The 51,961-nt window shown below is 37.3% G+C and carries 45 protein-coding genes, 1 tRNA gene and 1 rRNA gene; 6 read left to right on the top strand and 41 right to left on the bottom strand.

Annotated features, from left to right (window positions below; translation table 11 throughout):
* Positions 1–418 precede the first annotated feature (418 nt).
* From lysS to pth, 12 genes are all read right to left on the bottom strand, one after another.
* A complete protein-coding gene (gene lysS / locus OEZ61_RS04525) occupies positions 419–1,927 on the bottom strand; it encodes a lysine--tRNA ligase (protein WP_034532490.1) in 1,509 nt (502 codons plus the stop codon).
* A gap of 64 nt (positions 1,928–1,991) precedes the next feature.
* Complete coding sequence (gene dusB, locus OEZ61_RS04530) at positions 1,992–3,002, bottom strand: tRNA dihydrouridine synthase DusB (protein WP_034534372.1); 1,011 nt, start codon at positions 3,000–3,002, stop codon at positions 1,992–1,994.
* 75 nt (positions 3,003–3,077) lie between these two features.
* Complete coding sequence (hslO, locus tag OEZ61_RS04535) at positions 3,078–3,968, bottom strand: Hsp33 family molecular chaperone HslO (protein ID WP_057175592.1); 891 nt, start codon at positions 3,966–3,968, stop codon at positions 3,078–3,080.
* 65 nt (positions 3,969–4,033) lie between these two features.
* Positions 4,034–6,022: an ATP-dependent zinc metalloprotease FtsH gene (gene ftsH / locus OEZ61_RS04540; protein ID WP_263500975.1), complete on the bottom strand. Its 1,989-nt coding sequence runs from the start codon at positions 6,020–6,022 to the stop codon at positions 4,034–4,036.
* 117 nt (positions 6,023–6,139) lie between these two features.
* Entirely contained in the window at positions 6,140–6,682 is a 543-nt protein-coding gene (gene hpt / locus OEZ61_RS04545) for a hypoxanthine phosphoribosyltransferase (RefSeq protein ID WP_034532486.1), read from the bottom strand.
* A gap of 21 nt (positions 6,683–6,703) precedes the next feature.
* Entirely contained in the window at positions 6,704–8,071 is a 1,368-nt protein-coding gene (tilS, locus tag OEZ61_RS04550; RefSeq protein ID WP_290047044.1) for a tRNA lysidine(34) synthetase TilS, read from the bottom strand.
* A gap of 79 nt (positions 8,072–8,150) precedes the next feature.
* A complete protein-coding gene (locus OEZ61_RS04555) occupies positions 8,151–8,609 on the bottom strand; it encodes a S1 domain-containing RNA-binding protein (protein WP_034532485.1) in 459 nt (152 codons plus the stop codon).
* A 95-nt stretch (positions 8,610–8,704) separates the two neighbouring features.
* Positions 8,705–9,082 (bottom strand): septum formation initiator family protein, encoded by a 378-nt coding sequence (locus OEZ61_RS04560; protein WP_034532484.1) that lies wholly within the window; start codon positions 9,080–9,082, stop codon positions 8,705–8,707.
* Positions 9,083–9,169: 87 nt separating this feature from the next.
* Positions 9,170–9,442 carry an RNA-binding S4 domain-containing protein gene (locus tag OEZ61_RS04565; protein WP_034532483.1) on the bottom strand — a complete coding sequence of 91 codons (273 nt, stop codon included), beginning with the start codon at positions 9,440–9,442 and terminating at the stop codon, positions 9,170–9,172.
* On the bottom strand, positions 9,439–11,016 hold the full coding sequence (locus tag OEZ61_RS04570; protein WP_140999953.1) for an oligosaccharide flippase family protein: 1,578 nt from the start codon (positions 11,014–11,016) through the stop codon (positions 9,439–9,441). The genes OEZ61_RS04565 and OEZ61_RS04570 overlap by 4 nt, the downstream gene beginning before the upstream one ends.
* Entirely contained in the window at positions 11,006–14,533 is a 3,528-nt protein-coding gene (gene mfd / locus OEZ61_RS04575) for a transcription-repair coupling factor (protein ID WP_225424274.1), read from the bottom strand. The genes OEZ61_RS04570 and mfd overlap by 11 nt, the downstream gene beginning before the upstream one ends.
* A gap of 21 nt (positions 14,534–14,554) precedes the next feature.
* Positions 14,555–15,112 carry an aminoacyl-tRNA hydrolase gene (pth, locus tag OEZ61_RS04580; RefSeq protein ID WP_034532481.1) on the bottom strand — a complete coding sequence of 186 codons (558 nt, stop codon included), beginning with the start codon at positions 15,110–15,112 and terminating at the stop codon, positions 14,555–14,557.
* A 190-nt stretch (positions 15,113–15,302) separates the two neighbouring features.
* On the opposite strand from pth, the gene OEZ61_RS04585 reads away from it, so the two are divergent.
* Both OEZ61_RS04585 and cbpA read left to right on the top strand, forming a co-directional pair.
* Positions 15,303–16,253 carry an L-lactate dehydrogenase gene (locus tag OEZ61_RS04585; RefSeq protein ID WP_034532480.1) on the top strand — a complete coding sequence of 317 codons (951 nt, stop codon included), beginning with the start codon at positions 15,303–15,305 and terminating at the stop codon, positions 16,251–16,253.
* A 151-nt stretch (positions 16,254–16,404) separates the two neighbouring features.
* A complete protein-coding gene (gene cbpA, locus OEZ61_RS04590; protein ID WP_034532479.1) occupies positions 16,405–17,046 on the top strand; it encodes a cyclic di-AMP binding protein CbpA in 642 nt (213 codons plus the stop codon).
* A gap of 57 nt (positions 17,047–17,103) precedes the next feature.
* On the opposite strand, the gene OEZ61_RS04595 is transcribed toward cbpA, so the two are convergent.
* The 4 genes from OEZ61_RS04595 to murF form a co-directional block, all read right to left on the bottom strand.
* Positions 17,104–17,457, bottom strand: coding sequence for a type II toxin-antitoxin system PemK/MazF family toxin (locus OEZ61_RS04595; RefSeq protein WP_034532478.1), 354 nt, complete (start codon positions 17,455–17,457; stop codon positions 17,104–17,106).
* A 314-nt stretch (positions 17,458–17,771) separates the two neighbouring features.
* On the bottom strand, positions 17,772–18,890 hold the full coding sequence (alr, locus tag OEZ61_RS04600; protein ID WP_290047045.1) for an alanine racemase: 1,119 nt from the start codon (positions 18,888–18,890) through the stop codon (positions 17,772–17,774).
* Positions 18,891–18,992: 102 nt separating this feature from the next.
* Complete coding sequence (locus OEZ61_RS04605) at positions 18,993–20,519, bottom strand: DEAD/DEAH box helicase (RefSeq protein ID WP_290047046.1); 1,527 nt, start codon at positions 20,517–20,519, stop codon at positions 18,993–18,995.
* Between the two features lie 168 nt (positions 20,520–20,687).
* On the bottom strand, positions 20,688–22,058 hold the full coding sequence (murF, locus tag OEZ61_RS04610; RefSeq protein WP_034534390.1) for a UDP-N-acetylmuramoyl-tripeptide--D-alanyl-D-alanine ligase: 1,371 nt from the start codon (positions 22,056–22,058) through the stop codon (positions 20,688–20,690).
* A gap of 201 nt (positions 22,059–22,259) precedes the next feature.
* Here murF and OEZ61_RS04615 point away from each other — a divergent pair, with 201 nt between their 5' ends.
* Positions 22,260–22,721, top strand: coding sequence for a low molecular weight protein-tyrosine-phosphatase (locus OEZ61_RS04615; protein ID WP_034534392.1), 462 nt, complete (start codon positions 22,260–22,262; stop codon positions 22,719–22,721).
* 39 nt (positions 22,722–22,760) lie between these two features.
* On the opposite strand, the gene OEZ61_RS04620 is transcribed toward OEZ61_RS04615, so the two are convergent.
* The 5 genes from OEZ61_RS04620 to OEZ61_RS04640 all read right to left on the bottom strand — a co-directional run bounded on the left by OEZ61_RS04620 (position 22,761) and on the right by OEZ61_RS04640 (position 27,416).
* On the bottom strand, positions 22,761–23,006 hold the full coding sequence (locus OEZ61_RS04620; protein ID WP_034534394.1) for a type B 50S ribosomal protein L31: 246 nt from the start codon (positions 23,004–23,006) through the stop codon (positions 22,761–22,763).
* A 102-nt stretch (positions 23,007–23,108) separates the two neighbouring features.
* Entirely contained in the window at positions 23,109–24,383 is a 1,275-nt protein-coding gene (locus OEZ61_RS04625; protein WP_290047047.1) for a UDP-N-acetylglucosamine 1-carboxyvinyltransferase, read from the bottom strand.
* Positions 24,384–24,545: 162 nt separating this feature from the next.
* The gene (locus tag OEZ61_RS04630) at positions 24,546–26,162 is read right to left on the bottom strand and encodes a CTP synthase (RefSeq protein ID WP_034532471.1); all 1,617 of its coding nucleotides are present in this window, start codon (positions 26,160–26,162) and stop codon (positions 24,546–24,548) included.
* A gap of 188 nt (positions 26,163–26,350) precedes the next feature.
* A complete protein-coding gene (gene rpoE, locus OEZ61_RS04635) occupies positions 26,351–26,932 on the bottom strand; it encodes a DNA-directed RNA polymerase subunit delta (protein ID WP_034532470.1) in 582 nt (193 codons plus the stop codon).
* Positions 26,933–26,975: 43 nt separating this feature from the next.
* A complete protein-coding gene (locus tag OEZ61_RS04640) occupies positions 26,976–27,416 on the bottom strand; it encodes a DUF1934 domain-containing protein (protein WP_051592206.1) in 441 nt (146 codons plus the stop codon).
* A 163-nt stretch (positions 27,417–27,579) separates the two neighbouring features.
* On the opposite strand from OEZ61_RS04640, the gene OEZ61_RS04645 reads away from it, so the two are divergent.
* Both OEZ61_RS04645 and yidA read left to right on the top strand, forming a co-directional pair.
* A complete protein-coding gene (locus OEZ61_RS04645) occupies positions 27,580–28,926 on the top strand; it encodes an HD domain-containing protein (protein ID WP_250232949.1) in 1,347 nt (448 codons plus the stop codon).
* Positions 28,927–28,939: 13 nt separating this feature from the next.
* Complete coding sequence (yidA, locus tag OEZ61_RS04650; RefSeq protein ID WP_290047048.1) at positions 28,940–29,752, top strand: sugar-phosphatase; 813 nt, start codon at positions 28,940–28,942, stop codon at positions 29,750–29,752.
* A gap of 47 nt (positions 29,753–29,799) precedes the next feature.
* Here the strand turns inward: yidA and OEZ61_RS04655 are convergent, their stop codons facing one another.
* The 16 genes from OEZ61_RS04655 to trpS form a co-directional block, all read right to left on the bottom strand.
* Positions 29,800–30,150 (bottom strand): DUF3899 domain-containing protein, encoded by a 351-nt coding sequence (locus OEZ61_RS04655; protein ID WP_041152436.1) that lies wholly within the window; start codon positions 30,148–30,150, stop codon positions 29,800–29,802.
* The gene (locus OEZ61_RS04660; RefSeq protein ID WP_034532467.1) at positions 30,150–31,130 is read right to left on the bottom strand and encodes a ribose-phosphate diphosphokinase; all 981 of its coding nucleotides are present in this window, start codon (positions 31,128–31,130) and stop codon (positions 30,150–30,152) included. The genes OEZ61_RS04655 and OEZ61_RS04660 overlap by 1 nt, the downstream gene beginning before the upstream one ends.
* Positions 31,131–31,263: 133 nt before the next feature.
* A complete protein-coding gene (gene glmU, locus OEZ61_RS04665) occupies positions 31,264–32,637 on the bottom strand; it encodes a bifunctional UDP-N-acetylglucosamine diphosphorylase/glucosamine-1-phosphate N-acetyltransferase GlmU (RefSeq protein ID WP_034534398.1) in 1,374 nt (457 codons plus the stop codon).
* Entirely contained in the window at positions 32,637–33,482 is an 846-nt protein-coding gene (purR, locus tag OEZ61_RS04670; protein WP_034532465.1) for a pur operon repressor, read from the bottom strand. The genes glmU and purR overlap by 1 nt, the downstream gene beginning before the upstream one ends.
* A gap of 120 nt (positions 33,483–33,602) precedes the next feature.
* Positions 33,603–34,451, bottom strand: a complete 849-nt coding sequence (gene ispE / locus OEZ61_RS04675) for a 4-(cytidine 5'-diphospho)-2-C-methyl-D-erythritol kinase (RefSeq protein WP_034534399.1) — start codon at positions 34,449–34,451, stop codon at positions 33,603–33,605.
* A 133-nt stretch (positions 34,452–34,584) separates the two neighbouring features.
* On the bottom strand, positions 34,585–34,836 hold the full coding sequence (locus OEZ61_RS04680; RefSeq protein ID WP_290047049.1) for a Veg family protein: 252 nt from the start codon (positions 34,834–34,836) through the stop codon (positions 34,585–34,587).
* Between the two features lie 89 nt (positions 34,837–34,925).
* The gene (gene rsmA, locus OEZ61_RS04685; protein WP_034532462.1) at positions 34,926–35,813 is read right to left on the bottom strand and encodes a 16S rRNA (adenine(1518)-N(6)/adenine(1519)-N(6))-dimethyltransferase RsmA; all 888 of its coding nucleotides are present in this window, start codon (positions 35,811–35,813) and stop codon (positions 34,926–34,928) included.
* 3 nt (positions 35,814–35,816) lie between these two features.
* The gene (rnmV, locus tag OEZ61_RS04690; RefSeq protein WP_034532461.1) at positions 35,817–36,368 is read right to left on the bottom strand and encodes a ribonuclease M5; all 552 of its coding nucleotides are present in this window, start codon (positions 36,366–36,368) and stop codon (positions 35,817–35,819) included.
* Positions 36,368–37,135, bottom strand: coding sequence for a TatD family hydrolase (locus OEZ61_RS04695; RefSeq protein ID WP_053791499.1), 768 nt, complete (start codon positions 37,133–37,135; stop codon positions 36,368–36,370). Before OEZ61_RS04695 ends, rnmV begins: the two co-directional genes overlap by 1 nt.
* A gap of 77 nt (positions 37,136–37,212) precedes the next feature.
* Positions 37,213–39,249 carry a methionine--tRNA ligase gene (metG, locus tag OEZ61_RS04700; RefSeq protein WP_290047050.1) on the bottom strand — a complete coding sequence of 679 codons (2,037 nt, stop codon included), beginning with the start codon at positions 39,247–39,249 and terminating at the stop codon, positions 37,213–37,215.
* A gap of 74 nt (positions 39,250–39,323) precedes the next feature.
* On the bottom strand, positions 39,324–40,175 hold the full coding sequence (locus tag OEZ61_RS04705; protein ID WP_290047051.1) for a DUF72 domain-containing protein: 852 nt from the start codon (positions 40,173–40,175) through the stop codon (positions 39,324–39,326).
* Between the two features lie 19 nt (positions 40,176–40,194).
* Positions 40,195–40,899 (bottom strand): NAD-dependent protein deacylase, encoded by a 705-nt coding sequence (locus tag OEZ61_RS04710; RefSeq protein WP_290047052.1) that lies wholly within the window; start codon positions 40,897–40,899, stop codon positions 40,195–40,197.
* 16 nt (positions 40,900–40,915) lie between these two features.
* Positions 40,916–41,878, bottom strand: coding sequence for a hypothetical protein (locus tag OEZ61_RS04715; RefSeq protein WP_041152447.1), 963 nt, complete (start codon positions 41,876–41,878; stop codon positions 40,916–40,918).
* Positions 41,878–43,143, bottom strand: a complete 1,266-nt coding sequence (locus OEZ61_RS04720) for a hydroxymethylglutaryl-CoA reductase, degradative (protein WP_290047053.1) — start codon at positions 43,141–43,143, stop codon at positions 41,878–41,880. The genes OEZ61_RS04715 and OEZ61_RS04720 overlap by 1 nt, the downstream gene beginning before the upstream one ends.
* A gap of 108 nt (positions 43,144–43,251) precedes the next feature.
* Complete coding sequence (locus OEZ61_RS04725) at positions 43,252–44,184, bottom strand: Ppx/GppA family phosphatase (protein WP_034532451.1); 933 nt, start codon at positions 44,182–44,184, stop codon at positions 43,252–43,254.
* Between the two features lie 31 nt (positions 44,185–44,215).
* Positions 44,216–45,235, bottom strand: a complete 1,020-nt coding sequence (gene trpS, locus OEZ61_RS04730) for a tryptophan--tRNA ligase (RefSeq protein ID WP_034532450.1) — start codon at positions 45,233–45,235, stop codon at positions 44,216–44,218.
* A gap of 329 nt (positions 45,236–45,564) precedes the next feature.
* On the opposite strand from trpS, the gene helD reads away from it, so the two are divergent.
* The gene (helD, locus tag OEZ61_RS04735) at positions 45,565–47,871 is read left to right on the top strand and encodes an RNA polymerase recycling motor HelD (protein WP_290047054.1); all 2,307 of its coding nucleotides are present in this window, start codon (positions 45,565–45,567) and stop codon (positions 47,869–47,871) included.
* 76 nt (positions 47,872–47,947) lie between these two features.
* Here helD and ppk1 read toward each other — a convergent pair whose 3' ends face one another.
* The 4 genes from ppk1 to rrf all read right to left on the bottom strand — a co-directional run bounded on the left by ppk1 (position 47,948) and on the right by rrf (position 51,940).
* Complete coding sequence (ppk1, locus tag OEZ61_RS04740) at positions 47,948–50,101, bottom strand: polyphosphate kinase 1 (RefSeq protein ID WP_290047055.1); 2,154 nt, start codon at positions 50,099–50,101, stop codon at positions 47,948–47,950.
* Complete coding sequence (locus OEZ61_RS04745) at positions 50,085–51,476, bottom strand: DUF2252 domain-containing protein (RefSeq protein WP_263504278.1); 1,392 nt, start codon at positions 51,474–51,476, stop codon at positions 50,085–50,087. The genes ppk1 and OEZ61_RS04745 overlap by 17 nt, the downstream gene beginning before the upstream one ends.
* Positions 51,477–51,704: 228 nt before the next feature.
* A tRNA-Thr gene (locus tag OEZ61_RS04750) sits at positions 51,705–51,777 on the bottom strand.
* Positions 51,778–51,823: 46 nt separating this feature from the next.
* Positions 51,824–51,940 (bottom strand): 5S ribosomal RNA (gene rrf / locus OEZ61_RS04755).
* Positions 51,941–51,961: the final 21 nt, after the last annotated feature.

Here is a 51,961-nt window from a genome sequence, read left to right on the forward strand (position 1 = left end):
TAGCTCTTCTGAATAAATTGTTATTTTATAAGCGAATTGACTTCGCAATGTTTAATTCTTACAACCAAGTTGTAAGTTCCTTACACATCATCGATTATCAATCTTGTTCAGTTTTCAAAGATCTACCATTTATATGTCTAAATTACGACTTCTTAATTATATCAAAGCTGTGAAACAATGTCAACAACTTTTTTTCAAGCAATCAAATTTATTAACGTTATCTCTTAACGACAACAATAAATATTATGCCATGTAACCGTTGTTATGTCAACAACTTTTTATATTTATTTTTTCGAGCTGTTCGTCTTTCAAACAACATTTAATATACTATCAAGTTTGTGGAACATCGTCAACCACTTTCAACAAAAAAAGCGTAAAGAATTGAAATTAATCAATTCTCTACGCTTAGTTGTAGATCTTAGTCTTGTTCTGAGTTGTCTTCTGGTCTCATTGTTGGGAATAGTAGGACATCTCTGATTGATTCAGCGTCAGTTAATAACATAACTAGACGGTCAATACCGATACCTAGTCCCCCTGTTGGTGGCATACCGTATTCTAGAGCTTCAACGTAGTCTAAGTCGACTGGTTGTGCTTCATCGTTACCATTAGCCTTTTCAGCAGCTTGAGCTTGGAATCTTTCCTTTTGATCGATTGGATCATTTAGTTCAGAGAATGCGTTAGCATATTCCATACCTTCAACATATAGTTCAAAACGGTCAGTAAATCTTGGATCATCAGCGTTCTTCTTAGCTAATGGTGAGATTTCTACTGGGTGACCGTAGATAAATGTTGGGTTCTTAATTTCTGGTTGAACCTTTTCTTCGAAGAATTCGTTGATAATGTGGCCAACAGTCCAGAAATCTTGGTATTCAATGTTGTTCTTGTCAGCAAGTTTTCTAGCTTCTTCTAGACTCATTTCTTTCCAGAAATCAATTCCAGTAAATTCTTTGATTGCGTCTACCATGTGTAAACGTTCGAATGGCTTGTTAAAGTCTACTTCTTCACCACGGTAGTTAATAATACCGTTGTCAGTAACAACCTTAGCAGCTGCCTTGAAAATACCTTCAGTTTCATCCATGACATCATGGAAGTCGAAGTATGCAATGTATGATTCTAATTCAGTAAATTCTGGGTTATGGTTTTGATCCATACCTTCATTTCTAAATACACGACCGATTTCGTATACACGTTCCATACCACCAACGATTAAACGTTTTAAGTGTAGTTCTAGTGCGATACGTAGGTATAAGTCGATGTCTAATGCATTGTGGTGAGTAATAAATGGACGTGCACTAGCACCACCAGCTTGGTTGTGTAGTACAGGTGTTTCTACTTCAGTACAATCCATTTCGTTGTCAAGGTAGTTTCTGATTGCAGAAATAATCTTGCTACGTTTTTGGAAACGGTCAAAACTATCACGGTTTGAAATCAAATCAAGATATCTTTGACGGTATTTTTGTTCCTTGTTTTGTAGACCATGGTACTTGTCTGGCAATGGACGCAAAGCCTTTGATAAGAAAGTTACATGAGTAGCCTTAACAGTTAATTCACCCATGTCTGTCTTAATTAGTTCACCTTCGATACCTAAGTGGTCACCTAAGTCGGCACGCTTGAAGAAATGGTAGTTGTCTTCACCTACTTCATCTTTTCTTACGTATAGTTGAATTCTACCGGTACGATCTTGTAAATCACCAAAACCTACCTTACCTTTTCCACGTTTTGCAACCATACGTCCAGCGATAACAACTTTTAGATTTTCTTCCTCTAGTTCTTCTTTAGTACTATCGTTGTACTTATCGTGTAATTGTTTAGCTAAATGAGTACGTTCAAAACGGCTACCGAATGGGTCGACCCCTTCTTCTCGTAATTCATTCATCTTTTGGCGACGAACTCGCAATTGGTCATTCATTTGCTTTTCTTGTGCCACAGTAAAACCTCCATCAGAATAAATTATTTTATATTAACATAATACCATAAAATAATTTAAAAAATTACATTTCACTTAAATCTGCATTTTTTGCTGCTCTTTTATGAGTCTTTTCAAGGAAATTGTCGAAAATATCATCCATTTCTTCTTCAGTCTCTGCATTATTTAAAGCTACCTTAGCTCTAGCTGAGTGAGAAATTCCCTTTAGGTAGTAAGCAGCTTGGCCTCTAAATTCACGAGGACCAGTAAATTCACCTTTAACACCAACTAAACGGTGTAGATGTTCCTTAGCAGTTGCAATCTTTTCATCAACTGTAGGTTCCTTCAATAGTTCACCAGTTTCTAGGTAGTGTCTGGTTTGTTGTAGCATCCATGGGTTACCTTCAGCGGCACGACCAATCATTACGGCGTCTGCTCCAACTTCGTCTAACATCTTCTTAGCTTCTTGAGGAGTTCTAACGTCCCCATTACCCATAAATGGAATTGTTAAAGCATCAGCAACTTGTTTTAAAACATCCCAGTCAGCGCTACCAGTGTACATTTGTTTTCTAGTTCTACCGTGCATTGCAATCGCTGAAGCACCGGCTTTTTCTGCCATCAATGCATTTTGAACTGCGTATACGTGGTCTTCATCCCATCCAGTTCTCATCTTAACAGTAACTGGTTTCTTAACAGCGTCAGTAACGTATGAAACCATTTCGTATACCTTGTTAGGATCCAATAGCCATTTTGAACCGGCATCAGTCTTAATAACCTTGTTTACAGGACAACCCATGTTGATATCAATGATATCGGCATCAGTTTCTTGGTCGATAAACTTAGCCCCTTCGACAAGGGTTTCCTTAGTACCACCAAAAATTTGAATACTCATTGGGTGTTCCTTTGGATCAATATCCAACATACTTAGAGTCTTCTTGTTCTTGTGCATTAAACCACGATCAGAAATCATTTCACAAACAACAAGTCCAGCTCCTGATTCTTTACAAATCATTCTAAAAGCAGTGTTAGTAACCCCAGCCATTGGAGCAACAACTACTTGATTGGGGATTGTAACATCTCCGATTTTCCATTCCATTTATATTCACCTCAATATTAAACACGTTTAGCATGATAAATATCATATCACACTAAAATTAAAACTGCATACTTACTATTCTTTTGAATCTGAATTATCAGACAACAACGCTCTCAAGTCGTCTTCGCTGTAGTTATATTCGGTTTCACAGAAGTTACAGATAACCTTTGCTCCATGATCTTCATCAATCATGGCTTGGATTTCCTTATCGTTTAAACCGGCAATCTTTTCACCGAACTTTTCTTTTGAACAGTCACACTTAAATTCTACAGGCATGTTTTGTAGGATATCGATGTTATCTTCACCAAAGATTAGTTTCAAGATGTCTTCTGGTTTTTGTTTTGATAGGAATAGTTCTGAAATCATTGGAATTGACTTCAAACGTTCTTCTAGTTTGCTAATTGCATCATCTGATGCGCCAGGTAATACTTGAATCAAGTATCCACCGGCAGCACCAATGGTTCCATCTTCATTTACATATACAGATACACCAACAGCTGATGGAATTTGTTCTGATTGCGCTAGGTAGAAAGTAAAGTCATCTCCAATTTCACCTGAAACTAGTTGAACGTTACTTACGTATGGTTCATCGCCACCTAGATTCTTCATTACTTCTAAGCTACCTTGTCCAACGGCACCACCAACATCTAGTTTGTGGTGTTTGTTTAATGGTAAATCAACGTGTGGGTTGTGAATGTATCCCTTAACGTGACCATTTGCATCGACGTCAACCAAGACTGGGCCGGCAGGGCCATCACCCAATACCTTCACAGTCATTGTTTCCTTACCCTTTAATACTGATGTAGCTAATAATAAACTAGCTACCAATGAACGACCTAATACCGCTGAAGATACAGGCCATGTTCTATGATCCTTTTGTGCTTCGTCAACTACGCCAGTAGCTTCCATTGCGTATGCTCTAAACATACCGTCTTTAGTGACACTCTTTGTTAAATAGTCTGCCATTTTTTATTCCTCCATAATCACCTAAAAAAGCGTGAGTCAAATAAATTCAACCCACGCTCTATTAGTTAGTCTTCATCATTATCTTGATGTTGATTTTCTTTTTGTTCTAGTTGTTCTTTGCTTTCTTCAAAAGAAGCATCTTCGTTATCATTTGAAGTGTTTTCTTCTGGCATCTTACCAGTACGGTATAAACTCAAGATTTCCTTTTCGTCTAATGTTTCGTACTTAAGCAATGCGTCAGCGATTACCTTATGTTGTTCACGGTGTTGTTCAATAATGTCATGAGCTTGACCATGAGCTTCATCAATTAATCTTCTTACTTCTTCATCGATAACAGAAGCAGTCTTTTCAGAATATCTTCTTGCGTATGGGTCATCGTTTGGACTTTCCAATTGAACAGTTCCTAGCTTTTCACTCATACCATATTGAGTAACCATAGCACGAGCTAAGTTAGTAGCTTGTTCGAAATCATTAGAAGCACCTGAAGACAATGAATCGAAGATAATTTCTTCGGCAGTTCTACCACCCATTAGACCAGCAAGTTGTTCCATTGCGTTCTTCTTAGATAGCAATTGTTGATCTTCTCTTGGAAGCATAATTGCGTATCCGCCAGCACGTCCACGAGGAACGATAGTTACCTTGTGAACTACACGAGCATCGTTTAGAACTAAACCAACAATTGTGTGACCAGCTTCGTGGTTGGCAACAATGTTTTGTTCTTTTTGACTAACAACTTTATCTTTCTTAGCTGGACCAGCAATTACACGGTCTTCAGCTTCATCCAATTCTGATGGACCAATTTCAGACTTGTTTCTTCTAGCAGCTAATAAAGCAGCTTCGTTTAACAAGTTAGCTAAATCGGCACCAACAAAACCTGGAGTTTGTTTAGCAATTTCATGCAAGTCAACGTTATCAGCGATTGGCTTGTTCTTAGCATGTACCTTTAAGATTGCTTCTCTACCCTTAACGTCAGGTCTACCAACTAGTACCTTACGGTCAAAACGACCTGGACGAGTCAAGGCAGGATCCAATACGTCAGCACGGTTAGTTGCGGCAATTACGATAACACCATCATTACCTGAGAAACCATCCATTTCAACCAATAGTTGGTTCAATGTTTGTTCTCTTTCATCATGGCCACCGCCCATGCCATTACCACGTTTTCTACCAACAGCATCAATTTCATCAATGAAGATGATTGCTGGAGCTTCTTTTTTAGCCTGTGTGAATAAGTCACGAACACGACTAGCACCAACCCCAACAAACATTTCAACGAAATCAGAACCTGAAATTGAGTAGAATGGAACGCCAGCTTCACCAGATACGGCTTTAGCTAATAAAGTTTTACCAGTTCCTGGAGGTCCTTCTAATAGGACACCATGAGGAATCTTAGCACCTAACTTGGTGAACTTCTTTGGATCCTTTAAGAATTCAACGATTTCAACAAGTTCTTGCTTTTCTTCTTCTTCACCAGCAACGTCTGTGAAACGAACATCACTCTTGGTTGGTTTAGCCTTTGACTTGCCAACACCCATGATGCCGCCCTTGCTACCATTCTTACCACCCATTTGGTTCATCATAACGAAGAAGAAAATGATGATAATTAGCATTGGTAGTAATGAGAAGATTAGGTTTGACCAGAAACCTCCGTCAGTATCGGCAGCCTTGGCACCCATCTTAACGTTATTCTTCTTAGCGTAGTTTGTAATTTCATTAATAGTACCGTTGTTCTTCAAAACCTTAGTCTTGAATGATGAAACCTTAGTTTCACTCTTGGTATTACTGAATAAAATGCTACCAGAATTGTTTGATTTAACGCTTTGGGCCTTTCTGTATTCACCAGAAACAGTGTAAACACCGTTTTCTGGTTGAATTGAAAAGCTCTTAATTTTGTTATCTTTTAGTTCTTGAACAAACTGACTAGATTGTAATTCTTTGTTTTGAGGTTGACCGTTCTTTGATGTGACAAAGAAAGTAACTCCCAAGACAATCAAGAAGCACACTATGTAGAACAGGCTGTTCTTGAATAATCCTTTATTATTGTTATTACGCATCAATTGCCTCCTGTGTTCAATGCTTGTTTATGTATTAAAAATAACATGGTGAGACCCGCCAATTTTTCAATACATTACACGAAGCATATATTATCATTTTTCAGAAGAATTAACCATTTATTTGTCTGAATAAACCTCTGGTTTTAATACTCCAACATATGGAAGGTTACGGTACTTACCTTGGTAATCTAAACCATATCCAACTACGAATTCATTTGGTACTTCTAGACCAACGTAATCGGCTTTGGCTTCGACTACTCTTCCTTCAGGCTTGTCCATTAAAGTACATACCTTAATTGATTTAGCACCGCGTTCAGCTAATAGGTCTTCTAAATATTTCAATGTTCTACCAGTATCGATAATATCTTCAATGAAAATAACATCCCTACCGTTAACATCCACATCAATATCTTTCATTAATTCAATGGTTCCGCTTGATGCAGTACCTCCATGGTAGCTTGAAACGTCAATAAAATCGATGTCCATGTATAGGTCCATTTCTCTGACAATATCTGTCATGAAGAAAATAGCACCTTTCAATACACCAACTACCACTGGTTTTCTGTCTTTGTAATCAGTTGTAATTTGTTGACCTAATCTGCGACAAGCGTCTGTGATGTCTTCCTTACTGTATAAGGTTTTTAGAATGTCGTTGTTCATTAGTTTCTCCTTCCACATACTTTATTTAATGATTAATGTATAAACTCTAGCGTTAGAGTTATCGATAGATACAGATTCACTGTAGCCTAAAACTGCTAATAGCCTTCCCTGATCAGTCATCAAACTCTTGGCAGATTGCCTCTTATCAACAGGTATCTTCTTGTTAATAAACAGTCGCCTAGCCGTTTGATGGCCACCATTTTTAAGCGTTATTCTATCACGATTTTGCGTCTTTTGTACAATCAATGGGAATTCTGAATCCAAAAGATTAAAACGAGAAACCCTTCTTGCTTCATCATCTGAAACATTGGAATTATCCGTAATCATCCACCGGATATCATCTTCGAAATACCATTTATTCAATGTTACCACAAAATAATCGTTTTTAAATCCAGTTATTTGGTTTCGGTTGATATTTTCGATTAAAAATTTGTCATATTCCTTTTTTATGCTCAAATTGTTCGATAACTCAACAACACCCTGTGGCTTTTCATCATTATTAAGTAGTGAAGTTACCTGATTAACAATGTCGACATTTAAACCATCTACCACCTCTTGATCAACTAGATAATCAATTAATCCGGTTTGAACGTATTTGGGCAGCTTCAAGAATTCACCCAGCTCAAAAGAGCTTGTATCTATGCTGATATCTTTTACTAACTTCTCAAAGAAGAAATCATTTTGTTGCTTCATTGAGTTCAGTTGGTGTGAGAAGTCATTAATGTGTTCAATCCCACGTTTGTTTTCTGATTCGATAAATGGAATCAAACGATGTCTAATTCGGTTTCTAGTGACATCTAGTTTTTGATTCGTGTCATCTTCATACCATTTAATGGATAAGGTTTGCATGTATTGCGTTAGTTCTTGTTTGCTAAAACCCAGCAGTGGACGAATCAAGCAACCATCATTAAACTTACGACTTTCCTTAATCCCGACTAGGTCCTTTACAAACGATCCACGAATTAATCGCATCAAAACCGTCTCAGCTTGGTCATTGGCATGATGTGCTGTTAATAATATACGTGAATTATTGTCTTTAACGACCTTTGAAAAGAAGTCATACCTATATTTTCTAGCTGCCATCTCAATTCCATTACTTGGATGGAACTGTTCTTCCCAGTTACCAACTTCAATTTTGACGTTATGACTTTGACAGAAGTCTCTGATATACCGTTCTTCCTCGGCGCTTTGTACTCTTAGGTGGTGGTTAACGTGAGCAACGATAATTTCTGGGCGATTCTTCTTTGGCAAGTTCATCATTAGGTTAAGCAATGCCATTGAATCAACGCCAGCGGATACCGCGACAACCACAGAGTCTGACTCATTAAACCAATTCTTACTCTCAATCAATCGATTAAATTTTTGCTGGGTCATATTTTGTTCCGGCATTAATACCGTCCCCTTTTAGTCTCTTTTTTGGTAAAAATAAAATGATTAAGGTAATCTACCCCAATCATTTTTTATTTGGTTAACTACGGCGACCGCCACGGCCTCCACGCTTACCTTCAGTATTTTTCTTGATTGTAGCTAGTCTGCTTTCACTTTCCTTTAGGAAACTGTCCATTAAGTCATCAAAACTAGCCTTGTTATTTTTATGGTTATCATTGTGATGACGGTTATCACCAAACTTACCATGATTTGAATGTCCATGGGCCATCTTTGGTTGTTCTCTTCTTTGTGGTTCGGCAGGCTTATCAACTGCTTTTCTGATTGATAAAGCAATCTTACCATCGTCACCAACACTTAGAATCTTAACTTTAACGTCATCGCCAACTTTTAATACATCTTTGATATCTTTGATATAGCCATCAGAAATTTCACTAATGTGAACCAATCCTGTTTTGTGTTCGCCTAGATCAACAAAAGCACCAAAATTAGTGATTCCTGATACTTTGCCGGAAACTTTTGCTCCAACTTCAATTGCCATAAAAAAATTTGTCCTCCTAATAATGATTAGTAACTTTAGTATAGCACCATTTAAATGATAATTGTATAAAAAAAATGGTATTTTTTCATACCATTTTAATTTTGAGTTACATCCTTTGAAACATCCCCTGGAAGGCTGTAAACAGTCTCTCCCGGCTTGGTGTAGTAATATTTTTCACGAATTACTTTTTGGATATAGTCCTTATCGTGTAACTGCTTAATATTTTGTTTTAGCTTTTGATTATCAATTTTACTTTTCTTAAGTTCCTTCTTGGTTTGAACCTGTTGTTCAGAAACGTTGCTAATCTTAGATTTAGTTATAAAGATTTGCGCAACCAACATTAAGATAACAACGAGGAAAAAGCTTACCAGGATAATTCCACGTTTTTTTCGACTGCGTAAAATTTCTTGATGTCGAGATCGCTTGATCTTCGTGTATTGATTATTCAATTGATGAACCTTATCAACATCCATGGTATCCCCTCCTCAATTTGCTACTTAATAGTATAGATGATTCTTAAAAAAAATAAATAGATAATTAATTTTGTAACTAAATTTTAATTATTCAGCGTTGAAATCTCTTTCGTATTGTTCATCCAAAACGGTGTACATTCTATCTGCATCAGCCTTTTTGGTGGTTTCAAACAATTGGTTAACTTGAATGGTTAGGGTCTTGTTACCAAACTTAATCACTAACTTATCATTTGAATTAACATTTGATGATGATTTTGCCACACGGTCGTTAATGGTAATACGACCTTGATCAGCAATATCCTTTGCTACCGTTCTTCTCTTGATAATTCTTGAAATCTTTAAAAACTTGTCTAGTCTCATTTCGACATCCACCTATCTATAAACTTATTTACTACTGGCACTGATTGCCATTCTTGATATGTTAATAGTTTCCATTTAATCGCTAAGACACCAAAGACGGCTGCACCGATTGGAACTAAGAAACATAGTGAGATGATGGCACTCAATCTTTGACTGTGAACCAAATGAATTGATCCAAATAGGTTCATCAAAATCATTTCAATGACCAACATCACTATAGCAATCACAGTTAACTTCCATAAGAAGCTCCACTTGTTTTCAATTTTAACGATGTCAATTGGTGCAAACTTCACTTCCACGATTAGCATTAATAGCAAACTAATCACAGTGGAAATGCTTGCACCGGCGATTCCCATGTGGGCAACCATTTCCTTGGTAATCAATATCTTAGCTGCTAACCCTAATATAATCGCGATAATGGTAATTTTAAAGTGATTTGCACTTTGCAAAATACTACTATAAATCGTAATCATCGTTGTTAGAACCACACTAATCATAAAGATACTAATTGTGGTGTTTTGTTGACCACTGTTAAATAGCAAACGATTAATTAGTGGCATCAAACTAATCATCCCTACTGCCACTCCGACGGTCATAAACATGCTAACCCTAAGCATTTCGGATGCTAGGTTATGAAACGACTTCATTTGTTTCTTGGAATAGGCCAAACTTAATGATGGCAAGATAGCAGAAGCAAATGATGTCGCAATTACCAAACCTAATTGAACTAGTGGCTGGCCACGATCATAGATTCCCTTGACCGCCTGTGAATCAATCAAGTTCAATCCGTTTAATAACAATCCTTTACGGACGGTAAACGAATCAACTAGTTGCATTAAGACCATTAGCGATGAAAGCATGCAGATTGTGCCACCTTCAAACAATAATCGTTTCAACAATGATTGATACGACATTACCTTTTGACTCGGTAGTCGCTTAATATCCACCGCGTAGTAGCGAATTAAGATAGCCACCGAGAAAATCTCAGCAACTGGCGTTGCCACCATTGAATACGTTCCAATTGTATATGGATCCACGTGGTGTCTAACCCCAACGTATGCAGCAGCAATGATTAACCCAACTCGAATCACTTGTTCTACAACTTGTGAATAAGCGGTTGGTTTCATAATCAATGTTGCCTGGAAGTAACCTCTTAAACATGCCAAGATTGGCATCATTAAAAACATCCAGCTGACTGCACGAATTAAACTATCTAATCTGATGTCACCCATTAGAGCAGCAATCGATGTTGCCTTAATCTGGCAGATGATAAATATCAACCCACCAAAGATTGAAAGCACGATAAATAGCTGCCTTAGAAGTCCTTTTTTCTGCAATGTTGTTTCCTGCTCAGCGATAACACGTGAAATAATTATTGGCATCCCACTTAAAGCTAATACCATTCCAATTCCATAGATTGGATAAACCTGTTGGAAAACGTAGAATCCAATGTTTCCCACTAAGTTTTGAAATGGCACACGGTAAACGGCACTTAGTACCTTACTAATCAAAGAAGCGATTGATAAAATCATCGCACCCTTCATTATCACTGATAGCTTATTGTCATTTTTCATTTGTTAAACTTCCTGTATGTTCTTTATCTAATGCTTCGACAAACTTACTCAATTCACCTAACCACTTTTGTTCATCCATATTAGGTTGAATGATTAAGGTAATTTGCATCTTGTTGTTAGCAGTACCAACCATTGATCTAAACTCTGTTTGCGCAATTGCCTTTAGCACTTGCTTGCTGTCATAGAATTGAGTTCCAATCGTTGATAGAGTGACTGTAATTTGTTTTGGTGTTTGCCTAATCTTTTCAATTAACGATGAGTCGGCATACATCTTGATGCGACTGATTGTTAATAGGTTTTCAACCGCAGTTGGATAATCACCGAAACGGTCAATTAAATCAGACTGTAGTTCACGATATTGATCGTCGTTTTGCATTTGTCTAATTCGCTTGTATAATTCGATCTTTTGTTTTTCATCTTGAATATATTCGCTAGGCAAGTATGCTTCAATGTCCATTTCGACGGTTGTATCAACTCGTTGTTCGGCACGACGACCACGCTTAGTTGCAACGGCATCGGCTAACATTTGAGTATACATATCATAACCAACCGAATCGACGAATCCTGATTGTTGCTTACCTAATAGGTTCCCGGCACCACGAAGTGATAAGTCACGCATGGCAATCTTGAAACCAGAACCCAGTTCGGTAAAGTCCCTGATAGCTTCCAAACGGTTTTCTGAAACTTCGGTCAACACTTTGTTTGGTTTATACATAAAGTACGCATAAGCGACACGGTTAGAACGACCGATTCGTCCACGAATTTGATACAACTGGGATAGTCCCATGTGATCGGCATCTTCGACAAACAACGTATTGGCGTTTGGAATGTCGACCCCAGTTTCGATGATTGTTGTGGTTACTAACACATCGTATTCACCGTTAACAAAATCATAGAGAATAGTTTCCAATTGGTTTTCGGTCATTTGACCGTGAATGTAAGCAATTCTAGCATCTGGAACCAATGTTTGTAGCTTCATGACGGTGTCTTCAATGTCTGAAACACGATTATGCATGAAGAAGACTTGGCCACCACGATGCATTTCACGGGTGATTCCCTCACGAATTGCTCCTGCATTTTCTTCCATTACGTACGTTTGAATTGGGTAACGGTTTGCTGGTGGAGTTTCAATAACTGAAAGGTCACGAACTCCCATCATGGACATGTTCAAAGTTCTTGGAATTGGGGTTGCTGTTAGTGTCAAAACATCAACATTAGATTTTAATTGCTTAATCTTTTCCTTGTGTTTAACACCAAAGCGTTGTTCTTCATCGACCATCAATAATCCTAAGTCGGCGAACTTGATGTCATCAGATAGCAAACGATGAGTACCAACAACGATGTCGATTGATCCATCTAGTAAACCTTTTTTGGTTTCTTCAACCTGCTTCTTGGTTCTAAAACGAGATAGCACTGCTACTGAAACTGGGAAACCTTCAAAACGGTTCACCATTGTTTCGTAGTGTTGTTGTGCCAACACGGTAGTTGGTACCAAAAATGCCACCTGTTTACCTGCTTCGACCGCCTTAAAGGCAGCGTGCAATGCTACTTCGGTCTTACCGTAACCAACATCCCCAACTAGTAAACGATCCATTGGATGTGGTTGTTCCATATCCTTTTTAATTTCTTCAGAACTCTTCACCTGGTCAGGTGTTGGTTGGTATGGGAATGCCCCCTCAAATTCTTCTTGGTACTCGTCATCTTCTGGAAAGGCGTATCCTACCTGGTTGGAACGTTTAGCGTATAAGTCAATTAGGTCATCGGCAATATCTTCAATCTTTCCTTGAACCTTTGACTTCGTCTTTTGCCATTCACTTCCACCCAACTTGTTAACACGTGGGTGTTTGTCTTCGGATGAAACGTACTTTTGAATCAAGTTTAATTGAGTAACCGGAATGAATAACTTGGCATTCTTTTGGTAAGCAATGGTCATGTAGTCTTGGTGCTTACCATCGACTTCCATGGTCTTCATCCCTTCATACTTACCAATCCCGTGGTTAGCATGAACGACATAGTCGCCCGGTTTTAAATCAGCATAGCTCTTGATTCGTTCCGCGTTAGAAAATGTTTGACGACGTGGTCGTTTCTTGTGGACGGTCGTAAACATTTCTGATTCGGTAATTACCGCCAATTGTTTGATTGGCAATTCAAACCCATTCTTCAAGCGTTCACTGACCACTTGGACTTGATGTTCTAAAATGTTGTCACTGGTGGTTTGAACGGATTCGATTTCAAAGTCAGTCAATGTTTGCGATACCTTTTGCATTCTGGCCTTGTCCTTCACCAAAATCACAACGGTATCATCTTGTTTGTGCCATCTATCAATTTCAGTCTTCAATAATGGCATTTGACCGAAGAACTTTTGCATTGGACGAACCTTAATATCATTTAATTGGGTTAACTTAAGGTTCCCAATCCCCTTTTGGAACAATGACATTAAAATTTCTGCCTGATTAATTTTGTGGAAGTGTTCTCTAAAGTCCACGCTAAATAAATCGGTGGATGCAATTTCACCATGGTCAAACTTATCATTAGCCCATGATTGTTCTTCTTCGACTAGTTGTTGGCTGTTTTCTAAGATACGACTGTAGTCATCGAATAAAACGACACCATCATCATCCAGATAGTCAAAGATGGTCGTTTCGTTTTCATACATTGCCTTAGCATACATTATCCAATCTGGATCAATGATTCCTTCATTGGCATCATCAATCATGGTTGAAACAGCATCACTTAGGCGTTGCTTTAGTTCGTCGTTATCCAGTTTGGCTAAACGTTTATCACGTAGTTGTGTTAAATTAGCAACTGCTTGTTGTCTTTGTGCTTCGTTTAATACCATATCAGTCGCTGGTAGTACTGAGATGGTTTCAATATTTTCCAAACTTCTTTGATTAGATACGTCAAAATATCTCAATGAATCGACATCAGTATCGAATAAATCAATTCGAACTGGATATTCTGAGTTCAATGGATAAATATCGATAATTGATCCACGAAGTGAAAATTCACCTGGTGCTGCCACCATCTTTTCAGGTGTGTAGCCCATTTGAAATAGTTTGTTTCTTAATTCATCTAAATTAACTTCATCGTCGATCGAGATGGTTAAATTAGCATCAGAAAAATCTCCAGGTTCCGGCAAAATACGTTTGGTACCGGAAACAGACGTTACGATAATCTTAGGTTCATCGCTTAATAGCTTTGATAAAGCTTGCACACGAGTGGCCTTGTATTCAGGTGAACTGGTGGCAACTTCTGCGGCTAAGACTTCTTCGACTGGAAATTCTAATACATCATCTTCGGAGACAACATTTTGTAAATCTTCAACAATATCATCACATCTGGATAAAGTATCAGTAACAATCAAGAAGTTTTTCTTTGTTGAATTGAACAAAGCAGCAATCATCATTGTCTTCGCAGAACCTGATAAACCAGTCACTAACTGACGATGTTTGGGTGCTAAATCATTAACAATCTCATCATATTGTGGCAGTTGTGTGAAAAATTGACTTAATTCCAAAATAGTTATCCCCTCTAAATATTAGTTGTACTTGTTTTCTAGCTTGTTGAATTCTTCCCCATCGATAAATTCTTCTAGTGCAGAAACACTGTTGTCAATTGCTTGGTTTAATCCTGGTTTTTGGTCGTCTGTAAAGTGACCTAATACATAGTTAACGACGCTTTCCTTGGTTGGGTGGTCTGTTCCCACCTTAATACGGTTAAACTTGTCGGTGCCTAAATGAGCAATTAAACTCTTAATTCCATTGTGGCCACCGGCTGATCCATGGTTTCTCAATCTGATTTTACCGATTGGTAAATCCATATCATCATATATTACTATTAAATCGCTTAAATCTAGCTTAAAGAACTTCATTAAAGGTCCAACCGAACGACCTGATTCGTTCATAAATGTTAGTGGTTCGACTAGCATAACCTTTTCCCCGTTAATGTTAGTTGATCCAATCTTTGCTTCCATCTTTTGTGTTGATAGTTCAACGCCATGCTTGTCTGCAAACTCGTCTACTACCATAAAACCAGTGTTGTGTCTGGTTTCCTTATATTGTGGTCCAACGTTTCCTAATCCCACAATCATCTTCATAAAAAATCCGCTCCTTTTTGCGCTCAATTAATATGTAAATTATATCATAGTATGCAATTCGATATTTATCCCGTCGCTTATAGAAATATAGAAAACTATTCGTTTTTTTAGCGCTTTGTAATTACTAATTTCCAAATTAATGATATAATTCAGATGTAGATTTAAATATGTTTTTGAAGGGATGATTATTGTGGCTTTAAAACATCAAAAAGTTGTTTTAGTTGGTGACGGTGCCGTTGGTTCTTCATACGCATTTGCTATGATGCAACAAGGACTAGGCGAAGAATTCGTCATCGTTGATATTATTAGAGATCGTATCGAAGGAGACGCACTTGACTTAGAAGATGCTCAAGTATTTACTGCTCCTAAGAACATTTACGCTGGTGATTACAGTGACTGTGCAGATGCTGACTTAGTGGTTATCACTGCCGGTGCACCTCAAAAACCAGGTGAAACTAGACTAGATCTAGTTGGAAAGAATCTAAAGATTCTTTCATCAATCGTTCCTGAAGTTGTTAAGTCAGGATTTAAGGGTATTTTCTTAGTTGCTGCTAACCCAGTTGACATCTTAACTTACGGTGTTCAAAAACTTTCAGGTTGGCCAAAGGAAAAGGTTGTAGGTTCAGGTACTTCATTGGACACTACTCGTTTCCAAGTTGCTGTTGCTAAGAAGTTAGGTGTTAACCCTGCTGACATTAACGCATACATCATGGGTGAACATGGTGATTCAGAATTTGCTGCTATTGACGAAGCAACCGTTGGTTCACGTCCTCTATTAGACGTAGCTAAAGATGCTGGCGTAAGCAAAGATGACTTACTACAATTAGAAGATGAAACTAGAAACAAGGCATACACAATCATCAACAAGAAAGGTGCTACTTTCTACGGTGTTGCAACTGCCCTAATGAGAATTTCACGTGCTATCTTACGTGACGAAAACTCAGTACTACCTGTTGGTGCTCCAGTTAACGGTGAATATGGTTTAAGCGATATCTACATCGGTACTCCAGCTGTTGTTAACGCATCAGGTATTAAGCAAGTTATCGAAGTTCCTCTAAGCGATGAAGAAAAAGCTAAGATGGAAGCTTCAGGTAAGACCTTAAAGGAAACTGCCGAAAAAGGTATGGAAGCTTTAAAATAATCGATTAACTTGATTAGATATTAAGTCGAGGTGCACTTTGCTCCCCGGCTTTTTATTTTGGGCAATTGTTGATTTATCGCCACAAAGTCATCAATTTATGTTAAAATTAGATTATGAGAAAAATTCTAATAATTAAAAAGGAGGTTATGTTATGCTATTGAAGTCATTGGTTAAACCTAAAGGCAGTTTAGTTACCGTTTCAGAAAACGTTTCATTAGAACAAGCTCTTGAAACGTTGGAAGAATCTGGTTACAGATGTATTCCTATCTTAGACGAAACTGGAACAATCTTTAGAGGTAACATCTACAAGATGCATATCTACCGTCACAAAGCTAACGGTGGTGATATGTCTCAACCTGTTACCACATTATTAAAGAATGCCACTAAGTTCATCAATGTTAATTCAGCCTTCTTCCACATTTTCTTTTCGATTAAGGATTTACCTTATATCGCTGTATTGGATGATAATAATCGTTTCTACGGTATCTTGACCCACACCCGTTTATTGGACATGCTTTCACAATCATGGAACGTAAACGTTGGCAGCTATGTTCTTACAGTTCTAGCTCCTGGTAACCGTGGTGATCTAGAATCAATGTCTAGAATCATCACTAAGTACACTGCAATCGCCAGTGTTATCAGTTTAGACGGTCAAGAAGGTGAATTGGTACATAGAGTTATGTTCACCCTTCCCGAAGAGGTAGATAAGAAATTGTTAAAAAGAATCACTGCTGCGTTAGAACGTAAAGGTTTTAAGATTGCAGAGATTGAAGATTTAGCGAACGAGAAATAACATTATCGAAACAAAAAAGGATGCGAATTAAATTCGCATCCTTTTTTTATGTATGTTTTACTGTACACCAATACTTAATTTCAATGACTCGTCCACTCGTTTCATAAACTTATCACTTAAGTGATCTACTCGATCATGTAATCGTTGTTTATCAATTGTTCTAATTTGTTCTAATAGGATAACTGAATCTTTTTCGATTCGGGTCTTATCAGCACTAATAGCTACGTGAGTAGGCATCTTTGGCTTTGAAATTCTAGCAGTAATTGCGGCAACAATCACGGTAGGACTGTAGTGATTCCCGATATTGTTTTGGATGATTAATACCGGTCTCATTCCACCCTGTTCGGAACCAACAACTGGTGATAGGTCAGCATAAAAAACGTCGCCACGTTTTATTTCAACGTTAGCCATTCTAACATCCCCTATCTATAATGAATTCATCTGAATTCTAAAACGTAATGTGATGCACACTTGAGGTTTCACAAAAAGTGAATTCCTTTGAAATAGCACGATTAATATCGGTCATCTCAGTGTACCCAGCAATTAAATTCTGGACTATCAAATAATCGTTAAAACATGGATTAACCACAATCCTAGTATGTGTATCAATTGAAACATTCATTCTAGGATGTGATATTTTTACTCTGTTACTTGATGTAGCTGTACTTAGAAGTGAATAAACATATCGATTCTTAGATTGCATTGATTAATCCTCTTAAAACGGGCTATTCTACCACAATGCGTGGTAGTCTATCAGTGAGTAAGCAAGCCACTTCATAATGAATTGTATCACAATATGACGCAATGTCTTGTAAAGTAATCTTTTCTTTACCGTCTTGACCCACAATTGTAACTTTTGTGCCTGGATTCACTGGTTCGTCTAGTTTAATCATTAATTGATCCATGCAAACTCTACCAACAATTGGGCAGAACTTGCCGTTCACCAATAGTGAGAAGCCTTGTAATGCTCGAACAATTCCATCGGCATAACCAACTGGAACTGTGGCAATCCATTCAGGTTCCTTGGATGTGTACGTCGCGCCATATCCAACTGAACGGCCTGCATCAATTTTTTTACAGTAGACAACTTTTGTTGTTAAACTAAGTGCTGGTTTTAATTCGTATGGTAGGTCTAGTTCCCCACCAGATGGATTCAAACCATAACCAGCAACACCAAATCTAATCATGTTGCAGTTAAACTCACTATGCCACAAGCTAGTAGCTGAATTAGACACATGTACATACTTTGGTAATGTATCTATAACAGAAATTAAATCATTAAATCGTTCAACTTGCAAATCAAAATACTTTACGTTATGTGTATCAGCGGTTGAGAAGTGTGTAAAGATTCCTTCAAAGTTGAAGTTATCCGATTGATTCAAGAAATCAACCGCTTCTTTAAGTGAATCCTTGTCTTGAAAACCAATTCTCCCCATTCCAGTATCCAAACCGATATGAACATTTAGCTTTGGTAGATCTTTTTGAGCCAATTGTTCATCGGCTGCTCTTAACCAATCAATGGATGAGACAGTGGCTGAAATTTTTCTTTCTGCCATTAATGATGCATGTTCTACATCAGTGATTCCTAACACTAGGATGGGTTCGTCAAAACCAGCATCCCTTAGTTGTAATGCTTCGTCTAAAATGGCTACACAAAAACCATCGGCGCCAGCCTTCTTCGCTTCGTGTGCTACTGCAACCGCCCCGTGGCCATATCCATTGGCCTTTACGACCATGAATAAGTATTCGTTATTTTTCAAACGTTTCTTTTCGTTACTAATATTATGATATAAAGCACTCTTACTAATTAATATTTGTGCATTTCTATGAGTTCCTACTACCATATTAATCTTTCCTCCAATTAATAATGGACATTTCCTTTTATTGTAGTTCTTTATGTAAAAAAAAGCTATTGACAAATTTTCATATCAACAGCTTTTTTGTTATTAATCTTTGTTTTTAATTGTGAATGACTTGTTTGGACGTTTGTGGTTTGATGAACGGTTACCCTTCTTGTGATCATCACGGTGGTTGCCACCGCCATTACCATTGTAACGACGACGGTTTCCGCCACCATTTCTGTTACCACCACGCTTGAAGCCGCCACGACGGTTGCCACCGCCACGGTGATATCCACCACCATGACCGCGCTTGTTCTTGTTAGGAAGTGGCTTTTCAGCAGTGATGTGAACCTTAACTTGGTTTCTAGTCATCTTGCTTAATAGCACTGATACTAATTCCTTAGCATCGTATTTTTCTAACAATTCGTCAGAAGCTTCCGCGAATGGTTCCATCTTAGTCTTTTCGATTAATGAACCAATTTCCTTAGTGGCTACTTCTAGTTGGCCCTTCAATGCTTCATCAGCTGAAGGTGGCTTAAGAGGTAACATTCTAACCTTAGTTAGCTTTTCAATGTCTCTTAAGTAACTAGTTTCGTTTGGTTCAACAAAAGTCATTGAAACACCATGACGTCCAGCACGACCGGTACGACCAATTCTGTGAACGTAACTTTCTGAATCTTGAGGAATATCGTAGTTGTATACGTGAGTAACACTTGAGATATCAATACCTCTAGCAGCAACGTCGGTTGCAACTAAAACGTCAACTTTGTCATGCTTGAAGTCCTTCATAATTTGTGAACGACGGTTTTGAGTTAAGTCACCATGAATTCCTGCTGCACGGTATCCGCGTAGTAGAAGTCCCTTAGAAACTTCGTCAACACGACGCTTAGTACGACAGAATACGATAGTTACCTTAGGTGCTTGGATATCAAAGAATCTAGTCATGATATCAAACTTTTCAAATTGTTTTACTCTGATGTAGTATTGATCAACTAAATCAGTAGTTAATTCTTTAGCCTTGATAGTAACTTGTTGAGGATCCTTCATGAATTGAACACCAACACGTTTTATTTGTGGTGGCATAGTTGCAGAGAATAACAATGTTTGTCTTTCTTCTGGAACTTGTTTTACGATGCTTTCAATATCATCTAGGAATCCCATGTCCAACATGTCATCGGCTTCATCTAGAACCAATGTCTTAACATGGTCTAATTTTAATGTACGTCTGTTGATATGATCCAATAAACGTCCAGGAGTACCCACAACAACTTGTGGTTTACGCTTTAAGCTTTGGATTTGTCTTCTGATGTCAGAACCACCAAAAACTGATACAGCCTTAACGCCCTTTTCTTTTCCAAAACGACTAATTTCGCCTTGAGTTTGAATAGCTAGTTCACGAGTTGGTGAAATAACTAATGCTTGCACGTTTGGATTATCTAAATCAACGTGTTCAATAATAGGAAGAGCAAAAGCAGCTGTCTTACCTGTACCTGTTTGTGCTTGTCCTAAAACATCCTTACCTTGTAGGGATAAAGGAATTGTTTCTGCTTGGATTGGAGTGGCTTCCTTAAAACCCTTGTCTTCAATCGCTTTTAATAGATCTTCTGAAAGACCTAATTCTCTAAACTTCAAATATGTTTCCTCCTAAACGAAACATTCAATATAATACCGTCATTAGCTAAGGAAGAGTCCGTTCCCGTTAATGCGCTAATAACTTGATTATAAAAATTCCGTGTTCTAAAAAATGTAACTAGACTAATATAACCCTTTTGGGTCAAATTAGCAAATGAATTACCTATATTAATTTGTTAGTTTATCTAATAGTTTTTCTAAATGAATTCCGTGACTAGCTTTCAATAGTACTTGGTCACCTTCATAAATTTCAGCATTTAATTGATCGTATAACTCATCCAATTGGTCAGCCTTAAAGTAGAAAAGGTTTTCTGATGGATAAACTAAGCTTAGCTTATCGTACAAGTACTTCATATCAGGACCAATTAAGTACACGCTTTGCACTTCTTTTGGATCTAATACTTCGGCTAATGATTCGTGTAATTGAATTGATTGATCACCTAGTTCCAACATGTCTCCTAAAACGGCAATTTTACGGCCATCAATCTTTTCTTGAGTAAATGCGTTCACTACTTCTTTAACAGCAGTAGGATTTGAATTATAAACGTCTGAAAGGATCATTTCATGCTTACTTCCTTCAATCCATTCAGTACGGTTATTAGTCAAATTAACATTCAACAATGCCTTTTGGATGTTTTCTTCTCTGATTCTGTATAGGTCACCAATGGTGATGGCTACCAATGCGTTGTTAACATTGTATTCACCAATCATCGGAATCTTGAATTCAATATCTGAATACTTATTAACCTTAAATGTGGTTTGTACTTCTGTTCCAGCAATATCGTAAGCATAAAAATCATCATCTTTATTCAAACCAAAAGTGCGTTTGAATGGTAGTGATTCACTGCGACTTGCTAATAGTGGTTCGTCACCGTTATAAACGAAAATACCATCTTCCTTTAATCCGTTGACGATTTCCATCTTGGCATCAGCAATCTTATCACGAGTACCAAAGAATTCAATGTGAGCTTCACCAATCATTGTGATGGCTGCAACGTCTGGTTCAACTAAGTGACTCAAGAAATCTAGTTGACCCGGACGATCCATGCCCATTTCAACAACCAATACTTCGGTGTTTGGTTCCATATCTAAAATGGTCATTGGCACACCAATTTCGTTGTTGAAGTTGGCATGAGTCTTAGTGACGTTGAATTGAGTGGATAATACTGAAGCCACCATATCCTTGGTAGTAGTCTTTCCATTACTTCCAGTAATTGCGACAACCTTAGGATTAATTTTAGCCAAGTAGTATTGGCTTAATCTTTGTAGTGCTTCTAATGTATTATCTACAACGATAATTGGAAAATCTGTTGGAGCATTTTCGTGGTCTTTTTGCCAGAAAGTTGCTACGGCACCATTATCAATTGCACTTTGAATGTAGTCGTGACCATCGTTTTGACTAACAAGTGGCACAAATAGTGCCCCGTCTGTTAGTTCCCTGCTATCAAAAGCAACACTAGTAATATCAATATCTTCATATTCGCTAATATCATTTTGCGCAGAAACAGCACGAGCAACTTCTGTAAGTGACATTTTCATATCTAATAAATCTCCATTTCATCAGTTCGATAAGTGTTACACATATTATAACATGAAACGAGAAATTATTTTAAACCCGTTTTGCCAATCCATTATGAGACAATCCTTTGTTTTTAATGAGGTCTTATAAAAACTATTAACTAATTGTCAAAACACTGTTAATATGTTTAATGGATAATAATTAATGGGGACGTGACTACTTTGAAAAAAGTCTTATTTGTGTGCCATGGAAACGTTTGTCGTTCTGCAATGGCTCAGGCCATTTTTAGCAAGATCGTAAAAGAGCGTGGATTGGAAAGTGAAATCGCGGTTGATTCTGCTGCGACAAGTACCGAAGAAATCGGTAATCCGCCACACCCAGAAGTTCGTAAATTGTTGGACCAAAAACAAATTAGCTATGCAGGTCAACATTCAAGACAAATCGAATCATCTGATTTCCAAAAATATGATTTAATCATTGGAATGGATTACGAAAACATGAACAACCTGCTTCACTGGGCTCCTAAAGACCAAGCCCACAAGATTCATCTTTGCTTAGATGTTATCGATGGAATGCAGGGTAAAGAAATCGCAGATCCTTGGTATACCGGTAACTTTGATTTAACCTTTGATCAAATTAACGAAGCGATGCCAAAATGGATTGACTATGTGTTAAATATGTAAAAAAAAGACATATCCGAAACGGATATGTCTTTTTTATCTTTACTTGAAACCGTATTTCTTGTTGAAACGATCCACAGCACCATCGGCTTGAGTGAACTTTTCACGGCCAGTGTAGAATGGATGAGAATCTGAAGAAATTTCAAGACGTACTAATGGGTATTCATTACCATCATCCATAGTGATAGTTTCAGCTGAGTTCATAGTTGAACCAGCCATGAATTTAAAACCAGTACTTGTATCTTGGAATACCACTTGGTGGTATTCTGGATGAATTCCTTGTTTCATTATAAATCGCTCCTTTGCCCTGTATCATATGTTGATTCAGAGATTATCGTTTAGTCGACTTGATTATAGTAACACTAAATAGAAGTTAATTCAACATGAAAATTAACTTTCGTCGTTAACTAATTCAACGACAGCATTTAGATTAGTTAGCTTATCAATAATGTTGTCATAGCCTCGTAAAATGTTGTCTGCGTTATCAATCACAGTGGTTCCTTGTGCCATTAAACCGGCAATCATTTCTGATGCTCCGGCACGGATTTCCCCTGCTTCAATCTTTGAACCAACAAGTGCGTCAGTATGACTTACGATGATGGTACCGTTACCTTCATCATATCTAATCTTGGCACCCATCTTTTTTAGTTCGGAGATGTGCTTGGTTCTCTTTGGATAAATAGTGTCAATGATTGTACTATCACCAGCAGCCATTAGTAGTAGTGGCGTAATTGGTTGTTGTAAATCAGTGGCAAATCCTGGATATGGCATTGTCTTAATTTCGATGTTCTTAAGTTCTTCAGTCTTTGGAACGTAGATACTATCTTCATTAATTTGTAGATCAATACCCATTTCTTGTAACTTAGCAATGAATGATTCCAAATGTTCTGGAATCACGTTTTGAATTTTCACACCGTCACCGTAGGCTGCAGCCATTGATAGGTATGTGCCTGCTTCGATTCTGTCAGGGATAATGATGTGAGTGTTCTTGGCACGAAGTGATTCAACCCCTTCGATTCTAATCACATCTGTACCAGCTCCCCTAATCTTGGCACCCATGTTATTCAAGAATGTAACGACATCAATAATTTCTGGTTCCTTGGCAGCATTTCTGATGACAGTTGAACCCTTAGCTTTAACGGCAGCTAAAATAGCATTGATGGTTGCCCCCACTGAAACAACATCTAAAAAGATTTGTGCTCCGTGTAAACCATCTTCGTCGGTTGTGATGATGATTTCATCCCCATCATTTTCAACATTTGCTCCCATTGCTTCGAAAGCCTTGATGTGTTGGTCAATTGGTCTAGGACCGATGTTATCTCCACCAGGGAAAGTAATCTTAGCACGACCAAAGCGTCCTAATAGTGCTCCCATGAAGTAGTATGATGCTCTTAAACTTTTAATTGCCTTACTTGGTAAGGCACTTTCATTTATTGTTGTTGGGTCGACGTTTAATATTCCATCGGCAAAATCTGATGAGACATTCATTGATTCCAAAATCACCATTAGATTGTGTACATCTAAGATGTTTGGCACCATGTCGAATTGCACTGGTGTGTCGGCTAGAATAGCTGCTGGAATTAATGCAACAGTACTATTTTTAGCTCCACCAATGGTCACGTTACCAGATAAACGATGGCCGCCCTTTATTATCATTTTATTCATTGTTTAAATTCCTCGCTTACAGTTTCACTAAATAATAGTGAACAATAACAATATTAAATAATAAATATTAAAAATACAATAGTTTAGGCTAAATTAAACATACATTTAATAAAATCAACAAAAAAAGGCCGGAAAATTTCCTGGCCTTTTCTGTAAAACATATTATTTGTTGTTTTCTTCATGTTGTTCGTGTGCAGCTGCAACGAATGCCTTGAATAATCCTTCAGGTCTAGTTGGACGTGATAGGAATTCTGGGTGGTATTGAGCAGCAACGAAGAACTTGTTAGTAGGAATTTCAACAACTTCTACCAAGTGATCATCTGGAGAAGTACCGGCAATAACTAGACCGTGAGCTTCCATTTCTTCTCTGTATTCGTTGTTGTATTCGTAACGGTGTCTGTGACGTTCTGAAATTTCAGCCTTGTTACCGTAAGCTGCAGCAGTTACAGTACCAGGTTTTAGCTTACATGGGTAAGCACCTAGACGTTGAGTACCACCCATACCATCGATATCAGCTTGGTCAGCCATTAAGTCAATGATCTTGTGTGGAGTTTCTGGGTCAATTTCAGTAGTGTTAGCATCTTTGTAACCTAATACATCACGAGCAAATTCGATACTTGCAATTTGCATACCTAAACATACACCTAGGTAAGGCACGTCGTTTTCACGAGCGTACTTAACTGCAGTAATCATACCTTCGATACCACGGTCACCGAAACCACCAGGAACGATAATACCGTCAGCATCGCCAAGTAATTCTTCAACGTTATCTTCAGTAACTAGTTCTGAATTTAACATCTTTAGGTTAATCTTTGCATCAACTGGGTAACCAGCATGACGTAATGATTCAGTAATTGAAATGTAAGCATCCTTTAGTTTTACGTATTTACCAACTAAAGTAATGTTAACAACATTCTTTAAGTTTTGTACTTTTTGTTCTAGTGCCTTCCATTCAGTCATGTCAGCCTTAGGAGCATCCATACCAAAGTGGTCAACAACTTGTTGATCCATACCTTGAGCTTCTAGCATCAATGGAACAGTGTAAAGTGTTGGAGCATCTTTTGATTCAACAACAGCTTCTGGCTTAACGTCACAGAATAGAGCAATCTTTCTCTTCATTGCATCAGTAACGTCTTGTTCAGTTCTAACAACTAATAGGTTTGGTTGGATACCTAAACCACGTAGTTCTTTAACTGAGTGTTGTGTTGGCTTAGTCTTCATTTCGCCAGCAGCACGTAAGTAAGGAATTAAAGTGGTGTGGATGTAGAATACATTTTCATCCCCTACTTCGCTCTTCATTTGACGAATAGCTTCTAGGAATGGTAGTGATTCGATATCACCAACAGTACCACCAATTTCAGTAATTACGATATCAGCGTTTGATACCTTAGCTGCACGCATGATTTTTTCTTTAATCATACCAGTGATATGAGGAATAACTTGAACAGTTGCACCCAAGTAGTCACCGCGGCGTTCTTTTCTCAATACTTCTGAATAAATTTTACCAGTAGTTACATTTGAGTATTTATTTAAGTCATTATCAATGAAACGTTCATAGTGACCTAAATCAAGGTCAGTTTCAGTACCATCATTAGTAACAAACACTTCACCGTGTTGGTATGGGCTCATAGTACCTGGGTCGACGTTAACGTATGGATCAAACTTTTGAATAGTAATGTTGATTCCACGGTTTTTTAATAAACGTCCTAGTGATGCAGAAACAATTCCTTTTCCTAGTGAAGAAACAACCCCACCAGTAACAAAAACATATTTAGTCATGTGAAAAAACTCCTCATAAAATCTATTAGGGTAAAAATTAAAAACTCCCTATTCATTGAGAATAGGGAGTCATTGATTACTATAATCGATCAATTGTCCTTACAAACTCTTTTGTAAGGAGCCCAAAAATAATATTACATTGTTCTAGGTTTATAGTCAAGAAATATAATTATTATTTCTAGGAAAAATTAATCTTTAGAATCATCGTCGATGTCATCGTCATCATCGTGTAATTCTGACAATTCGCCTTCGATACCATCAGGGATGTTATCGTCGTCAACATCGTTCTCTTCGTCAATTTCATCTAAATCTTTGTGATACTTGTCGGTTTCGTCGACACCTTCATCGGCATCTTCAAATTCGTCGTCTTGGTCTTCTGGATCATCATCATCGTAATCGATAACGTCATCATCGTCAGAAGCATCAGCTAAGAATGCGTTAACCTTACGACGCTTTTTCTTTCTAGGACGATCGATATCTTCGTCTTCAGGATGAACTGTAGCTTCATCGATTGAATCATATGGATACCAAGTTCTTAGTCCCCAAAGATTATCACCTAAAGAAATAAAACTACCATCAACGTTCATATCTGTGTAGAACTGTACCAATCGTTTACGAATTTCTTCATCAGAATCACCCAAGTATTTTTGGATTTCGTTGGCGATATCAGCAAAGGCCATTACTTCCCCACGTTCAGAAAGAATTGCGTGAGCAACTTCGACCATTGATAATTCTTTTTTGTCTTTACCTTCTAAGGCTTGTAATTTCAAATCGGTGCACGTCCTTTCAAAATACTATTAATATCATACCTTTTTAAGCAGAAAATTGCAATGTAAGATTGTATTCTCCTACAATCATTCCGCCAGAATGTAATTCATAGTCAATCCCAAGCTTACCATTCATTATATCTTCATTATAATCGTAGTTTAACTCTTTTGTTTTGACCAAAATTTTTATTGGACCATACTCAGTTTGGTAAATTGTGTCGTGATCTTTGTTTTCATCAAAAATCATTCTAGAGTGATGTCCACCATTGGCTTGGCGAGTTAATTGAACATGTTCATCGGTAATTTTCAAAGTAACGTTTGCTACTGCTTGATTATCTTGATGTTCGGTGAAGCGAAGGTATAGGCCGTTGTTCATTTGAACCAGGCTACCCACTTCTTCAAATATAAAGTCTTCGCGCTCTGCATCTTGGAAAATAGTTGTCTTTAAGTTCACAACAACCTTTTGAGCATTTTCATTTTTATCCATCACACTGACTCACCTTCCCTCATTTCATATATCACAAACTAATATTATATACGGACATGTCCATAAATGCATTAATTAATGGTCGGAAAATTAATTATTTCATTTAAAACTTTGTTATAATAAGCATAAATAACTTATATACAAATAGTAAGGAGGTAAGAATTTGGAATACCAAGAAAAACTACTACCTCGAGAAAAGGTTTTTCGAGATCCGGTTCTTAACTACATTTACGTACAACACCAAGTAATTTTAGACTTGATTAATACTAAAGAATTTCAACGATTAAGACGAATTAAACAATTAGGACCTGCGTCATACACATTCCATGGTGCAGAACATTCAAGATTTACCCACAGTTTAGGAGTGTACGAAATTACCCGCCGCATCTGTGATGGTTTCCTTAGAAACTATCCTAGTAAAGTCGCCGGCGATGGCCTTTGGGATGATTCTCAAAGATTAGTTGCACTATGTGCAGCATTGCTTCATGACATCGGACACGGTGCCTACTCACATACCTTTGAACACATCTTTGGTACTAACCATGAAGCAATCACCCAAGAAATCATCACCTCTGAAAAGACAGAGGTTAACCAAGTGTTGAGTAAGATTAGTCCTAGTTTTCCAAAAGAAGTCGCTAGTGTAATCGACCACACTTATCCAAACCAACAAGTGGTTCAAATGATTTCTAGTCAATGCGACGCCGATAGAATGGATTACCTACTAAGGGATGCCTACAACACCGGCGCCAACTACGGTAACTTTGACTTAACCAGAATCTTACGTGTGATGAGACCTTACGAAGGTGGTATCTGTTTTGAAATCAACGGGATGCATGCCGTCGAAGACTACATCATCTCTCGTTTGCAAATGTACATGCAAGTGTATTTCCATCCAGTATCACGTTCGATGGAAGTTATCCTAAGTCACCTTCTTCAAAGAGCCAAGGAACTAGCCGGTCAATTAGATAAAAACGACAGTCTAACTCCACACCTATTAATGCCATTCTTCAAGAATGACTTTACTATAGATGACTATTTGAAACTAGATGACGGGGTCTTAAACACATACTTCATTAACTGGATTGATTCAGATGACAAGATTCTATCTGATTTAGCTGATCGTTTTATTAACAGAAAGCCACTTAAATCTGTAGAATACAATAATGAAACTGAATCATTGATTCCAACCATGCAAAAATGGATTCGAGAAGCTGGTTTCGAAACCAGTTACTACACCGCCGTTAACAACAGCTTTGATTTACCATACGATGCTTATGATCCAAACAAAAAGCATCATGCTACGCAAATTGAACTTAGAAGAAACGATGGTACAATGATTGAACTATCCAAGATTTCTCAATTAGTTAGCGCCGTTACCGGTAAGCACTTGGGGGATGAACGCTTCTTCTTCCCTAAGGAAATGTTATCTAAGGATAGTGACATCGATTTATTCGAACCAGTTTATCAAGAGTTTCAAAAACACATTAAAAACGATGAATTAATTAAGTAAGGAGGATTTCTCCATGAGTGAAATCAAATTAATCGCCATTGATATCGATGGTACCCTTTTAAACGAAGAAAACATTTTATCTCAAGAAACAATCGATGCTGTTACTGAAGCAAGAAACAATGGCATCAAAGTAGTTCTATGTACCGGTCGTCCTTTAACTGGTGTTAAACCATACCTAAAGAAACTAAACATTTCTGGTAACGACGAATACGCCATTACTTTCAACGGAGCGCAAGTGCAAGATGCAGACGCTAACATCATTGAAAAGTTTGATTTAGATTACAACGACTTCGTTGGACTAGAAAAACTAAGTCACAAGTTAAACACTAACTTCCAAATCGAAACTACCGACTACATCTACACCACTAACCGTGACCTAAGTCCTTACAGTGTGGCTGAAAGTTACCTTGTAAGAATGCCAATTCGTGTTCGCGAACCACAAGAAATCACTGATGAAACTGAAATTGTTAAGGCAATGCTAATCGCTGATCCAGATATTATTGATAAGGCTATTCCAAATATCCCAGAAAGTTTCTTAGACCACTTAACAATGGTTAGAAGTGAACCAGTATTTTTAGAATTCGTTAACCAAAAAGCTTCAAAGGGTGCTGCTTTAAGTAAGCTTGCTACTCGTTTAGGCTTCACCGCTGAAAACGTAATGGCAATCGGTGATCAAGGTAACGACATTAGCATGGTTACCTACGCCGGCACTGGTGTTGCTATGGGTAATGCTGCTGACGACTTAAAGAAAGTTGCCAACAAGATTACTAAGACAAACAAAGAAAACGGTGTTGCATACGCCATTCGAAACTTTGCTTTAAAATAATTAATCATAAACAAAAAGAACTCACTTCAATGAAGTGAGTTCTTTTTTTATAGTGTGATAATGATTGCAAATGCAATCCAGATAATTCCAATTATCAACGTTAACTGTGCAAATGGACGTACCATAATTTTTGCATTCTTAATGCCACCAATTTTATTGGCCGGAATCTTTTCGTTTTCAAAACGTTCATCATCACCCTTACGGTGAAAAATACGCCATCCAGTGAAAAGATGTCCCTTGGATAATACTCCAATCAAGCCAATGACTGTGAATAGTAACCCTATCAAGAATAGATAGTTACTAATCGTAATAGCACTAACTTTAAACACCATTGCTATTAAAGCAACGACGATTCCAACTAACGCTATTAGCAGTCCTAATCTTTTTGGTTTATTCATTATTCTGCGTTACTTCTGAAACGGTTGCTGAATAATGGACTAACGGCACGATCTTCGTTAATACGCTTAATTGCGTCACCGATTAATGGAGCAACTGAGATTTGTTCAATCTTATCAATTTGCTTTTCTTTTGGTAAGCGAATTGTATCAGTAACAACTAGCTTCTTGATTGGTGATTGTTGGATACGATCAATTGCAGGACCTGATAATACAGGGTGTGTACAACATGCGTATACTTCTTTAGCTCCAGCATCCATCAATGCTTGAGCACCTAAAGTGATAGTACCAGCAGTATCAATCATGTCATCAACCATCAAACATGACTTACCTTTAACATCACCAATGATGTTCATGATTTCAGCAACGTTTGCCTTAGGACGACGCTTGTCGATAATGGCAATTGGTGCCTTTAGGAATTCGGCCAATGCACGGGCACGAACTACACCACCATGGTCAGGTGAAACTACGACTGCGTTTGAGTCCCAGCCGTGGTTAATAAAGTGATCAGCTAATAATGGTGCACCCATCATGTGATCAACTGGAACATCGAAGAAACCTTGGATTTGCGCAGCATGTAAGTCCAATGCAACTACACGGTCAATTCCAGCAGTTTCTAGCATGTTAGCAACTAGCTTTGCTGTAATTGGTTCTCTAGAACGAGCCTTACGGTCTTGTCTAGCGTAACCATAATATGGGATTACCACATTAATTGTCTTAGCACTTGCACGTCTAAGAGCATCAATCATAATCATTAATTCCATTAAATTATCATTAACGGGAGCTGATGTAGATTGAATGATATAACAGTTATCCCCACGGATACTTTCTTCAATGTTAATTCTAATTTCGCCATCGCTAAATCTGTCAACGGATGTTTCACCTAAATCAACACCAACACGATCAGCAATTTTTTCTGCCAAAGGAATGTTAGAGTTTAAAGCGAAAATCTTCAATTTAGGATCAGAATATCTTTCAGCCATAAGTCCTCCACCTAACAATAAATTCTATAATTCGTAACTATATTCTTAATTCACAGTTAATTTTACACTATAATTGATAATTTTTCATTCAAAAATTATACAAATAATAAATAAAATATCATTGGATTATCTCTTAATCAGCATATGGAAGCTTTTTGAAATATCCTGGTTTGTTGGTTTGACGTTGTCTAGCAATCGCCATATCGTATTGTTTTACATCGTCTGTAATAGTTGAACCAGCAGCAATAAATGTGTGGTCATCAATGTGTAATGGCGCAATCAAGTTAGCATTGCTTCCGATAAATGAGTTGTCACCCACTTCGGTATTGTGCTTGTTCTTACCATCGTAGTTAGCAAAGATAACACCACAACCAACGTTGATGTTCTTGCCTAGATGAGCGTTACCAACGTAAGTTAAGTGACCTACCTTAGTACCTTCATCAATTTGGGCCTTTTTAACTTCGACGAAGTTTCCAAGGTGAACGTTTTCACCAATCTTAGCTTCTGGGCGAAGATGTGAGTATGGTCCAATGTTTGATCCTTCCATCATTTCTGATTCTTCAAGTAATGATGATGTCACAGTCACGTTGTCGTGAATGATGCAGTCTCTGATTTCTGAGTTAGCACCAATCTTACAGTCACTACCAATCTTAGTATGACCACTGATGTGAACACCAGGTTCGACGATTGTGTCTTGACCAATTTCAACGCCAAAGTCAATGTATGTGTCATTTGGATTTGGCATAGTAACACCGTTTGACATGTGGTATTCATTAATGCGTTGTTGCATCACTTGATTAGCCTTTGAAAGTGCAATCCGATCGTTTACACCCATTGATTCATCAAAGTCTTTCATTTGGTAAGCACCAACGTTCTTACCTTCTTCTTTGAAGATACCAATAACATCTGGTAGGTAGTATTCGCCTTGCGCGTTATCGTTTTTAACCTTCTTTAGAGCTTCGAATAATTCATGGTTGTCGAAAACGTAAACACCGGTATTAATTTCATCGATGTTTTGTTCGGCAACTGAGGCATCTTTTTGTTCAACAATCTTGTTAACGTTACCCTTGTCATCTCTAACAACACGACCATAACCAAATGGGTTAGGTGCTTTTGAAGTTAGTACTGTTGCAACTGCACCACTTTCTTCGTGTTGAGTAAACAAGTGATCAAAAGTTTCAGCTGTAAATAATGGAGTGTCTCCACTAACAACCATTGTTGATCCATCAACGTCTTCCAGAATGTCAGCGGTCTTTTTAACTGCATCCCCAGTTCCTAGTTGTTTTTCTTGTAATGCATATTGGCTTCTGTCACCTAGTTGAGTTTTAACGTCTTCCGCACCAAAACCAACAACAGTAACAATGTTATCCATATGAATTTTTTCAACTTGTGTTAATACACAATCAACCATTGTACGACCACAAACTTGATGCAAAACTTTGTATAGTTTTGACTTCATTCGCGTACCTTTACCGGCAGCTAAAATAATTGTATTTCTAGTCGTCATTATTCTTCCTCCTTGGTGATGTCACTGAAGTTATCGTAGGTAAAGTTACCTAGGTCAACTTTAATATCACCGTTATTAGTATCAATCTTGAATAATGAAGTGTAATCGTCTTCGCTAATCTTACGTTGACCTTCGTAGTCACGTTCAGCAACGAATGCAATTCCGGCAACTTCACTATCGAATTCTTTGATTAAACTACATAGTCCATCGGCTGATCCCCCACCACGTAGGAAATCATCTACGATTAAGACGTTGGAATTAGCAGGTAAACTACGTTTTGATAGAACCATCTTTTCGATTCTCTTTTGAGAACCCGAAATATAGTTCACACTAATAGTTGAACCATCGGTAATTCTAGAATCATGTCTAGCAATCACGAATGGAACGTTTAATAAGGTTGCAACACTTTGTGCAACCGGAATCCCCTTAGTGGCAACAGTTAATACAGCATCAATCTTCTTGTCACTGTATAATGTCGCAATAATTCGACCAATTTGTCTCAAAATTGATGGACGGTTAAGTAGGTCGTTCATATATACGTATCCACCAGGTAAAACTCTTGAATTGTCAGCTAATGCTGATTGAACTTCGTCAATAAATTGACTAGCTTCTTGTTTTTGAATGCCGGGCATGAACATACTTCCACCAGCGGCACCGGGAATGGTTTCCAATACACCAGTTCCTGTTTCCATAAATGTTTTTCGTAAAATGGTTAGGTCTTCACTAATAGATGACTTAGCAGAATCATAACGATTTGCAAAAAAAGTCAATGGTACTACCGTATTAGGATTCTCCATTAAGTAGCGAGTCATATCTACTAGACGCGCACTACGCTTTGCTTTCATTCTTTCACCTCATTAAGTAAAAACTACATCTAAATTTTATCATAATGTTCGGGTTTAAGATACTTTTTAATCTAAATAATCAAAAAATATCCGTTTAAGTTTTCACCTAAACGGATATTTTTAGACAGGTCTTACAATATAGACCTCAGAACAGAAACCACGAATGCTGTTAAAAATGTGTTTTGCTTGGTTTTCTGTCCTACAAATTCCAAAGACAGTCGGTCCAGTTCCACTCATTTGGGCACTGTCAGCACCGTATTTCTCGAACTTCTCTTTAATCTTTTTAATCTCACTGTGATGCTTTGAAGACAATGGCTCCAAGACATTTCCCATGTGAGAAACGATTTGATCATAGTCTTGTGTCTCAACCGCTGCTGCCAATTCATTAACATTGACATGTTCTAGTTTATCATAATCAATCTTGTTTAAGATTTCCGGTGTCGAAACACTAACTTTTGGTTTCACAATTACGAAATACATCTTTGGCAGTTTTGGCATTAACTCAATGTTATCACCCTTACCGGTTACCATCGCAGTCTGACTGTATACACAATAAGGAACGTCTGAATCAAGTTGCAATCCAAATGTTGCCATTTCTTGATCGGTCATATGTAGGTCCCAGAGACGATTCAGGCCTCGAATAACAGCCGCAGCATCAGATGATCCTCCACCCATTCCGGCAGCAACAGGAATATTCTTTCTGATATGGATATCCACTTTTTGTTGGATTCCAAATTTCTTTTTAAGTAGAAATGCTGCTTGATATGCTAAGTTGCGATGATCTTGCGGTAAAAACACACGATTACAGTGAACGGAAATCCCGTTTCCCTTTTCGGTAACAATCTCGACGTAATCAGATAATTCAATCGAGGTCATTATCATATTCCACTCAATTTTGCCGTCTTTGTGACGATACGGCGTATCCAAGCCTAGGTTAAGTTTGGCGCATGCTTTCTCTACGGTTCTCAAGTATCACACCCCCAATTTAACTAAATTATTTAATAACATTATACTAAAGTTAAAATGAAAAGTCAGTGAAACTTTCGGATTTTGTCAAAAGTGCAAAATAAAAAGAGCTAATAAACATTATTAGCTCTCAGTTTTAATCTTCTTCACTTACTTCGTCGGTAAAATCCATTTCGATGTTCTTGGTTAGAATATCAGTGTAGCTGTAGGATACTCTCTTAAGATTTTCATCTTCCTCTAACTCAACAACAAACACTGCAGGGAATGTTTCGGCTAGCATCCCATGTCGTTCTAATGTTTTGTTTCTTCCTACTTGAACAGTTACAACAACTTTTTCGCCTAGGCGAGTGTCCAAGTGGCTCTTAATGTCAGTCAAACTGGTTGGCATAATATTCACCTCTCTAGTAGGTTTATTATACCACGAAAAATATTAAAAATCAAAATTATATCACAGTGTTTTTTAATAATCAAATAATATTATACCAATTTTATTGAATGGAATTTATTCGTTAAATCGACGTATTGATCAACGGTTAGTTTTTCAGGACGAATGCTTGGTTGAATGTCGAATTCATCTAAGACACCTTGGACCTTTTCCTTGGTTTCGGCGTCCTTACCGAACAATCCTTGGAGGTTATTCCATAGAGTCTTTCTACGGTGAGCAAAGCATCCCCTTACAAAACTAGCAAATGTCTTTTCATCGAAGACTTCGTTTTCAATGGTTTCTTTTCTTTCCAAAGTTACGATTGCTGAATCAACATTTGGTGCCGGGATAAATGATTTTCTTGATACCTCAAACGCTAGTTTCACATCATTTAGGTATTGGATAATCACTGATAGTGAACCGTAATCCTTGCTACCTGGTTTAGCTTCTAGGCGTTGAGCAACTTCTTTTTGCATCATAACGGTAATGTTGTCGAATTCAGCATTTCCCTTCAATAGATCCAAAATGATTGGAGTTGTGATGTAGTAAGGTAAGTTGGCAACAACCTTAATCGGACGTTCGTTGTTGAACTTTTCTTCGATAATAGCGGGTAAATTAGCTTGTAGAATGTCTTGGTTAATCACTTCGACATTATCATAAGGACTAAGTGTTTCATCCAATACAGGCAATAAATTTTGGTCAATTTCAAACGCTAAAACACGTTTTGAACTGCGAGCTAGGAATTCGGTTAAACCACCGATACCTGGTCCAATTTCGATGACATTGTCTGTATCTGTTAAATGCGCAGCATCAACAATCTTAGTTAAAACGTTTAAATCAGTTAGGAAGTTTTGACCTAAACTCTTCTTAGCTGATAAGTGGAAACGATTTAAGATTGCTTGTGTTCTAGCTGGGCTAGCGATTTCTGGATTATTTGGCATTGTTTACTCCTTAATATGACTTAGTGCTTCGTTAAATTGTTCTTTAGTAATTCCAAACATAGATAGTCGTTTCAATAGTTGTTTCCCATTAACGTATCCAATCTTTAGTTCATTGCATAGTTGAGTGCGTCTAATCTTGGCCTCAGAATCATTAATGACTCTTGCAGCATTTAAATCAGCAACTGATATTTCACTCTCGTGATTAGTATCTGCAGTATAGACGTTTTTTAACGCCTCTCTGATGGTTTCGACGCTGGCGTGTTCAACACCCAGTGAACCATCACTCTTTGTTGGTACCGACTTCTTACGGTCGACAAACGCATGTTTAGCGTTGGGTACCTCTTGAGTAATAATCTTTCTGATGCGTTCACCAGAAAAGTCTGGGTCAGTGAAGACGATTACCCCACGTTGCTTGTCTAGTTTCTTAATCAACGCAAGTGTCTTGTCATCAATTGCTGATCCCCTGGTTTCAATGGTATCACAGTCGACCGCCATTTTAATTCTCTTGGTATCGTCGCGGCCTTCTACCACGATTACTTCTTTGATTTTTTCCATTATTCATCCAATCCGAAAATTCGTAGTGCGTTTTGATAAGTTGCATCGGCAATCTTATCTGGGGTTGTATCTCTAAAACGAGCAACCGCTTCGACGGTGTATAGAGTATAACCGGGTTCATTTTGGTGACCACGTAATGGTTCAGGTGCTAAATAAGGCGCATCTGTTTCCACTAGCATTCGATCGATTGGTGTCTTTGAAACGGAATCATGGATTTCCTTGGTCTTTTTGAAACTGGCAACACCAGAGTATGAGACGTACATCCCTAAGTCCATAATCTTGTTTAACCATTCAGCGTCTCCATTGAAACTATGAATGATACCGTTGTTAACACCTTTTTCCTTTAAGATGGCGTATGTGTCTTCAAAGGCATCACGGTTATGCACAGAAATAGGCATTCCTAGTTCTTGAGCAATATCGATTTGGCGTTTGAACACGTTGAATTGGGCCTTCTTAGGTGCGGTACTCTGATTGTAATCAAGACCAATTTCACCTAATGCAACCACCTTGTCATCCTGTAGTTGCTTGTATAGAATGGCTTCTTCTTCATCGTTATAGTTCAACGCGTCTTCTGGATGAAAACCAACGATTGCGTATAGGTTGTCGTATTGATGCGCTAATTCAATCGCCTCTTCGTTCATTTGACGGTTTGATCCAACAATTGCCATCTTGGTAACACCCAGCTTTTTGGCGTGTTCAATGTATTCTGGTACTTGTCCTCTAAAAGCATCATCGTTTAAATGCGTATGTGAATCGAAAATTTGCATTATATTTGCTCCTATCGTAAAAATAGCCATCAATTCATTTTGAATTAATGGCTATTTTTTAGTTTGTTATCTCACCATTATTCCAAAGTGGCACCATTTTCAAATTGGCTACCAATTGTAACTAATTCAATGTTGCCATCGTCATGTTCAACAGATAGTAACATTCCTTGGCTCAATTGGCCACGCATCTTTCTAGGTTTCAAATTGGAAACTATGATTACTTTCTTACCAATTAGTTTTTCGAAGTCAGGATACCACTTAGCAATTCCTGAAAGGATTTGAGTAGTTTCTTCCTTACCTGCATCTAGGGTAAACTTCAATAACTTTTCTGCCCCTTCAACACGTTCAACTTTCTTAACTTCGGCAACTTTTAGTTCTACTTTTTCAAAGGTATCGAACTTGATTTCTTTCTTATCAGCAGCACTTTCAGCACCCTCTTGGGCAACTTGAGCTTGTTTCTTAGCTTCTTCTTTGGCTGCACGACCCTTTTTCTTGTCTGACTTAGTCATTTGGTTCTTGATAAAGTCAACTTCTTCTTCCTTGTCTAGACGTGGGAAGATTGGAGTTCCCTTAGCAACCACTTTGCCACCTGTTGGTAAGTCTTCAATTGCAATGTTAGTTAAATCAATTGCTTGATCGCTTAAACCTAATTGAGTGAAGATTTCCTTTGGTGCGTGGGTCATAATTGGGCTAATTAATAGACCGATTACTCGTAAGCTGGCAGCTAAATGAGCCATTACATCAGCAAGCTTTTCAGCGTCACCATCGTTTTCATTCTTAGCTAAAATCCATGGTGTAGTTTGGTCAATGTACTTGTTAGTTTGAGAAACTAATTGCCAAACAGCAGCTAAAGCCTCTGAGAAGCGTGATTCATCCATCTTAGTCTTGTATTCAGCAATAACGTCCTTGCTTAGTGCTTCTAGTTCCTTATCAGGTTCTAAGAAGTTTGACTTGAATTCTGGAATCACACCGTCTTCGTACTTGTTAATCATTGAAACAGTACGGTTTAATAAGTTACCTAAGTCGTTTGCTAGGTCGTAGTTGATACGATCAACGAAGTCTTCTGGTGTGAATACACCATCGTTACCAAATGGAACGGCCTTTAGTAAGTAGTATCTTACAGCATCCAAACCGTATCTTTCGGCTAAGACTTCTGGGTAAATAACGTTACCCTTTGATTTAGACATCTTTCCGTCTTTCATGGTTAACCAACCGTGACCAATAACATGTTTTGGTAATGGTAAACCTAAAGCATGTAGGATAATTGGCCAGTAGATAGTATGGAATCTAACGATTTCCTTACCAACCATGTGAACATCAGCAGGCCAGAATTTTTGGAATAGTGAATCATCATCAGTATCGTATCCTAATGCACTAATATAGTTTGATAGCGCATCAATCCATACGTAAACTACGTGTTCTGGATTTGATTTAACAGGAATTCCCCAACTAAATGATGTTCTAGAAACAGCTAAGTCTTCTAGACCTGGTTTGATGAAGTTATTAATCATTTCGTTCATTCTTGATTCTGGTTGAATAAAATCAGGATGATCTTTGTAGTATTGTAATAACCAATCAGCGTACTTGCTCATCTTGAAGAAGTATGACTTTTCGTTCACTAGTTCAACTTCGTGTCCTGATGGCGCCTTTCCACCAATAACGTTACCGTTATCGTCTTTGTATACTTCTGCTAATTGTGATTCGGTGAAGTATTCTTCGTCGGATACTGAGTACCAACCAGAGTATTCACCTAGGTAAATGTCACCTTGATCTAATAATTGTTGGAAAATCTTTTGAACAACTTCTCTGTGTTGTGCATCAGTGGTTCTGATGAACTTGTCGTTTGAGATGTCCAATTTCTTCCATAAGTCTTTAATTTGAGCAGCCATTTTGTCCACGTAAGCTTGTGGAGTTGTGTTCAATGATTCTGCCTTTTCTTCGATTTTTAGTCCGTGTTCATCTGTTCCTGTTAGGAAGAACACGTCAAAACCTTCAGCACGTTTGTAACGAGCTAACGCATCACAAGCAATAGTTGTGTATGAGTTCCCGATATGTAAACGTCCTGATGGGTAGTAGATAGGCGTTGTAACATAAAAAGTATTGTTATCAGCCATGTTAATCATCCTTTCAACCAGTAATTAATATTAACTATTAGTATATCATACTTGAATTGTCAATAATATTGCTCTTAGAACAAATCTAATTGCATTGGTGCCAAATCGTTAAATGACACGTGCAACATCTCTTTTAATTGTAGTGCGTTCGGTGCGGCATCCCTACCTGAGTTGTTATTAAAAATGACGCACACCTCATCGACTTCTTTGTTTAACTTAGTGACGATGTCGGCGAATTGCTTTAGTTCATCTTCACTGTATTTATACAACGTTCTTTGACTACGCCAGTTCTTGTCTTGGTTAAACCATCCCTGGGCGTTTCGACCGTGCAGTCTTAACATCGCCATCTTAGAAGTGGTTACCATTGGTAATAACTCAATCCCGTCGTTTAGGTTATGTGGTTCATCTGCAATCACAAAGGTCATCCCTAAACGTTTCAAATAATTCTTAATTGAGTTTTGCATCGACTTTTCCGTCCATGTCGGATTTCTAAATTCGACTGCAATTGGCACCTTTCTGCCCATCAATTCACGGATGGTCATTAGATAGCGGATGTTGTCGTTGTTGCGTTGGAAATATGGTGGAAATTGAAATAAGACCGTCTTTAATTGATTGGTTTCCATTAAAGGTTGAAGCATTTTAACGTAATCACTAAACGCCTGTCTTCTCTGATCATCATCGGCAACCATTTGAGAACGCATGTCATGCTTGGTCATTAATTGGTTGGCTTTTAAGATAAATTGGAATGATTCTGGCACCTGGCGCATCCATTGACGCACCGTTTTTTCCTGTGGAATGCCGTAAAACGGATTATCAACTTCCACGACTGGAAAATAGGCAGCATACTCGTTTAACTTAACAGGTCGTTCTTCCCCATTAATCAATGCTGGATGTTCGCTCCAAGTTGTTACTCCTAAAGTTATCATTAAACCATCATCTTCCTTCTTATTTCAATTCACTAAAGAATTTCGTTGCATCCTCTTGAATCATTGTAAAATCGATTCCTAAGTTTAACTTTTCCTGGTTAACCGCAATTACTTTGGCACCCGGATTTCTATAATCCAATAGTCCGGCAAATGGGTAGACACGCATGGAAGTTCCAACGATCACTACCAAGTCCGCCTTTTCCATTAGTTGAACACTGTTAACCACTTTGGCTTGGTTAAGTCCTTCATCGTATAAAACGATTCCTGGACGAAGTGTTCCACCGCAATCAGCGTGATTGTCGCTTTGCATATATTCGTGCCAATCAACTCGTTGATGGCACTTTTGGCAATATACGTCGTATAGATTGCCGTGAAATTCAATTAAATTCTTGGTATCGGCAGCACCGTATAATCCATCAACGTTTTGAGTGATTACACTGGCCCTACCTTTCCTAGTAAGTTCAGCTTGCTTTTCGTGAATTACATTGGGTTTGGCATCTGGATAGTACATATTTTCTTTCACAAATGTGTAAAACACATCTGGTTCATTAACTAAACATGCATGACTTAAATAATATTCAGCTGGTTTTCCAGTTGTATCAGTTGCGTATAGTCCATTCTTAGAACGATAGTCTGGAATGTTGGAAGCTGTCGATACTCCGGCTCCTGTCAAAAATACAATGTTTTTTGCATTATCAAATAATGATTGAATTTCCTTATCCATCAGATTGCCTCCTGCCTTATTTTCTAATTATATATGGCATTTTTAGTTCTTTAAATAATTCTTGAACAGTCATTGCGTATAACTTCTTGAAGTATTCTGGACTGTCATCCATACCGGTTGGCGCAGGAATCACGAATGAGTTTTGATCATCTGACTTGTTGAAACCAACGTATGCACGACGACCAGTTTCCTTATCATGTAATTCTGAATGGAAGATTTCAAATTGTTGTTTTACGTTTAAGTTTAGTTGTCTTTCTGAAACAACACTGGAGATAGTTGCAAATTCTGAGTTATGCAATGCAGGTAGTCCCCACTTCTTTAGTTGTTCATCAAAGGCCTTGAATAACTTAACAACGTTTCTTCTAAAACCAAATGGTGAATCAGTTGGCTTTTCAGTGATAATCTTGTAGATTTCATCAGCAGCCTTTAGAGCAACTGGATAATCCTTTTCAAGGGTTGGGCGAGCAAATGAATCGAACTTGTCACCATAGAATACGTGAGCGTCGATTAGAGTCAATAGACGTAATTCCATGGCGTTATCTAATTCTTCTGGTTCAGGTTCAATTGTGTTTTGAATACCCTTTAGGTACATCTTTTCGATGTCTTCGTTGATTAGACCGTGTTTTCTTTGTTCTGAAACAACCACAAAGTGAGCAACGATATCAAATAGTTCAGTTCCCATTACTTCTAATTGTTCGTCTAATTCGTCTTGACCCGTTGATAGTGAGAAGAATACTTGTGGGAAACCACGAAGTGTCATCAACAAGTGAATTAGTTCGTGTGAAGCAGTGTAGTTAGGAGCTGACATGTCTGAGATTTGAACGAATAGGTTCTTACCGTCTTGCACCACTTGTGCTTGATCATGTCTAACGTATCCTGATTGAAGTTGGCCGATAAATTGAACTTCAATTTTACCTGGGAAAAATTTGTTTACAACGTTAATTAAACTTTGTGTGTCTTGATTTAATTCGATTTCCATTAAAATTCACCTTCATTGTTATTTCTAATTTGGTTTAAGATTTTTTGTGCTGACTTTGAGTCATTTAAATGATTAGCTCTCATTTCTGAAACCACTTGTTTGATTTCTTCGCCCTTTGCTCCGGCACTCATCACTAATGAATTCAATTGAAGGTTCATGTGGCCCTTTTGAATTCCATCGGTAACTAAGGCCTTTAAAGCTGCGAGGTTTTGGGCTAACCCAACTGAAGCAACCACTTGGCTTAACTCTTCCTTTGAGGTTACTTGAGATAGTTGTTGGTTGATTTTAACCTTTGGTAATACCTTCACGGCACCTCCGATAAAACCTAATGACAACGGAATGATCATTTCACCAACTAACTTGTTGCCTTCAATAGACCAGTTGGATAGGCCCTTGTATTGGCCATCTTTGCTGGCGTAGGAATGAATTCCAGCTTCAACTGCACGCCAATCGTTCCCCATTGCCATTACCACAGCATCGATTCCATTCATGATGCCCTTGTTATGGGTAGCAGCACGATATGGATCAATTTGAGCGATGTGTGATGCTTCAACAATTCTGTTTGCTACATCACTACCGTTGGTATCGGGATTACCCAGTTGGCTAACTGGAATTGATCCGGAAACCTTCACCAGGTTATCTTCACCGTAGTTAGATAGGATGCTCATCAAAACATCCCCACTGACGCGCTCTTCGATAAACTCAGATGTGGCTTCTAGCATTGAGTTAATGATGTTTGCACCCATGGCTTCACCTACGTTCACAAACAAATCAACTGATGCATAATCATAATCTAGTTTTCTAACGCGCACCTTCTTAGCACCGCCTCCGTATTCTAGAATTGATGGATGTGATTGGTTTGCGATATCAATAATTTCTTGTTGATGTGTATTGACGATTCCAATCAATAGGTTAACGTCTTGTGTTTTAACAACGATTTGGCCCATTAGATTACGACCCAATACTTCGGCAGTAATTCCTGTTCCCTTTGTAAACAAGCGGGCACCATTACTAGCCGCCGCAATCACGGATGGTTCTTCTGTTACCATTGGAACAATTTTTTCAATACCATTAATCATAAAATTAACGGCCACTCCTTCTGGAATGGAGTAATCAGTTACATAGTTTTCAACTAAACTATCACTTGATTGATGATAGTCGCTAGTCATTTCATATTTTTGATTCATGTCTAATCCAGCAAATTCACTGATTAGTTTCATTCTATCATCATAATTACGATGGTAGAAATGTTTGAAAGTTCCCATTATTAGTCCCCCCCGGATGCGGTATTTATATCTGATATTTATGATAACATTATTTAAATTTCAAGCATTTAAAAAGGTTTTTAACCCGTCAATGGATTAAAAACCTCTTTAATAGTTTCGATAGTGCTTCTTTATATATTCAGCAATAAGTCCTTCTCTTACGCCACCTTCTGAAAACACGATTCTTCTTGAATCAATTTCATCAATGACTGTAATAAGAGGTAATAGACCACCTAGTATAATATCAGCTCGCTCGTTTTCTAATCCGTGAATTTCTTTTCGATTGTGTAAATTCTTACGTAAAAGTAATTCATATGTTCCCATCACTTGGCGTTGATTTAGGTGATAGCCATTTAGGTTATCAGAGTTCTTGAAGTGTTGATGACTGCGATTAATTCTCGCTAAACTTCTAGCAGCTCCTCCCAACACAACTAATTGATAGTGATCAGCTTTTTTAAGCCAAGGAACACGATGTATGTTTTCCTTTAAGAAACGTTGTGCGTTGAATAAGTCAGCTGCGTGAACTGAGTTATTCAATTTAAAACGTTCTGAAATATTAACGGCACCAATTGGTAAACTAATTAAGTCTCGACGTTTCTTACCTTGAACGCGGACCAATTCGATACTGGCACCACCAATATCCATCACCATGTAGTCGTTCATCTTAATCTTATTAACGACACCTAAATAATCGTAATAAGCTTCTTCACGACCTGATAGGACTCTAACGTCTAAGCCAACTTTCTTTCTTACCTTGCGAATAAAAGCTTTTTGGTTTTCAGCTTGTCGAACCGCAGCAGTTGCAATGGTAATCACAGTGGCATTATTCATTGAGCTATAAATTCTTTTGAAAGACTTTAAAGCATTAATTGTCCGATTAATTGCAACCGGTTGTAGAATCTTTTCTTTTCCCATCCCTTCGGATAGACGACTATCACTCTTACTACGTTTTAGCTCAACGCAATAACCGTCATTTTCAATCCGATAGATGGACATTCGAGCAGAATTCGAACCGATGTCAACAATTACTAAGTTCTCCATCCGATTCACCCTAAACTCCTAAAATAGTTTTTTATTTAAAGTAATTAATACCAATAGCATCCCTTACTTCATCTAGGGTTTGGTTGGCTACCTTATTCGCTTTATCACTACCAGCCTTTAGAATGTCATAAACAGCTTGAGGATCCTTTTCGAATTGTTCACGACGTTCTCTGATTGGTGCCAATTCAGCTTGTAATACTTCGTTTAAGTAACGCTTGATCTTCACATCACCTAGACCACCGTGTCTGTATTGTTCCTTTAATTCGGCAACCTTTTGCTTATCGTCAGCAAAGATGTCTAGGTAAGTAAATACAGTGTTTCCTTCAACTTGACCAGGATCTTCCACGTGAATGTGGTTAGGGTCAGTGTACATTGACATTACTTTCTTTTGAATGGTATCAGCATCGTCTGCTAAGTAGATGGCGTTGTTCAATGATTTACTCATCTTAGCGTTTCCATCTAATCCAGGAATTCTACCCATTCCCTTTGGTGGGAAATATCCTTCTGGTTCAACTAATACGTCCTTACCATAGATACCGTTAATGCTTCTAACGATTTCTCTAGTTTGTTCTAGCATTGGTTCTTGGTCTTCACCAACTGGAACAGTGTCGGCCTTAAATGCAGTAATATCTGCAGCTTGACTGACTGGGTAAATGAAGAATCCAGCAGGAACACTTTCACCAAACTTCTTTTGTTGAATTTCAGTCTTAACAGTTGGGTTTCTCTTCAAACGGTTAACTGAAACTAAGTTTAAGTAGTGCATTGTTAATTCGTTTAGTGCAGGAATTTGTGATTGAACCAAGATTGTTGATTTTTCTGGGTCAATTCCGACAGCTAAGTAATCCAAAGCTACTTGTAATAGTGAGTTTCTGATTTTTTCAGGGTCACGCGCATTATCAGTTAATGCTTGCATGTCCGCAATCATGATATTGGTGTCGTAGTCACCTGAGTTTTGTAGTGCAACTCTGTTCTTTAATGATCCAACGTAGTGTCCGATATGTAGTTTACCAGTTGGTCGATCACCAGTTAGAATTACTTTTTTATCTGCCATTTTGTTACTTCCTTTCCAAAAAAAGCGTCCCATTGTTAAAAAACAATAGGACGCTTGAGCGCGGTACCACCTAACTTGCAAATGTATTATCATTTGCCACTCTGCGATAAGGGTGCAATCCCATAAATTCATCCATTTCGCTAGTCGTGATTACTTTCAGTAATACATAATCTCTCTGTAAATGACATCGCTACTTACTTTAATATTAACTATATTTTACTGGATTTAAATTGACATGTCAAAAAGGATATTAATTGACATGACGGCCAAATCTAATTAGAATTATTGAGCATAAATGAACGGATTTAACAATAAATCAGGAGGTAAAAATGGCTAATAACGATCTTACAAATGAACAAAATCGTGTCGATAAAGTTGTCGCCAAATTACACAAACGAATCGACAAGACAGAAGTCGAATACCAAAAGGCAAACAATGAAACAAAACGTGTTCAACAAAACTACGGTAACAATACTTCTGTTAACTACGTCGAAGTCGATGATAGAATTGAAACTTCCGCTGACCTCCAACAACAAAGAGGACTAGTTAATAAGGTAGTCCAAAGCGAAGCAATTATTAAGAACCAACTTGAAACATACAAAAAATTAGCTGATTCTCCATACTTTGGTCGCATTGACATCAAAGATGATGGGGACGATGATACCGAAAGCTTATACATCGGTACCGCTTCATTCGTTGACGATGATGAAAACTTCTTAGTCTACGATTGGCGAGCTCCAATCTCTAGTATCTATTACAACGGAACGTTAGGAAAAGTTTCATATCAAACCCCTGCTGGTAAACAAAGCACCGACCTAGAAAAGAAACGTCAGTTCCAAATTAGTCACGGTGAAATCAACAACATGTTTGATACCAACGAAACTGTGGGTGATGAAATGCTTCAATCTGTGTTAGGACAACAACATGATGAAGTGATGCAAAACATCGTTTCAACAATTCAAAAGGAACAAAACGATATCATCAGAGATACCTACAGTGACCTCCTTGTTGTTCAAGGTGTTGCCGGTTCTGGTAAGACTTCTGCGATTCTTCAACGAATTGCATTCTTGCTATACCACAGCAGAAGCTCGCTTCAAGCTGATCAAATTATTTTGTTCTCCCCTAACCGCTTGTTCTCACATTATATTTCTGACGTTTTACCTAGTTTAGGTGAACGCAATATGAGACAGGTTACCTTGCAAGAATTCATCGATCACCGACTTGAAGGTGTAAAGGTTCAAAGTTTATTCGACCAATATGAAACCGAACAAGCATACACCGATGATGAAAAAGCAATTCAATCATTCAAACGAAGTCATCAATACATGACTTCAATTGAGAATTATATCAATACCGTTTTCAACGATGACATTACCTTTCAAAGCATCTTAATCGACGGCAAGGTTTTCTTCGATGCCGATGTGATCAAGGACATTTACGCTTCTCAACCTAAACAAATGAAACCTGCTGACAAGTTCTTAAAGACTAAGAATCGATTGATTGAAATCTTGAAGAAACGAATTGAAGTCGAAGTATATAAACCATGGGTTGATGATGCAATCGACCAACTTAACTCTGAACAATATCATGATTTCATGGAAGGCCACCAACTAGGTAGCTTCCAAGATGAGGATGACGAAAGATACTTCATCGCTAAACAAATTGTGACTGAACACTTCAGAAAAGTATATGATGCTTTGTATAATGGTTCATTCTTTGATCCATATCTTCAATATCAACGCTTCATGCAACAAGTGGTTCTACCAAAGGATGTTAATGTTGATGCATGGAACGATGACGTCGATTCATTTGCTGATTCAATCGAATTACATCAAGTTCGTTTGGATGATGCTGCACCACTTCTATACATGCGTGATTTAATGATTGGTGGCGGTCAAAACCAATCAATGCAATACCTATTCGTCGACGAAATGCAGGACTACTCAATTGCCCAATTGATTTATATCAAGCACGCCTTCCCACAAACCAAAATTAACTTAATTGGTGACAGTGAACAGGCATTGTTCAAGGCGGTTGAGGCTCCGCAAGAATTACTAAACAAGTTAAACGAAGCATTTGCTACTAAAAAATCAAGATTGATTACTTTAAACCGATCATATCGTTCAACTTATCCAATCACTAACTTCGCGAAATCATTATTACCAAATGGTGATGAGATTGAAGCATTCAACCGTCCAGGTAAATCACCTGAAATTTTCATTCGTCATAATGAACAAGAATGCATTGATGTTTTAATTGAATGTGCCAAACAAGAGTTAAAAGATGAGGGTACCGTAGCAATCGTTACCAAGAACTTAAATGAAGCAAAACAACTTCATCAACATACCTATAACCAACTTAATCCAACATTATTAGCTGATACGGATAGATCACTTCCAAAGGGCGTTGTAATCATGCCAATATATCTAGCTAAGGGATTAGAATTTGATTCTGTCATTGCTTGGAATGTTTCTAAGGATAACTATCCAAACGATGACTATGTTGGAACACTTTACACGATTGCTACTCGTGCAATGCACCACTTAACATTAATTAGTAATGGTACTGTTTCACCAATTATTGCAAACGCAAACCTACCAATTAATGAAGTTAAGATTGATAGAAAAATTAAATAACCAACAAAAAAGACCAATCCGTAACGATTGGTCTTTTATTTTATTATTAATTTTGAAGAACCATACCTAATCAATATTAATCATTTCTACTTTTTCTTAGGAGATCCTTCAATTTGCTTATTTTTTCAATAATACATTTATAAATATTATTTGGCTTTGAAGATTGTTCGGATAATCTTAAGCTTTCCTCGATAAATGTTTGTTGAGCAGAGCGATTCTTAGAATTTTCATATTTGAAATAGTTTCCTTCTTTGTCCAAGAAGAAACTATCAACATCATCTTCGGAATAGCTATCAATAATTTCTTTAATCTTATTGATATTATATTTATCCATAATTTTAGCTGCTAATTCGACACGGTTAACCATGTTTCTTGTCATTAAATCGGCTGAGGAAATCCAAAAGGATGGCTTGTCTGTATAAAAAGCATATATTCTGCTGTGTTCGAGAAACTCTCCGACGATACTAGAAACAACGATGTTTTCTTTTTCACCACAAATGCCTAGTTTCAAACAACATGATCCTCTTATAACTAATCTAAATGGAACCCCCACCTTAGCAGCATCATAAATTGCTGCTATGACATCAATATCTGTTAAAGAATTTACTTTAAGGAAAACTTTTCCTTTACCATATTTTTGATAGTATTCTTTAACTCTATTTATATTTTGTATAACCATGTCTTCGATTCGATTTGGCGACGATACAATGGAATTATATTTTGGTGAACGTGAACAATCGCCATTGTGTGATAGATAATCAAAGAAGGAGTTTACGCAGTTTACGTATACATCTGAACTAGAATATAAACTTAAATCAACAAATCCCTTCGCTGTTTGTTCGTTATAATTTCCAGTTCCAATTTGCACATAACCTTTAACACTACTTTTATCATTCATTATGACTAAACATGCTTTGCTATGGACTTTCATATATTTTTTTCCAAATATAATTTCACATCCAGCATCTTCCAATTCATCAGTCACTTTTAAGTTGTTTGTTTCGTCAAACCTAGCTCTCAGTTCAACTACCACTGTCACTTTAATCCCTTTTCTTGAAGCCCTTTTCAAAAGCTCTATTACTTCAGAATTATCCGCGACTCGATAGATTGTTTGTTTGATTGCTATCGTTTGAGGATTATCAACTGCTTCTTTTAAAAACTGAATAAATTGATCAAATGAATCATAAGGATATTGTAAAAGTAAATTGTGCTTATTTAGGTACTCCTGCATTGATTTTTTATAATTCCATTTTGTTCCTGAAAAATCTGCGTATGATAGTTCAGGGTATTTCTTAGTCCACGAATTTATCAAAGGAAACATGAAAGTTAAATCTAATGGTGTATCGATTTGAAATACATCATTTGGTTCAATCTTAAATTTTTTTATAAAAGTATTAATGAATTTTTCATTGGTATTGGGTAAATTTTGTATTTCTAACATTGTAATTTTACCCTTTTCCCGATTTGCTAGATAGTGGCGTACATTTTGGATAGTTTTCTTACTACCGTTATTTTTTTCTAAATCAATTGATGCATCTAAATCTCTGCTTAATCTAAATACGATTACATCTTTGATTTCGCCATCGTCATATAAATTTTCTAAATTATTAATGATGAGATCTTCCATCATCAAATATTGTTTTTTCCCATCGACCTTCAAACTAACTGTTCTTCTGATATATGGTGGTATCGGCATAATACGAATCGAAGTATCATTTTTTATTTTGACCAATGTTGCAATTGCCATCCATTTATTTTTCATAAAATCTAAATTATATTCCGAATTAAAGGTTGTGCTTGTTAGAAAAGGTAAAATTTTTTCATCAAATTTTTGGTTAGCTTTTTGCTTCATTCGATCGCATAAATCATCATACTTAACAAATTCACCAATACCAAAATCAGGTAATTGTTTAATTAACAATTTGAAATAGTTAGATTGTATTTTAAAGTTATTATTATTTGTTTCATGGAGTCTTTTTAATATTTCTGAATACTTTAACATTGTCTTTTGATCATGTCCGTCATTTGTTAAAGCTTCTTGGCTCTTAATACTTGGAACTCTAACACTATAGAATTCATCTAAATTATTTGAAGCTATAGATAGAAATTTTAATTTATTTAAATATGGGACATTATAGTTGTTTGCTAATTCAATTACTCTGCGATTAAAAAGTAACCAACTTAAATCTCTATTATATAGATTACCTTTATATTTAGATTTTATTCCCATGCTTGTCGCCTCCGGTGAAGGACTTAAAATCTAATTCTACTTGTTTAACATATCGCGTTGAGTACTTTACTAAGGCTTCAGGTATCCAATCTTTGCTTTCTAAATAACCAATGATTTTGTAAAAAGTTGGTGATTGACTGTGTGCTCTTGCTAATAAACTAATACATACATTCACATAATCGCAAAAAGCTGGATAATCTAATTTTTTTAGTTTTACTGATCCTTTCATATCTTTAAATTGACGTACATAAAAACTATTATTGCCAATATTAAAGTAACCTAGGAATGGGTCTGATGCACTTTGTAGTATCAATTGACAATTCATAATGTCCTCACCTGTTGAATGCTTGTCATCGATATAAATTCCATCATTTTGATAAAGTGGTAATCCTTGTTTTACTTGTAAAACTAAATTATCACCAGAGGAATTCTCTAGTAAAATTAGATAACAAAGTGTACCAACACTTCCGACCCCAACCGTATGTCGTACAATATCTACGATATGAAATTGTAGCAAGAACTGCTTAATATCGCTGCTTGAATGATGAAGGTACTTAGCGTAACCTTTTATTAATTTTTCATAATCATCATTTCCTACATGCACTGTAACAGGATCATTTTCAATAAACTGTTTTTGTCCTTTTACGGTGGTCGTATATTTTTTAACTGCATAATCAGAATTACTATTAATAGCCTTATCGATAGTTTTACTGACAATTTTTTTAAATGATTTATCAAAAGTATTTTTGGATTCATGGATTTTAGAGAAACTACTCGAAATATTTTTTAATGTGTTTGGCGTTATAAATCTTTCCATTGCTGTTAAATTACTCATATACTTCAATGTCTTAAGATAAGTTTTAACAGTTTTTTCTAGGAATGGTTCTACTTTTTTCTTTAATTTAAAGTCCTGTTGTTTGGCTACTAGCAATGCGCTAACCAATAAACGTTTAACATCATATTCCCAGTAATCAATGTGTGATTCATCAAAATCGTTCATGTCGAACAGTAACTGTCCTTCTGACGATCCGTAGTAACCGAAATTACCTAAATGAGCATCTCCACCAATCAAAGTCTTAATGCCTGTATTACTATAATGATTTAAATCATAATTCATAATATCTACTGAACCTCTAAAAAATGAAAATGGAGATTTAGACATGCGCTTTCTTTTTGTCTCAAGTAAATCTTTATATAGCAAATCATTCTTCGGCTTCATTATTTTCAAAACATCGCGTTGCTTAACTTTATAATTCGCAATGTCATCAAATTTGGTATCAATTGCTAATCGATTACCTTCGACAATTAATTCTGCTGGTGTCTTCATCGAAATATCTGTGAAATCAAAATTATAGGGTAATTTTTTGTTACTCATATGTTATCCCTCCTTTTCAAAGAATGTTATATCAAAATAAATTATGACGTTCAATTTTTCAAAAAATGGCTTAAGAGTTCATTTTTACGTTTCGGCAAAAAATAAAAAAAGCAGCGAAAACAATTGGTATATCAATCATTTTCGCTGCTTGAATATAGTCGTTAATTTTCAATATAATGAACTCGCTATTATATATATATTAACTAATATTATATTTTCTTAAAATTAAGCCGTTTCCGGGATTTGAACCCGGGACCTCTTCCTTACCATGGAAACGCTCTACCTCCTGAGCTAAAACGGCAATATTAACAAAAAGCCTTCGATTTACATCGAAGACTTTTTTATTCGCGCGGCGACTTCCTACCCTTGCAGAGGGCGATCCCTCAACTACTATCGGCGTTTAGAAGCTTAACTTCTGTGTTCGGCATGGGAACAGGTGTATCCTTCTAGCTATCGCCACCACACTATTTATCTGAAAGAACTTC

This window comes from Apilactobacillus sp. EABW-1NA (genome assembly GCF_030398685.1).
GTDB lineage: Bacteria > Bacillota > Bacilli > Lactobacillales > Lactobacillaceae > Apilactobacillus > Apilactobacillus waqarii.

Coding starts and splice junctions, on each gene's coding strand:
- dusB (WP_034534372.1), bottom strand. CDS start 3,002: ATGGAATGGAAAATCGGAGATGTTACAATCCCCAATCAAGTAGTTGTT.
- hslO (WP_057175592.1), bottom strand. CDS start 3,968: ATGGCAGACTATTTAACAAAGAGTGTCACTAAAGACGGTATGTTTAGA.
- ftsH (WP_263500975.1), bottom strand. CDS start 6,022: ATGCGTAATAACAATAATAAAGGATTATTCAAGAACAGCCTGTTCTAC.
- hpt (WP_034532486.1), bottom strand. CDS start 6,682: ATGAACAACGACATTCTAAAAACCTTATACAGTAAGGAAGACATCACA.
- tilS (WP_290047044.1), bottom strand. CDS start 8,071: ATGCCGGAACAAAATATGACCCAGCAAAAATTTAATCGATTGATTGAG.
- OEZ61_RS04555 (WP_034532485.1), bottom strand. CDS start 8,609: ATGGCAATTGAAGTTGGAGCAAAAGTTTCCGGCAAAGTATCAGGAATC.
- OEZ61_RS04560 (WP_034532484.1), bottom strand. CDS start 9,082: ATGGATGTTGATAAGGTTCATCAATTGAATAATCAATACACGAAGATC.
- OEZ61_RS04565 (WP_034532483.1), bottom strand. CDS start 9,442: ATGAGACTAGACAAGTTTTTAAAGATTTCAAGAATTATCAAGAGAAGA.
- OEZ61_RS04570 (WP_140999953.1), bottom strand. CDS start 11,016: ATGAAAAATGACAATAAGCTATCAGTGATAATGAAGGGTGCGATGATT.
- pth (WP_034532481.1), bottom strand. CDS start 15,112: ATGAAGATGATTGTGGGATTAGGAAACGTTGGACCACAATATAAGGAA.
- cbpA (WP_034532479.1), top strand. CDS start 16,405: ATGCTATTGAAGTCATTGGTTAAACCTAAAGGCAGTTTAGTTACCGTT.
- OEZ61_RS04595 (WP_034532478.1), bottom strand. CDS start 17,457: ATGGCTAACGTTGAAATAAAACGTGGCGACGTTTTTTATGCTGACCTA.
- alr (WP_290047045.1), bottom strand. CDS start 18,890: ATGGTAGTAGGAACTCATAGAAATGCACAAATATTAATTAGTAAGAGT.
- murF (WP_034534390.1), bottom strand. CDS start 22,058: ATGAAAATGTCACTTACAGAAGTTGCTCGTGCTGTTTCTGCGCAAAAT.
- OEZ61_RS04620 (WP_034534394.1), bottom strand. CDS start 23,006: ATGAAACAAGGAATTCATCCAGAATACCACCAAGTGGTATTCCAAGAT.
- OEZ61_RS04625 (WP_290047047.1), bottom strand. CDS start 24,383: ATGAATAAAATGATAATAAAGGGCGGCCATCGTTTATCTGGTAACGTG.
- OEZ61_RS04630 (WP_034532471.1), bottom strand. CDS start 26,162: ATGACTAAATATGTTTTTGTTACTGGTGGGGTTGTTTCTTCACTAGGA.
- OEZ61_RS04640 (WP_051592206.1), bottom strand. CDS start 27,416: ATGGATAAAAATGAAAATGCTCAAAAGGTTGTTGTGAACTTAAAGACA.
- yidA (WP_290047048.1), top strand. CDS start 28,940: ATGAGTGAAATCAAATTAATCGCCATTGATATCGATGGTACCCTTTTA.
- OEZ61_RS04655 (WP_041152436.1), bottom strand. CDS start 30,150: ATGAATAAACCAAAAAGATTAGGACTGCTAATAGCGTTAGTTGGAATC.
- OEZ61_RS04660 (WP_034532467.1), bottom strand. CDS start 31,130: ATGGCTGAAAGATATTCTGATCCTAAATTGAAGATTTTCGCTTTAAAC.
- glmU (WP_034534398.1), bottom strand. CDS start 32,637: ATGACGACTAGAAATACAATTATTTTAGCTGCCGGTAAAGGTACGCGA.
- purR (WP_034532465.1), bottom strand. CDS start 33,482: ATGAAAGCAAAGCGTAGTGCGCGTCTAGTAGATATGACTCGCTACTTA.
- OEZ61_RS04680 (WP_290047049.1), bottom strand. CDS start 34,836: ATGCCAACCAGTTTGACTGACATTAAGAGCCACTTGGACACTCGCCTA.
- rsmA (WP_034532462.1), bottom strand. CDS start 35,813: ATGCCAAATAATCCAGAAATCGCTAGCCCAGCTAGAACACAAGCAATC.
- rnmV (WP_034532461.1), bottom strand. CDS start 36,368: ATGGAAAAAATCAAAGAAGTAATCGTGGTAGAAGGCCGCGACGATACC.
- OEZ61_RS04695 (WP_053791499.1), bottom strand. CDS start 37,135: ATGCAAATTTTCGATTCACATACGCATTTAAACGATGATGCTTTTAGA.
- metG (WP_290047050.1), bottom strand. CDS start 39,249: ATGGCTGATAACAATACTTTTTATGTTACAACGCCTATCTACTACCCA.
- OEZ61_RS04705 (WP_290047051.1), bottom strand. CDS start 40,175: ATGATAACTTTAGGAGTAACAACTTGGAGCGAACATCCAGCATTGATT.
- OEZ61_RS04710 (WP_290047052.1), bottom strand. CDS start 40,899: ATGGATAAGGAAATTCAATCATTATTTGATAATGCAAAAAACATTGTA.
- OEZ61_RS04715 (WP_041152447.1), bottom strand. CDS start 41,878: ATGGAAATCGAATTAAATCAAGACACACAAAGTTTAATTAACGTTGTA.
- OEZ61_RS04720 (WP_290047053.1), bottom strand. CDS start 43,143: ATGGGAACTTTCAAACATTTCTACCATCGTAATTATGATGATAGAATG.
- OEZ61_RS04725 (WP_034532451.1), bottom strand. CDS start 44,184: ATGGAGAACTTAGTAATTGTTGACATCGGTTCGAATTCTGCTCGAATG.
- trpS (WP_034532450.1), bottom strand. CDS start 45,235: ATGGCAGATAAAAAAGTAATTCTAACTGGTGATCGACCAACTGGTAAA.
- helD (WP_290047054.1), top strand. CDS start 45,565: ATGGCTAATAACGATCTTACAAATGAACAAAATCGTGTCGATAAAGTT.
- ppk1 (WP_290047055.1), bottom strand. CDS start 50,101: ATGGGAATAAAATCTAAATATAAAGGTAATCTATATAATAGAGATTTA.
- OEZ61_RS04745 (WP_263504278.1), bottom strand. CDS start 51,476: ATGAGTAACAAAAAATTACCCTATAATTTTGATTTCACAGATATTTCG.